Consider the following 55,608-nt stretch of genomic DNA (forward strand, 5'->3'; position numbering starts at 1 on the left):
CGGGGGGGCCCCCCCCCGGCGGGGGGGGGGGGCCCCCCCCCGCCCCCCCCCCCCCGCCCCCCGGGGGGGGGGGGGGGGGGGGGGGGGGGGGGCGGGGGCCCCGCCCCCCCCGCCCCTCCTCGTCAGGGATCCCGGGGGATCAGTCCTGCGGCGTGTAGTACGACACCAGCTCGGCCATGCCCGGCTCGACGCCCTTCCAGGAGCCGCCGAAACTGAGCACCGCGATCGCCGCCGTCGGGAAGCCCCCGAGCCGCAGCCGCTCCAGCGCGTCCCGGTCGCCCGCGTCCCCGGCCAGCACCTGGGTCAGGCCCAGCACGCCGGGGTTGTGGCCGACCAGTACGACATCCGAGTACTCCTCCGGGGTCTCCTGGAGGACGGCGATGATCTCACCGGGGCTGGCCTCGTAGATCCGGTCCTCGTACACCGTCTTGCTGGCCCGCTTGGGCAGCTCGTGCGCCGCCAGCTTCCAGGTCTCGCGGGCGCGCAGCGCGGTGGAGCAGAGCACGTAGTCGGGGTTGATGCCGGAGTCGACCAGCCAGCGGCCGGCCTCCGGGGCCTGGTGGCGGCCCCGGTCGGCCAGCGGCCGCTCGTGGTCGTCCACGCCGTTGGGCCAGTCGGCCTTGGCGTGGCGGAGAACGATGATCCTGCGGGGCGTGTCGGCGCTCATACCCAGCAAGCTTGGCAGAAAAGCCGCTCCGGGGCGCGACGCTCCCGGCTGCCGCCACCCGCAGGGGTGGCGAGTGCCATCACGCGCCGTTCGCCCGGGCGTCACCGGGGGTACGGCGCCGGCGGGTCACGGGCGGGAGTCAGCCGATGGCGGCGGCGACGGAGGCGATGATCGCCACCAGCACCACGATGCCGGCGATCGCCAGGGCGATCTGGCCGAGCTGCTTGCGGCCGTCGGTCGGGTTGGGATCGAGAACGGGCATGTCCGGGATTCTTCCACCCCGAACACGCCCGTCGGTCACCGACCCCTCGGCGTTGGCCAGCCCTTGGTCAGGCCTTGACCTGCGCTGCGGGGTGGACCGCCTCGTCCTCGATGTGCCGGGCCAGCGCGGCCCGCAGGCCGAACAGCATCTGCGGCACCAGCAGCAGTGCCAGGAAGCCCAGCGGCCCGTACCACTCGCCGGTCATCTGGTAGATCCGGCCGATCAGGATCGGGCCGGGGATGGAGATCAGGTAGCCGACGCCCTGGGCGAAGGCGGAGAGCTGGGCGACCCCGCCTGCGGTCCGGGCGCGCAGCCCGATCATCGTCAGCACCAGCGGGAAGGCGCAGTTGGACAGGCCCACCAGGACCGACCAGACCCAGGGCGCACCGGCCGGGGCCAGCGCCAGCCCGGCGTACCCGGCGATGCCGCAGGCGGCGAGCACGACGACGAACAGCCGCTGGTCGCCGCGGCGGGCGGCCAGGTTGGGCAGCACGAAGGAGACCGGCACACCGATCACCATGGTCACCGCGAGCAGCACCCCGGAGGTGCCCTTGTCGACGCCGGCGTCCTGGAAGATCTTCGGCAGCCAGCCCATCACCACGTAGGCGCCGGTGGCCTGGAGGCCGAAGAAGCAGGCCATCGCCCAGGCCGTCCGGCTGCGGGTGATCGGCAGCTTGGCGGGGGCCGAGCCGTCGGCGCGGTCGCCCCGCTCGCGCTTGGTCAGCAGCACCGGCAGCCAGAGCAGCAGGGCCAGCGCGCCGAGGCCGGCCCAGACGCCCAGGCCGTAGCGCCAGTCGCCGCCGAGCGCACTGGTCAGCGGCACGGTGACGGCGGCGGCCAGCGCGGTGCCGGCCGACAGCGACATCGAGTAGAGGCCGATCATCGGACCGACCTTGTCCGGGAAGTAGCGCTTGATCACCACCGGGATCAGCACGTTGGAGACCGCCACGCCGCCCAGCGCGAGCGCCGTCAGCAGCAGGAACACCGCGGTGCCGCCGGCGAAGGAGCGGGCCAGCACGCCCGCGGTGATCGCGCCCAGGCCGGCGGTGATCACCGCGATCGGGCCGATCCGCCGGGCCATCGAGGGCGCGGCGAAGCCGAACAGCCCGAAGCAGAGCGACGGGACGGCGGTGAGCAGCCCGGCGAGCGTCGGGTTCATCCCGAGGTCGGTGCGGACCTGGTCGAGCAGCGGCCCGAGGCTGGTGACCACGGGGCGCAGGTTGAAGGCGGCGGCGGCGATCGCGACGGCGAACAGCCAGCCGAGGTACTTGGCGGAGGGGGTGGTGGAGGGCCGCTCGGTCTGCGGCCGGGCCTCGGTTCGTCGGGAGGCGGTGGTGTCTGCTGCGGGAGGCATGGACGCCATCATAGAATGATGGGATGAATTGATGCACCTTCGAATTGGCATGATGTGCCGACCCGCTCCCCACCGGGGCCTTCCACCCACTGGCCCCGTCCACCCACCCGTAGTCGCAAGGAGTCCCCGTGGCGCTGTCCTCGCCGAGGCGCACCCCGCTGTCCGACCAGGTGATCGCGCAGCTGCGCGCCCAGATCACCTCCGGGGAGTGGCCCGTCGGCTCGCGCATCCCCACCGAGGCCGCACTCGTCGAACAACTCGGCGTCGCCCGCAACACCGTCCGCGAGGCCGTCCGCGCCCTCGCCCACAACGGGCTGCTCGACATCCGCCAGGGCTCCGGCACCTACGTGCTGGCCACCAGCGAACTGGCCGGGGTGATGCACCGCCGCTTCGCCGACGCCGACCAGGCGCAGGTCGCCGAGCTGCGGGCCGCCCTGGAGACCTGCGCGGCCGGGCTCGCCGCCGTCCGCCGCACCGACCGCGACCTCGGCCTGCTGGACGCCGCGATCAGCCGCCGCGAGGCCGCCTGGCACTCCGGCGACGCCGAGGACTTCGTCCAGGCCGACGCCTCGTTCCACCAGGCCGTCGTCGCCGCCGCCCACAACGACGTGCTCGCCGCCGTCTACGCCGACCTCGGCGAGGTCACCCGCGCCCACCTGCGGCACGACGTCGGTCCCGAGCTGATCGCCGAGCGCTACATCGGCCACGACACCATCCTCGACGCCATCCGGGCCGGCGACGCCCAGCGCGCGTCCGTCGAGGCCGGCCGCGCCATCGGTGCCTGCGCCCCCGCCGACGCCTGAGACCTCGTGGAACGCCGCTGCCCGGCACCCCCACGAGGGTGCCGGGCAGCGGTGTACGGCGAAGCTGTCAGGCGCCGATGGCGTGCAGGCCGCCGTCGACGTGGATGATCTCGCCGGTGGTCTTCGGGAACCAGTCCGACAGCAGCGCGACGATGCCGCGGCCGGCCGGCTCCGGGTCGTTCAGGTCCCACTTGAGCGGGGAGCGGTGGTTCCAGGTGTCGGCCAGGTCGCCGAAGCCCGGGATGGACTTGGCGGCCATCGAGCCGAGCGGGCCGGCCGAGATCAGGTTGCAGCGGATGTCCCGCTCGCCCAGGTAGCGGGCCATGTACCGGTTGGTGGCCTCCAGGGCGGCCTTGGCCGGGCCCATCCAGTCGTACTGCGGCCAGGCGAGCTGCGCGTCGAAGGTCAGGCCGACCACCGAGCCGCCGTCCTGCATCAGCGGCATCAGCGCCATGGTGAGCGACTTCAGCGAGAACGCCGAGACGTGCATGGCGGTCGCCACGGACTCCCACGGGGTGTCCAGGAAGTTGCCGCCCAGGGCGTCCTGCGGGGCGAAGCCGATCGAGTGGACGATGCCGTCCAGGGTCGGCAGGTGCTCGCGGACCTGGTCGGCGATGCCCGCCAGGTCCTCCTCGCTGGAGACGTCCAGCGACAGCACGGTGACCGGCTTCGGCAGCTTCTTGGCGATCCGCTCGGTCAGGCTCGGGCGCGGGAACGCGGTGAGGATGATCTCCGCGCCCTGCTCCTGGGCGAGCTTGGCGGCGTGGAAGGCGATGGAGGACTCCATCAGCACGCCGGTGATCAGGATCCGCTTGCCCTCAAGGATTCCACTCATGCTCAGTGACCCATGCCCAATCCGCCGTCAACGGGAATGACGGCTCCGGTGATGTACGCGGCCTCGTCCGAACCGAGGAACCGCACGGTGGAGGCGACCTCGGCGGGCGACGCGTAGCGGCCCAGCGGCACGCCCGAGACGATCTCCGCGCGGCGCTCGTCGCTGAGCACGGCGGTCATGTCGGTGTCCACGAAGCCGGGGGCGACCACGTTGACGGTGATGTTGCGCGGGCCCAGCTCGCGCGCCAGCGACCGGGCGAAGCCGACCAGGCCCGCCTTGGACGCGGCGTAGTTCGCCTGGCCCGGCGAACCGGAGAGGCCCACCACGGACGAGATCAGCACCACGCGGCCCTTGCGGGCGCGCATCATCAGCTTGGAGGCGCGCTTGACCACCCGGAAGGCACCGGTCAGGTTGGTGTCCAGGACGGAGGTGAAGTCCTCCTCGGACATGCGCAGCAGGAGGGTGTCCTTGGTGATGCCCGCGTTGGCGACCAGCACCTCGACCGCGCCGTGCTTCTCCTCGATCTCGGAGAAGGCGGCGTCGACCTGCGCGGCGTCCGTGATGTCACAGCGCACCGCGAGGACGTCGTACTTCTCCAGGGCCTCGGGCACCTCACCCGAACGGCTGGTGATGGCGACCTTGTCGCCAGCCTCGGCGAAGGCCTGGGCGATCGCGAGGCCGATGCCCCGGTTTCCTCCGGTGACGAGAACCGAGCGGCTCAACGATCCACCTCTCTCCGTGTGTGAGCACGTACGTCGGAACGCGTACGCAGTGTGACGCTATCGGGCGGTCGGCGGTGGCGGCGCATCGGGCTCCCACAGCGCCGCACCAGCGGAACTGTCGCAATCCGACAATCCGTACCCGCAGCGCCCCGTGCCTGCTCACCTGCCCTGATCGGACCGCGTCCGGAGCGGCGCCCGGGCCAGGCCGGGGTCGATTCCGGGCCGAGCCGAGGCCACGGTACGGGAACAACACGGCCCGGCACACCCGTTGCCCCCGTGGTGTGGGCCGACCCGGGACCGGCCGTACCGATCCCCCAAGGATCCCGGCGAGGAACGAAGGCAGGGCGCATGACCAAGGCACGGCCCCGGAGCACCCACCGACGCGGACGACTGCTGGCCCTGACCGCCCTGGCGGCCGGACTGGGAGCGGCCGCCTGGTCGCTGCGCGACCTGCCGGCGGCGTTCGGGCGACGGCCGGACGGCGAGCACGAGGAGCGGGTGCGCGACTCGCCGCAGTACCGCGACGGCGTCTTCCACAACGCCCCCTCCACCCTGGCCCGGGCCACCACCGCACCGGACATCGACCGCGGCACCATCCGCCGGATGCTGTTCGAGCGCGAGGGCCGCGTCCCCGCCCACCCCGTGCCGACCGTCCGCCCGGCCCCCGGACCGGGCCCGGCCGCCGAGGGCGTCACGATCACCTGGTACGGGCACGCCTCCGCGCTGGTGGAGATCGAGGGCTCCCGGGTGCTGCTCGACCCGATCTGGAGCGAGCGCTGCTCCCCCGCCGCGCACGTCGGCCCCAAGCGGCTGCACCCGGTGCCGGTGGAGCTGGAGGAGCTGCCGCAGGTCGACGCCGTACTGATCTCGCACGACCACTACGACCACCTGGACATGGCCACGGTCAAGCGCCTGGTGCGCAGCCAGTCCGCGCCGTTCGCGGTGCCCCTGGGCATCGGCGGCCACCTGCGCCGCTGGGGCGTCCCGGAGCACCGCATCATCGAGCTGGACTGGGACGAGACCTGCACCCTCGGCGAACTGGTACTCACCCTCACCTCGGCGCACCACTTCTCCGGCCGCGGCCTGACCCGCAACACCACCCTGTGGGGCTCCTGGGTGATCGCCGGCCCGAACCGCAAGGTCTTCTACACCGGCGACTCCGGCTACTTCGAGGGCTACGCCCGGATCGGCGAGCAGCACGGCCCCTTCGACGCCGCGCTGGTGCAGATCGGCGCCTACGACGCGGCCTGGGCGGACATCCACATGACCCCCGAGGACGCCGTGCTCGCCCACCGCGACCTCCGGGCCGGCCTGCTGGTGCCGGTGCACTGGTGCACCTTCAACCTGGGCCTGCACCCGTGGGCCGAGCCCGTCGAGCGGCTGCTGGCCGAGGCCAAGACGCAGGCCGTCCCGCTGGCCGTGCCGCGCCCCGGTGAGCGGGTCGACGTGGACAACCCCCCGGAGCTCGACGGCTGGTGGGAAACCGTCGGCTGAGGACCGACCAGAACGGCGGCGCACCGGCCGGAATGCGCTGGCCGAAACCCCGTGGACGGGCAATGATGCGGTGCGGGCGCCCCTGTGCGGCGCCGCACCGCCACCCTCCGCGACCAGGGAGCCCGCTTGCCTCCGATCCCTCCGGCCGACAGCGCCGGCGCCCCGCACGGGCGCGCCGTCGACCCGCTGTTCCTCGCCTTCCCGCTGCGCACCCTCGCCGACGCCGCCCTCAGCCGGGCCCGTGAACTCGGCGCCTCCCACGCCGACTTCCGTCTGGAGCGGGTCCGCAGCGCCGCCTGGCGGCTGCGCGACGCCCGCCCGGCCGGCACCTCCGACAGCGTGCAGCTCGGCTTCGCCGTCCGGGTGCTGCTGGACGGCGCCTGGGGCTTCGCCGCCGGGGTGGACCTCACCACCGACGCCGCGGCGCGGGTCGCCGAGCAGGCCGTCGCGGTGGCGCGGCTCTCCGGCGGGATCAGCCGGGCCGCCGGCTCCGCCGAGCGGGTCGAGCTGGCCGACGAGCCGGTGTACCGGGACGCCACCTGGGTCTCCTCGTACCAGGTGAACCCCTTCGAGGTGCCGGACGCGGAGAAGACCGCGCTGCTCGCCGAGTGGAGTTCGCGGCTGCTGGCCGCCGAGGGCGTCTCGCACGTCCAGGCGAGCCTGCTGACCGTCCAGGAGAACAAGTTCTACGCGGACACCGCGGGCACCGTCACCACCCAGCAGCGGATCCGGGTGCACCCGGCTCTGGAGGCCACCTCGGTGGACGAGCGCACCGGGGCCTTCGACTCGATGTGCACGCTGGCCCCGCCGGTCGGGCGCGGTTACGAGTACCTGCGGGGAACGGGCTGGGACTGGGACGCCGAACTCGCCGAACTGCCCGCCCTGCTGGCCGAGAAGATGAAGGCGCCGAGCGTCCGGGCCGGCCGCTACGACCTGGTCATCGACCCGTCCAACCTCTGGCTGACCATCCACGAGTCGATCGGCCACGCCACCGAGCTGGACCGCGCGCTCGGCTACGAGGCCGCCTACGCCGGCACCTCCTTCGCCACCTTCGACCAGCTCGGCTCGCTCAGGTACGGCTCCGAGCTGATGCACGTGACCGGCGACCGCACCGCCGAGCACGGCCTGTCCACCATCGGCTACGACGACGAGGGCGTCGCCACCCAGTCCTGGGACCTGGTTCGGGACGGCACCCTGGTCGGATACCAACTCGACCGCAGCATGGCCCGGTTGAAGGGCTTCGAGCGCTCCAACGGCTGCGCCTTCGCGGACTCCCCCGCGCACGTGCCGGTGCAGCGGATGGCCAACGTCTCGCTCCAGCCCGCCGCCGACGGCCCGGACACCGAGGGCCTGTTCGCCGGGGTGGAGAACGGCCTGTACATCGTCGGCGACCGCTCCTGGTCGATCGACATGCAGCGCTACAACTTCCAGTTCACCGGCCAGCGCGCCTACGCCATCAAGAACGGCGAACTCGCGGGCCAGGTCAAGGACTTCGCCTACCAGGCGACCACCACCGACTTCTGGGGCTCGATGGCGGCCGTCGGCGGCCCGCAGACCTACGTCCTCGGCGGCGCCTTCAACTGCGGCAAGGCGCAGCCCGGCCAGACCGCGGCGGTCAGCCACGGCTGCCCGTCGGCGCTGTTCCGCAACGTCAACGTGCTCAACACCCAGCAGGAGGCGGGTCACTGATGGCCGCGATGCAGCCCCACGAAATCGTCGAGCTGGCACTCGGCCTCTCCCGCGCCGACGGCTGCGTGGTGATCGCCGACGAGGAGTCCACCGCCAACCTGCGCTGGGCCGCCCCTGGGAACAAACCGGGGGGCTCGCTGACCACCAACGGCGTCACCCGGGGCCGCCGGCTCACCGTGATCGCCACGGTCGACGGCGCCGAGGGCACCGCCTCCGGCGTGGTCTCCCGCGAGGCCGTCGTCCCGGCAGAGGTGGAGGACCTGGTCCGCGCCGCCGAGGCGGCCGCCCGCGCGGCCGGCCCGGCCGAGGACGCCCAGCCGCTGGTGGCCGAGCGGCCGTCCTCGCCGGACTTCACCGAGGCGCCCGCCGAGACCTCGATCACCGTGTTCGACGCCTTCGGCGAGGCCCTCGGCGAGGCCTTCGCCCGGGCCGCCGCACAGGGTGAGCTGCTGTACGGCTTCGCCCGGCACGAGATCGTCTCCAGCTACCTGGGCACCTCCGCCGGCCTGCGGCTGCGCCACGACCAGCCGACCGGCATGGTCGAGATCAACGCCAAGACCGCCGACCTGTCCGGCTCGGCCTGGGTCGGCGCGCCCACCCGGGACTTCTCCGACGTGGACGTCACCGCCCTGCACGCCGAGCTGACCAAGCGCCTCGGCTGGGGCGCCCGCACGGTGGACCTGCCGGCCGGCCGCTACGAGACGCTGCTGCCGCCCTCGGCCGTCGCCGACCTGATGGTCTACCTCAACTGGTCCGCCGGCGGCCGCGACGCCCACGAGGGCCGGACGGTCTTCTCCACGCCCGGCGGCGGCACCCGGGTCGGCGACAAGCTCAGCGCCCTGCCGCTGACACTGCGCTCCGACCCGCGCGAACCCGGCCTGGAGGCCGCGCCGTTCGTCCTCGCGCACTCGACCTACGGGAACGTCTCGGTCTTCGACAACGGCCTGCCGATCACCGCCACCGAGTGGATCCGCGAGGGCGTGCTGGCCGACCTGGTCACCAGCCGCCACTCCGCCGACCTGACCGGCCTGCCGCTGCGCCCGGCCGTCGACAACCTGGTGCTGGAGACGGCCGACCAGGACAGCGCGCCGACCCTGGACGAGATGATCGCCCGCACCGGGCGCGGCCTGCTGCTCACCTGCCTCTGGTACATCCGCGAGGTGGACCCGGCGACGCTGCTGCTCACCGGCCTGACCCGGGACGGCGTCTACCTGATCGAGAACGGCGAAGTCGTCGGCGCGGTCAACAACTTCCGGTTCAACGAGTCCCCGGTGGACCTGCTCGGCCGGATCACCGAGGCGGGCCGCACCGAGCGCTGCCTGCCCCGCGAGTGGAGCGACGACTTCACCCGCGCCGCGATGCCACCCGTGCGTATCGCGGACTTCAACATGAGTTCGGTCAGCCAGGCCTCATAGCCACTGACCAACGGGGGGATACGAGAGACATGATGGACGAGAAGCGGCTGGTCAAGACGAGCAAGATGCTGTCGCGCATCCTGCGGCACGAGCCGGAGCGGGTGGGCGTCACGCTGGACGAGGCCGGCTGGGTCCGGGTCGACGTACTCCTCGCCGCCCTCGCGGCGAAGGGGAACGGGCTGACCAGGGCCGATCTGGACCACGTGGTGGCGGCCAACAACAAGCGCCGCTTCGGCTACTCCGCGGACGGTCGCTCGATCCGTGCCAACCAGGGCCACACGGTGGTGGTCGACCTCGGTCTGGCCGCCACCGTGCCGCCGCCGGTGCTCTACCACGGCACCGCCGACCGCCACCTGGCCTCGATCTTCCGGGAGGGCCTGCGCCCGATGACCCGGCAGGACGTCCACCTGTCCGCGGACACCGAGACCGCGGTCCGGGTCGGCGCCCGGCACGGCCGCCCGGTGGTGCTCACCGTGAACGCGGCCGCGATGGCGGCGGCCGGGCACGAGTTCCGGATCAGCGACAACGGCGTCTGGCTCACCGACGCCGTCCCCCCGCAGTACCTCTCCCGGCGGTCCTGACGCCGCCACCGGCCTGCCCGGGATACGCCGGACAGGCCAGTGGCGCCCCCGACCGGGTGGCCCCGGCCCACCCGGTCTCGTCGCCGCCGCCGACCGGGCGTACCGTGAGGAGGCCGCGCGGCGAGGCGCGCGGGCGCGCGGACGAGGGCGGTAGGACATGGGCAAGAGCGCCGAGGGCGGGCAGGTCTTCCGGATCACGGGGGCGCGGAGCAGCCTCACCGACGACGTCCGCGGACGCCAGCGCCGCTACGTGGTCTCGATGCTGCTCCGGACGGTCTGCGTGCTGCTCGCGGTGGTGCTGTGGGACGTCCAGCGGTGGCTGGCGTTCGCGGCGCTGGCGGGCGGCGTGCTGCTGCCGTACTTCGCCGTCCTGATCGCCAACGCGGGCCGGGAGCGGGCGCCGGGCCTGCCGAGCACCTTCGACATCCCGCTCGACACCCCGCTGATGCTGGGCCCCGGCGGGACGGGTGGGGCGGGTGCGGCCACTGGTGCAGGTGGGGCAAAGGCAGCTGCCACCGATCCTTCACGGGGCCCGAGCTGACCGTCCGTTTCACGGTGGTTCGAGTGAATTCGACTCGAAGAAAGCTCAGAAGAAGCTCAGATTAATCATGCAAGACCTCCCCATCCGAGGCCCTTGGCGTGACATACTGCGTACGCGCTCCGCATCCCCCGTCGGAGCGACGGACCGACGCCGGGCGGCTCCCCCCGTGGCTGCCCGGCGTCGCCATGCCCGGATCCGGACGGGCCTGCTCCGGGCCGTGCGGGACGCGTGAAACACTGGCGGTGCAGACCACCCGCCTATCGCTGAGGACGGCCCGATGGACACCCCGCAGACGCCGACCTGCTCCGCCAAGGGCTGCCGGGCGGACGCCCGTTGGGTGCTGGTGTGGAACAACCCCAAGCTGCACACCCCGGACCGCCGCAAGACCTGGCTCGCCTGCGACGAGCACCGCGAGCACCTGTCCCAGTTCCTCGGCGTGCGCGGCTTCCTCAAGGAGGTCGTCGCCTTCGCCGACTGGACCCCCGAATCGGCCGAGACCGCCTGACCGGCGCCCGACCGCCCCGACCGCCCGACCGGCGCCCGACCGCTCCGACCGCCTTACCCGCCGATCGCCGACATCGGCCGCTCGGGCTGGTGGAACTCCGGGTCGTCGATCCCGGCCCCGGCCTTCTTGCCCCACATCGCCGCCCGCCACAGCGCGCCGAGCTCGACGTCGTCCGCACCCGAGCGCAGGGCGGTGCGCAGGTCCGTCTCCCCGGTCGCGAACAGGCAGTTCCGCACCTGCCCGTCGGCGGTCAGCCGGGTCCGGTCGCAGGCCCGGCAGAACGGGCGGGTGACGGAGGCGATCACGCCCACCCCGGCCGGGCCGCCGTCCACCAGCCAGCGCTCGGCGGGCGCCGCGCCCCGGCGCACGGACGGCTCCGGGGTGAGCGTGAAACGCGTGCCGAGCAGGCCCAGGATCTCCTCGGCGGTGACCATCGCGGAGCGGTCCCAACCGTGCTGGGCGTCCAGCGGCATCTGCTCGATGAAGCGCAGCTCGTAGCCGTGCGCCAGGCACCAGGCGAGCAGGTCGGGCGCCTCGCGGTCGTTGACCCCGCGCATCAGCACCGCGTTCAGCTTGACCGGCGCCAGCCCGGCCGCCTCGGCGGCGGCCAGCCCGTCCAGCACGTCCTGGTGGCGGTGGCGGCGGGTGAGGGAGTGGAACACCTCGGGGTCGAGGGTGTCCAGCGAGACGTTGACGCGGTCGAGCCCGGCCTCGCGCAGCGCCGTCGCGGTCCGGGCCAGCCCGATGCCGTTGGTGGTGAGGGACAGCTCGGGGCGCGGGTCCAGGTCCGAGCAGGCCGCGACGATGGCGACCAGTCCGGGGCGCAGCAGCGGCTCGCCGCCGGTGAAGCGGACCTCCCGCACGCCCAGGTCACGCACCGCGACGGTGATCAGCCGGACGATCTCCTCGTCGGTCAGCAGGTCGGGCTTGGCCAGCCACTGCAGGCCCTCCTCGGGCATGCAGTAGGTGCAGCGCAGATTGCACCGGTCGGTGAGGGAGACCCGTAGGTCGACGGCCTGTCGTCCGAAGGTGTCGAGCAGCACGTGCGTCCCTTCCCGAAATGCGGCCGGCCCGGCCACCGTCACGGCGGGCCGGGCCAGCTTAGTCATCGCAGCGTGATCAGTGGGCGCCCAGCCCGGTCAGTGCGCGGACCTCCAGTTCAGCGTACTTCGCCGGATCGGGTCGGTCCTTGGACAGCAGGGTGGCGATCCACCCGGCCAGGAAGCCGATCGGGATCGAGACCAGGCCGGGGTTCTCCAGCGGGAACCAGTGGAAGTCGGTGTCCGGGAAGAGCGAGGTCTTCGCGCCGGAGACCACCGGGGAGAAGACCACCAGCACCACCGAGCTGATCAGACCGGCGTAGACCGAGCTGACCGCGCCGGAGGTGGTGAAGCGCTTCCAGAACAGCGAGTAGAGCAGGGTGGGCAGGTTCGCCGAGGCGGCCACCGCGAAGGCCAGCGCGACCAGGGCTGCGGTGTTGAGCTTGCCCGCGAAGAGGCTGAGCACGATGGCCACCGCGCCGATCGCCACGGCGGCCCACTTCGCCGAGCGCACCTCCTCCTTCTCGGTGGCCTTGCCCCGCCGGATCACGTTGGCGTACAGGTCGTGTGCGAAGGAGGCGGAGGAGGCCAGGGTGAGGCCGGCGACCACGGCCAGGATGGTCGCGAAGGCGACCGCGGAGATCACCGCGAGCAGGATCGCGCCGCCGGTGGTGCCAGCGCCGCCGCCGAGCACCTCGGCGAGCTGCGGGGCCGCCGTGTTGCCGGCGGCGTTGGCCGCCTTGATCGCCTTGGGGCCGACCAGGGCCGCCGCGCCGAAGCCGAGCGCCAGGGTCATCAGGTAGAAGACGCCGATGATGCCGATCGCCCAGAGCACCGACTTCCGGGCCGCCTTGGCGGTGGGCACGGTGTAGAAGCGGACCAGGATGTGCGGCAGACCGGCGGTGCCGAGCACCAGCGCGATCCCGAGGCTGATGAAGTCGAGTTTGCTGGTGTCGCTGGCCCCGTACTTCAGTCCCGGTTCGAGGAAGGCCGCGCCCTTGCCGCTCGCGCTGGCCGCGGCGCCGAGCAGCTCCGAGGGGTTGAAGTGGTACTTGGCCAGCACCAGGACGGTCATCAGCGCGGTGCCGGCGATCAGCAGCACGGCCTTGACGATCTGCACCCAGGTGGTGCCCTTCATCCCCCCTATCACCACGTAGACGACCATCAGGGCGCCGACCGCGACGATGGTCCAGCGCTTGGCGGCGTCCCCGTTGACCCCCAGCAACAGCGCCACCAGCGTCCCGGCGCCGACCATCTGGGCCAGCAGGTAGAAGATCGACACCACGATGGTGGAGACGCCCGCCGCGGTCCGCACCGGGCGCTGGCGCATCCGGAACGCGAGCACGTCCGCCATCGTGAAGCGGCCGGAGTTGCGCAACGGTTCGGCGATCAGCAGCAGCGCGACCAGCCAGGCGACCAGGAAGCCGATCGAGTAGAGGAAGCCGTCGTAGCCGGAGAGCGCGATGGCGCCGGCGATGCCGAGGAAGGACGCGGCGGACATGTAGTCGCCGGAGATGGCCAGGCCGTTCTGGAAGCCAGTGAAGCCGCGGCCGCCGGCGTAGAAGTCGGCGGCATCCTTGGTCTGCCGCCCGGCCCAGACGGTGATCCCGAGGGTGGCCAGCACGAAGAGCCCGAACAGGGTCATCGTGATGCCGCGGTGCTCCGTGGCGGAGCTGGCGAGCAGGGTCATTCGGCGGACTCCCGGGGAGCGTGGACGACGGCGCCGTGGGCCTCGCGGATCGCGGCGGCGGGCGGGTCGATCCGCCGGTCGGCGTAGCGGGCGTACCAGGCGGCGATGGCGAAGGTGGTCACGAACTGCAGGAGCCCCAGCACCAGGGCCACGTTGATGTGGCCGACGACCTTGGCACCCATCAGGCCGGGGGCGTAGCAGGAGAGCAGCACGTAGAGCAGGTACCAGAGCACGAAGCCGATGGTGACCGGGAAGGCGAAGCTCCGGAACGAGCGCCGCAGGGTACGGAACTCCTCGCTGTCGTCGATGAGTTGGACTTCCGTAGGGGCAGTGGTGATCGGCGGCGAATCCACTCTGTCTCTCCTCACTCCTTCGGCGTAGCGGTCGCACAAGGGGAACGATCGGACGTGAGGGGCGTCACAATCCGTGTGCGCGCCGCGCAATGCTAGGAGCGTCGTGCCCACCCCGAAAGGGGTTGACCGCGATCAGCCAGTCGTTCACCCCCTCGTACTACCCAATTGGCCGAAAACCACCACTCGTGTCACTTCGGAACACCGCCGCCACATACGGAAGGGGCGGCACCGTCCAACGGTGCCGCCCCTTCTGACGATCCGTCAGAAAGTGATCCGGACCTTCAGCGCCGAGCGGTCGTCCATCGCCCGGTAGCCGTCCGGCACGCCGTCCAGGCCCACCGTGCGGTCAAACACCAGACCCGGCTCGATGGCCCCGGAGAGGACGTCGGGCAGCAGCTCGGGGATGTACGCGCGGGCCGGGGCGACGCCGCCGTTGAGCGAAACGTTTCGGCCGAACATCTGACCGATGTCGACGCCCGCGCTGCCGCCGTGCGGGACACCGACGTAGCCCACCGCGCCACCGTCCCGGGCGATCGAGACGGCCGTGCGCATCGACTCCTCGGTCCCGACCGCCTCCAGGACCGCGTGCGCGCCCTGGCCGCCGGTCAGCTCCTTCACCGCCTCGATCGCGGCCTCGCCACGCTCGGCCACCACGTCCGTCGCGCCGAAGCGGCGAGCCAGGTCGGTGCGGGCGGTGTGGCGGCCCAGCGCGATGATGCGGCCGGCGCCCAGCCGGCGCGCGGCCAGCACGCCGCACAGGCCCACCGCGCCGTCGCCGACCACCGCGACCGTCACGCCCGGGCGCACCCTGGCCGACACGGCCGCGTGGTGCCCGGTGGCCATCACGTCGGACAGCGCCAGCAGGCCCGGCAGCAGCTTCTCGTCGCCCGCAGCCTCCTTCGGCAGCTTCACCAGCGTCCCGTCCGCGAACGGCACCCGGACCGCCTCGCCCTGGCCGCCGTCGGAGCCGACCTCGCCCCAGAACCCGCCGTGCGGGCAGGAGGTCTGCAAGCCCTCCCGGCAGAAGTCGCAGCTGCCGTCCGACCAGACGAACGGCGCCACCACCAGGTCGCCCGGCGCGAAGTCGCGCACCTCGGCGCCCGCCTCCTCGACCACGCCCAGGAACTCGTGGCCGATCCGCTGCCCGGCCACCCGCTCCGCCACCCCGCGGTACGCCCAGAGGTCGCTGCCGCAGATGCAGGCGTTCAGCACCCGGACCACCACGTCCGTCGGGTGCTGGATCACCGGGTCCGGGACCTCTTCGATCCGGATGTCATTGGGGCCGTGGATCACGGTGGCACGCATGGGATTTCGTCCTTACGAAGACGGCTGTCAGGGGGTGTCGACGGCCGGGCAAAGTATCGATCGCTTGTACGACGTCGATACGGACCACTCTATTCCGGCTGGTCCGCCGGAACATTTCGACCGGGTACGACCCCCGCGGCGCTTATCCTGTTGGACCATGCAACCGATCCAGCCCGAGACGTACGGCGCGCCGCGGACCGCCCCGGTCCCCGCCCAGCGCTCCGCCGCCCCCGCCGAGGGCTTCGCGGTGGTCGACGTCGAGACCACCGGCCTCGGCCGCACGGACCGCGTCATCTCGGCGGGCGTCTACCAGCTGGACCCGGACGGCGAGGTCACCGACCACTGGTACACCCTGGTCAACCCCGAGCGGGACCCGGGCCCGGTCTGGATCCACGGCCTCACCGCGGAGCTGCTCTCCGGCGCCCCGACCTTCCCGCAGATCGCCGCCGAGTTCGCCGACCGGCTGAGCGGCCGGGTCCTGGTCGCCCACAACGCGCTCTTCGACTGGAACATGATCTCGCGCGAGTTCTCCCGGGCCGGCCTGCACGCCCCGGTCGAACAGCGGATCTGCACCATGGTCCTCTCCCGCGACCTGCGGCTGCCGCTGCCCAACGGCAAGCTGTCCTCGCTCGCCGCCCACTTCGGCGTCCGGCAGCAGCACGCGCACAACGCCCTGGACGACGCCCGGGTGCTGGCCGAGGCCTTCCGCCCCAGCCTGCACCTGGCCCGCCTGGGCGGGGTTCCGCTGCCGCTGCAGAACTGCGTGGCCGTCACCGACCTCGGCGAGGACGAGCCCGCTGCCCCCGGCCGGTCCTCCTGGACCGGTGCCGCCTACCGCCAGGCCAAGAAGCGCCCGCCCTGCCCGTACCCCAACCCAGGGCGCTGGGAGGACGGCAAGCCACTGGTGCAGGGCATGCGGGTGGCCTTCACCGGCGACACCGCCACCGACCGCGAGCTGCTGGAGGACCGCGCCGCCGAGGCCGGCCTGCACATCGCCACCTCGGTGAGCCGGCTCACCAGCCTGCTGGTCACCAACGAGCCGAACAGCTGGAGCGGCAAGGCCCGCCGGGCCCGCGAGGTCGGCACCCCGGTGGTCGGCGAGGACGCCTTCCTCCAACTGCTGCGCGAGGTCGCCCCGCACCCCGGTGCGTGAGCCGGTTGTGAGGTCGGCGTACCGTGCCCATGTGTACCGTTTTCTGCTGACCCGCCAGTGGCTGATCACCATGCTGATCGCGCTGCTGCTGATCCCCGCGACGATCAAGCTGGGCTTCTGGCAGCTGCACCGCCACGAGGCGCGGGTGGCCCGGAACGAGCTGATCGGCAAGGCCCTCACCGCCGGCCCGGTGCCGTTCGACACGCTGTCGGCGGCCCCCGGCTTCGCGGTGCCCAAGGACCTCACCTGGCGCACGGTGACGGCCGCCGGGCAGTACGACCCGGCACACGAGTTCGTCGTCCGCAAGCGGACCGACTCCAGCGGGGACACGATCGGCTATTTCGTCATCACCCCGCTGAAGCTCGCCGACGGCAAGGGCAGCATCCTGGTCAACCGCGGCTGGGTGGCCTCCGGCAACGGCGCCACCGAGTACCCGGCTGTCCCGGCCGCCCCGACCGGCGAGGTCTCCCTCACCGGCCGGATGCGCGCCGACGAGACCAGCGGCAGCGGCATCAAGGACCGCGCCGGCCTGCCCGACCGGCAGTTCAACCTGATCAACACCGAGCAGCAGACCAAGGAGACCGGCGCCACCCTGCTCGGCGGCTACCTGGAGCTCACCGCCACCACCCCGGCCCCCGCCGACCAGCCCGAGCTGATCCCCGAGCCCAACCACTCCGACATCGGCCCGCACATGGCGTACGCGATCCAGTGGTGGCTGTTCACGGCGATGATCCCGGTCGGGGTCTGGGTGCTGGCCCGCCGCGAGGCCAAGGACCGGGCCAAGCAGGCCGCCGAGGCCGAGGTGACGGTGGAGGCCGTGCCGGCGGCCTGAACCGCCCAGGGCCCTGCCGTGGCTAGATCACGTCCTCCAGCTCGCGCAGCAGCCGCGCCTTGGCCCGGGCGCCGACCACCGAGCGCACCGGCTCACCCCCGCGGAACACCATCAGCGTCGGCATCGACAGCACCCCGTACGCCGCCTGGGTGCGCGGATTGCGGTCCACATCCAGGCTGACCACCCGCAGCCGGTGCGCCTCCTCGCGGGCGACGTCCGCCAGCACCGGCGCCATCATCCGGCACGGCGGGCACCAGTCCGCCGTGAAGTCCACCAGCACCGGCCCGTCGGCCGCCAGCACCTCCGTGGCGAACGTGTCGTCCGTCACCGCCGGCACCCCTGGGATCTGCACCATCGTCTACTCCTTCGCCCGTTCGTTCGCCAGTTCACAGCGCGGCGCCTGTCCGGAGGGCTCGGCCGCCAGCCCGTCCCGGGCCCGTACCGCCCGGTCGAACTGCCCGGCCACCTGGGCCCGGACGTCCTGCAGCCGGGTGATGCACTCGTCCAGCTCGGCCAGCTTGCGCCGGTACACCTCCAGCGAGGCCGGGCACGAGTCCCCCTCGGGGTGGCCCGCCTGCAGGCACTCGACGAACGGACGGGTCTCCTCCAGGCCGAACCCGAAGTCCTGCAGCGTACGGATCTGCCGTAGCAGCCGCAGGTCCTCCTCGTCGTACGCCCGGTAGCCGTTGCCCGCCCGCCGGGCCGGCAGCAGGCCGAGCTGCTCGTAGTACCGCAGCGTCCGGGTGGTCGTCCCCGCCCGATCCGCCAGCTCCCCGATCCGCATCCGTGCACCCGCTCTCCCGGCCCGCCTCCGCACGCCGCCGAGACCGACGGTAGACCTTGACGCCGACGTCAACGCCAACCCCGCCGCCCCCTGCTACCCCGGGCGACCGCCACCCGGCAGGATGGGCCCATGGATCTTGGACTGAAGGACAAGGTGTACGTGGTCACCGGCGCCACCCGGGGCCTCGGCTTCGCCGCCGCCCGGGAACTGGCCGCCGACGGCGCCCGGGTGCTGATCAGCGGGCGCGGCCAGGAGGCCGTGGACGCCGCCGTCGCCGAACTGGACGCCGCCGGCGGCGCCGGGACCGCCCACGGCGTGGTCGCCGACAACGCCGACCCGGCGACCGCCGAGCGGCTGATCGCGGAGGCGACCGGGCACTTCGGCCGGCTCGACGGCGTGCTGATCAGCGTCGGCGGCCCGCCGGCCGGCCCGGTGGCCACCGCCTCCGACGAGGCCTGGCGGGGCGCGTTCGAGTCGGTCTTCCTCGGCGCGCTGCGGATCGCCCGCGCCGCCGCCGAGGCCCTCGGCGAGGGCGGCGTGATCGGCTTCGTGCTCTCCGCCTCGGTGCGCCAGCCGATCCCCGGCCTGGGCATCTCCAACGGTCTGCGCCCGGGCCTGGCAATGGCCGCCAAGTCGCTCGCCGACGAGCTCGGCCCGCGCGGCATCCGGGTGCTGGGCCTGCTGCCGGCCCGGATCGACACCGACCGGGTGCGTGAGCTGGACGCCCTGGGCGGCGACCCGGACGGCGCCCGTGCCCAGGCCGTGGCGACCATCCCGCTCGGCCGGTACGGCACCGCGGAGGAGTTCGGCAAGGTCGCGGCCTTCCTGCTCTCCCCCGCCGCCTCCTACCTGACCGGTGTGATGATCCCCGTCGACGGCGGCGCGCTGCGTACCCTCTGAGCGCCGACGAGCTCCGAACGGGGGCGGGCACCCGATTCCGGCCCGCCCCCGGTTCACTCCACCCGCGGGTGCCTGCGCCGGCGCCCCCGGTGCCGCCGGGACTCGGCCGGGGCCGCCTGCAGGACCCGGATCCGCAGGTCGGCGGGGAGTTCCGGCCAGCCCAGGCTCGTCCGGGCATCCGCTCGCGGCCCGGTGTCGAAGTGCTCCACCAGGGCCGCCGGATCGCCGCCGGGGGTGAGCCGGACGGCGCCCCGCAGTCGCGGGTGCCCGGGTGCGCGCACCAGGCGCACGCCGGCGCGCTCGACCTCGGGGAGCGTGGCCGTCCCGGTCTCCAGTGCCTCTTCCAGTGCCCGGGTGCGGACGCGCAACCTGAGACCGCCGGCACCGGGCGTCGGCACCGCGATGCTGGCCGAGCCGCTGCGCCGCAGTTGCGCCACCAGCCACCAGGCCGTGCCCACGACCAGCACGGCCAGCCCGCCGATGACGGTGGGCCACCACCAGGTCGCGTCCACCCAGCGGGTGCGTGAGCGGGCGCTGACCACCGGCTGGTCCGGGGAGGTGAGCGGCCACCAGCTCGGCGGATCGGCGCCGAGCCGCCGGTACAGGTCGAGCCCGCCGGCCAGCACCAGCACACCGGCGGCCAGCAGTACCAGCCCGACCACCCCGAGCAGCACCCGGTTGACGGTCGTCCGCGTCATCCCGCCACCCCAGCCTCACGGTTCGCCGCGGGCGTCGCCCCGGGCACCGTCCGGACGTCGAGCCGCAACGGCCGGGCCAGCGTCACCCGCGCCAGTTCGTCGCGCAGTTGGCGCTGGAGCGACACCGGATCCGCCGTCCCGGTCAGGGCGACCCGGACGCGCCGGCGGCTGATCCGGATCCGCAGGTCGTCGATGCCCGGGAGCCCGGCGGCGCGGTCGGCCAGCAGGTGCCCGATGCCGGCCCGGTCGATGGCGGCGCCGGTGTCGCCGTGCGGGCGCAGCGGGAGCCAGCGGCCGAGACCGGGGGCGACGGCCAGCCAGAGCAGCCACCCGCCGAGCAGGACGGCGGCGCCGGCGCCCACCAGTACCCACAGGTCGTCGAGGTGGCGGGTGGCCAGTTCGTCGGCGATCCGGGCGCGCCACCGGCGGGTCGGGTACCCGACCCGGACGGCGATCACGTCGTACAGCAGCGCGCCCGCACCCACCAGCAGCACGGTGGCGACGAGCACCGCGACGGTGGTCCGCGGCGCCCGCAGCCGCCGCACCTGCTCCGACGAGGGCTCGGCCTCCGGCGCCGTCACCTCGCCACCGGCCTCCACCTCGCCCCCGCCCCCACCTCGCTCCCGGGTGCCGCTTCGCCCCCGGTGCTCACGACACTCCCCCGGTCACCAGCCGCTCGACGACGACCACCACCTCGGACACCCTGGTCCCGGTGAAGCCGGCGACCTGCGCGGCGACGCGTTCGCGGACGGCCCGGGCGAGCGCCGCGAGGTCGGCGGGGAAGGGCAGTTCGACGGCGACCCGGACGGTCACGGTGCTGCCGGGCACCGCCACCGAGACGGCCGGCGGCGCGCCCCTGGCGGTGCGACCGGCCCAGGCGTCGGCGAGGGCCTCGCGGGCGGCCCGGGCGGCGATTCGGGCGTAGGCGCGGTCGGCGACCCGGAGTCGGCCCCGGGCGGCGGGTTCGCGGCGGGGGGTAGTGGTGAGGGCCTCCATCAGCGGCGCCGGTCGCGACCGCGGAGCAGGTCACCGAGGTCGCCCAGCTCGATGTCACCCTCCAGCAGGCGTCCGACCACGAAACCGACCAGCCCGAGCGCGGCCACCAGCAGGAACGCCGCGAAGCCGCCGAAGTACCCGGCGAAGCCGAGGGCCATGCCCACCACAAGGCCGACGATGGCCAGGTTCATCCGCTACTCCTCGTCTTCCGCTGCCGCCCGCCGCCGGGCGCTCGGTGGGCGCGCTACTTGAGCTTGGGCCGCTGCCCCTGGACGATCGTCTCCTCTTCCTCCTCCTCGACGTCCGGCTCGTCGGGGAGGTGGACGTCGTTGACCGCGATGTTGACCTCGACGACTTCCAGGCCGGTCATCCGCTCGACCGCGTCGATGATGTTCTCCCGTACCTGGCGGGCGAGTTCGGGGATGACCACGCCGTACTCGACGACCAGGGCGATGTCGATGGCGGTCTGCTTCTCGCCGACCTCGGCCTTGATGCCGCGCCCGATGCTGGACTTCCCGCCGGGCACCCGGTCGCGCATCGCACCGAAGGTCCGGGTCAGGCCGGAGCCGAGCGCGTGGATGCCGTTGATCTCACGGGCGGCCATACCGGCGATCTTCTCGACCACGCCGACGGCCAGCGCCGTGCGGCCGCGCTCGCTGACCGGTTTGCCGCTGTCGGTCGCGGCGGACGGGCCGTGGGTGGCGGACGGGCCGTGGGCGGCGGGGCCGGCGGCCGGGGCGTTGCCGAGGTGCTTGTGCAGGGTGGCGGGCGTCGGAGTGTCAGGCATGAGGGGCACATCTCCCGTCGTACGGCTCCAGCTATATCGCAAATCCCCCCAACTCTGGCATTTCGCCACGATTCGCGCCCGCCGGAAGCACCCCCGGGCACCGCCGGCCGGACCCCCGGAACGCCGAGGGCCCGGCCGGGGCGCTCCCCCCGGGCCGGGCCCTGCCACGCGAGGCGTGCGGTCAGTCGCCGATCCCGGCGAGGTCCCGCAGGCGGCGGGCCTGTGCCGCCCGTTCGGCGGAGCGCTGCTCGTCGAAGGTGCGCCCGGAGGCGCCCTGGAGCAGGGCCTTGGTCTCGATCACGGCGTTGCGCGGCGCGGCCAGCAGGGCGGCGGCGAGGTCGCGGGCGGCAGCGTCCAGCTCCACGCCGGGGACGGCCAGGTTGGCCAGCCCGATGGCGGCGGCCTCCTCGGCGCCGACCCAGCGGCCGGTGGCGCAGATCTCCAGCGCCCGGGCGTAGCCGACGAGTTCGGTGAGCGGCTTGGTGCCGGCCAGGTCGGGGACGAGGCCGAGCGAGGTCTCCTTCATGGCGAACTGGACGTCGTCGGCGACGACCCGCAGGTCGCAGCCGAGGGCGAGCTGGAAGCCGGCGCCGACGGCGTGGCCCTGGACGGCGGCGATGGAGACCAGGTCGGGGCGGCGCCACCAGGTGAAGGCCTGCTGGTAGAAGGCGATGGTGTCGTCGAGCTCCTGGTCGGCCGCGCCGGCGAGCTGGAGGAAGGTGGGCTCACCGGGGATGCCCTCGGCGGTGAACATGGCCCGGTCCAGGCCCGCCGAGAAGGAGACGCCCTCCGCGCGCAGCAGGACGACCCGGACGGCGCCGGGCAGGTCACGGCCGGCGGCGGCGAGGGCGCGCCACAGCGCGGGCGACTGGGCGTTGCGCCGCTTGGGCTGACACAGGGTGACGACGGCGAGCTCGCCGTCGATCTCCAGACGGACGCCGTCCTGCTCCCAGCTCGGGGCCTGCGGGTCGGTGACGGGCGCGGTCATGCGGGGACCTCCGGTGGCGAGGGGCTTGACTACCGGAGAGTAACAAACCTGGACGCGCGGCGGCAGACCACCGGCCCGGAAAGATCCACGGGCCCCGAACGCCGGGGGCGGACGACACCCCGGACATGACGATCGGCGGCCGGTCCACTCGACCCGAGGGCGGACGATCGATGGTCGTCTCCTCGGTCGACACCCTGCCGCCGCGTCATCCAGCCATGAGCTGATGGACCGTCAGGAACCGGCCCCGGCGGTTGCCTTGTTCTTGCCCCGCGTGGCACCACCGCGGCCCCGGAGAATGACTCCGGACTCGCTCAGCATCCGGTGCACGAAGCCGTACGAACGACCGGTCTCCTCCGCGAGAGCGCGAATGCTCGCCCCGGAGTCGTACTTCTTCTTGAGATCGGCCGCGAGCTTCTCACGCGCGGCACCGGTCACCCGGCTGCCCTTTTTCAGAGTCTCGGCCACCCGTGCCTCCTCGTAGCGTTGCTCGGTCAGATTCCCATGATCACCCATCCACCGCGTCCTGGCCACCCATTCGACGAGGTCGATGTCGGGAATGCGCGGTCCTGCGGTGGTGATCCGAGCGCATCAGGGCGCTTACGTAGAGTGCACGCCCCCGGGCGGATTACGCCGTCCGCCGCGAAAGAGCTGATCAGCAGCGTCGGCCCGACCACGATCGAGTGGCGGGCCGACGGGAAGTCCTCAAACGGAATCCGGGCTTTCTTCATTCCCGGACACGCCGTAAGTACTAGTTTTTCTGGTCCGAAAAACGGAGGTCGCGTCTACGTCCGGTTAGGCCAGCGAGACCAGATCGGCGTACGCCGGGCTCCAGAGGTCCTCGACCCCGTCCGGCAGCAGGATGATCCGCTCCGGCTGGAGCGCGTCCACGGCGCCCTCGTCGTGGGTGACCAGCACGACCGCGCCGGCGAACTCGCGCAGCGCGCCCAGGATCTCCTCACGGCTGGCCGGGTCGAGGTTGTTGGTGGGCTCGTCGAGCAGCAGCACGTTGGCGGAGGAGACCACCAGGGTGGCCAGCGCCAGGCGGGTCTTCTCACCGCCGGAGAGCACCCCGGCCGGCTTCTCGACGTCGTCGCCGGAGAACAGGAAGGAGCCGAGGATCTTGCGGATCTGCACCAGGTCGGTGTCCGGCGCGGCCGAGCGCATGTTCTCCAGCACCGAGCGCTCCGGGTCCAGCGTCTCGTGCTCCTGGGCGTAGTAGCCGATCTTCAGCCCGTGGCCCGGGACGACCTCGCCGGTGTCCGGCTTCTCCACCCCGGCCAGCATCCGCAGCAGGGTGGTCTTGCCGGCGCCGTTGAAGCCCAGCACGACGACCCGGGAACCCCGGTCGATCGCCAGGTCGACGTCGGTGAAGATCTCCAGCGAGCCGTAGGACTTGGACAGGCCGCTGGCGGTCAGCGGGGTCTTGCCACAGGGGGCCGGGTCGGGGAAGCGCAGCTTGGCGACCTTGTCGTTCATCCGGACCTGCTCCAGACCGGAGAGCAGCTTGTCGGCGCGGCGGGCCATGTTCTGCGCGGCGACCGTCTTGGTGGCCTTGGCGCGCATCTTGTCGGCCTGCGCGTTCAGCGTCGCGGCCTTCTTCTCGGCGTTGGCCCGCTCGCGCTTGCGGCGCTTCTCGTCGTCCTCGCGCTGCTGCTGGTACTGCTTCCAGCCCATGTTGTAGACGTCGATGCAGGAGCGGTTGGCGTCCAGGTAGAAGACCTTGTTGACGACCGTCTCGACCAGCTCGACATCGTGCGAGATGACGATGAAGCCGCCCTTGTAGGTCTTCAGGAAGTCCCGCAGCCAGACGATCGAGTCGGCGTCCAGGTGGTTGGTGGGCTCGTCGAGCAGCAGCACGTCGGAGTCCGAGAAGAGGATCCGGGCGAGCTCGACGCGGCGGCGCTGACCACCGGAGAGGGTGTGCAGCGGCTGGCCGAGGATGCGGTCCGGCAGGCCCAGCGCGGCGGCGATGGTGGCGGCCTCGGCCTCGGCGGCGTACCCGCCCTTGGTGAGGAACTCGGTCTCCAGCCGGGCGTACTTCTTCATCGCGTTGTCCCGGGTGGCGCCCTTGCCGTTGGCCATCCGGTCCTCGTTCTCGCGCATCTTCTTGAGCACGGTGTCGAGGCCGCGGGCGGAGAGGATGCGGTCCTTGGCGAGGACGTCGAGGTCGCCGGTGCGCGGGTCCTGCGGGAGGTAGCCGACCTCGCCCGAGCGCGTCACCGTGCCGGCGGCGGGCAGGCCCTCGCCGGCCAGCACCTTGGTCAGCGTGGTTTTGCCGGCGCCGTTGCGCCCGACCAGGCCGATCCGGTCGCCGGCGGCGACCTTGAAGTTCGCGGACTCGATCAGGACCCGGGCACCGGCGCGCAGCTCAAGGGCGTTGGCGGAAATCATGGCGGGAACTACTCCTGGGACGTGGGCGGGCGGCCGGGCGGGGCCCGGGGCCGGACAGCGGGAAGGGGCGTCGTCGGTGGTCGGCACAGCGCACGGGGCGGTGCCGCGCGCCCGCTATTGCCCGGAGAAGTCAGCCATGACGGCAAGTCTACCGGGCCGCACGGGAACCCCCGGGGCTACCTCCCCGGGGTACCGGCGGCCGGCGCTACTGCTGGGGCTGCGTGGACGGCTGGTCGCCCGCGGGGGCGTCCTGACCGGCCAGGGCGTCCGGCACCGGGTTGTCCGCGGCCGGGCTCGCCGCCGGGTCGGTGCAGCCGCCCTGCGGACGGACCGCGGCGAACGGCACCGTCGGGCTGCCGCAGGCCGCCTCGGGCGCGGCCGCCTTGGTGTCGAACACCCGGGCCGGGACGATCGGACCGTCCGTGATCAGCACCCGGCTGCCGTCCAGCGCCTTGATCGACGCGGCCGGGCCGGTGTTCAACTGCCAGCCGCTGCTGTCCAGCCGGTAGCCGCTGATGCCGCCGGAGACGGCCAGCCCGGCACTGTTGGTGCAGCTGCGCGGAACGAGCACGGCGTACTCGGTGCCGACCGTGCGCAGCGGGTCGTAGACGCAGTTGCCGGGCGGCTTGGAGTTGTAGCGCAGGTCGCCGTCGGCGTCGCGCAGGCCCATGGTCAGGTTCGGGGTGACCACGGCCACCCAGGCGGAGGCGCCCCGCGGGACGGTGTGCAGGGCCGCCGCGGCCCGCTCCCGGGCCAGCTCCTTGCGCTGCTCCTCGGTGCGCTTGTCGGCGCCGGGCTCGCCGTCGCCGCGCAGCCAGTCCGCCAGGCCGGGCACCGCCCGGTGCCAGCGCACCTCGTGGTCGCCCGGGCGCACCGAGGTGATCAGGCCGTCGTCCCAGACCACGATGGCGTTCTCCCCCGCCATCGACAGGTACAGCGCGGTGGCGCCCTCGCGGCGGTAGGACCAAGCCTGCTCGCCGCTCTGCCGGTGGAAGGCCTCCAGCCCCGGGCCGACCTTCAGGTCCAGGTCGGCCGCGCTCAGCGACTGCGAGTTGACCGGCGTGGCCTCCGCGTCGCCCGGCCCCGCCACCCGGTCGCCGAACGGCACCGGCTTGTTCGCGTGCGCCGCCGCACCGGCCGCAAGGACCAGCATCACCGCCAGGGCAGGCAGGATCGAGCGGGGGGTCAGTACACGCAGCGGCTTCGGGGACACGGCCGGAGCGTACCTTTCGGCGGGCACGGGAGTCAGCCCGGAATCGCCGCCGGTCCGGACCGCGGACCGCACGCCCGGACACGTGCGCCCTCCCCGCGCACCCACCCGCCCACCTGCGCCGTCGGGGCCGCGGCCGGACCGCCGCCCGTTCCGGGGCCGACCGCCCGGGCCCGACCGGACCGTTACAGAGCTGATACACGGAGCGCTCCGCCGGCGGCCGTTGCGGCAGACGGCGTTCGAATATCGCCCACTTTAGGGTGACATTCGGCTTTTCCGACGCGCGCCGGGCCTACTGTCGGCGAGCGGAGCGCCACGGTCCGTCCAGTGCGCCCCCGCCCCGAGACGCCCGGAGGAGAGACCATGCGATACGGCCGCCTGACGCTGGCCGCCGCCGCCCTGCTGCTGACGGCCACGGCCAGCGTCCCGGCCGGGACGCCGCTCAGCCAGACCGAACGGCACGCCCTCGCCTCGGACGCCTTCGAGCCGCGCGGCGCCGCCCCCCGCCCGCCCGTCCAGCGGCCCACGCACGAGCCGCCGTTCGGCGCCTTCGTCGGCTCCTGGGACAACTACATCCCGCAGGTCGGCCGGTACGCGAGGTGGCTGGGCGACGCCAACCTCCAGGTCGGCCACACCTATCTGGCGGGCAACGGCTGGGCCGACGTCGAGGGCGAACCGGTGGTGCTCGGCATGTGGTCGCAGTGGCGGCTGGCCGACCCGTCCCGGCTGCTCGTCCTCGGCGTGCCGATGCTGGTGCCCAACGAGGCGAACGTGCCGGACGGCGAGGTCGCCAAGCTGCTCGCCCAGGGCGCGCGCGGGGACTTCGACCGGCACTTCCTGCGGCTCGCCCACCGACTGGTCGCCCTCGGCGGCGCCGACACCGTGCTCACCCTCGGCTGGGAGATGAACGGCGTCACCTACACGCACCGCTGCAAGCCCGACCCGTCCGCGTGGAAGGTCTACTGGCGGCGGATCGTCGGCGTGATGCGCTCGGTGCCCGGGCAGCGGTTCCGCTTCGACTTCGCCCCGACCCGGGGCCTCGACGCCATCCCGTGGACCAAGTGCTACCCCGGCGACGACGTGGTCGACATCATCGGCATGGACAGCTACGACCAGCCCGCCGGGGCCACCTTCGACGACTACGTGCGCGAGCCGTACGGGCTGCAGGACCAGGTGGAGTTCGCCGCCAAGCACGGCAAGCCGGTCTCGTACCCGGAGTGGGGGCTGTTCCGCAACGGCGACAATCCCGAGTTCGTGCAGCGGATGGTCGAGTGGATGCGCACCCACGACACCGCCTACCAGACCGTCACCGACTACTGCCCGCACGGCTTCTTCCAGTGCGACCGCAACCCGCGCTCGGCCGCCCGGTTCAAGCAGCTGATGTCCAGCTCGAAGGGGGCGCCGGCGGTCGTGCCGACGGCGCCCCAGGTGCCCACCGCGCCGATCGCCCCGCCGGTGGCGCCGAGCCCGCCCAAGCCGCCGAGCCCGCCCGGGGCGGCGAGCCCGGCGCCGAGCGCCTCGCCGAGCCCGGCTGCGAGCCCGGCCGGGGCCGGGACGCCCGCCCGGCGCTGAGCCCGGGCGGGCTCCGGTCAGCTGCGGCGCCGGGCCAGCAGGGCCTCCTTGAGGCGCGGGAAGCGCGTGCGCAGCACGTGCACCGCCTGCTGCCGGGCGCGCACCGCACCGGCCCGGACGGCGACCGCCGGCGCCGCCCCGGCCGGACCGAACAGCAGGCGCTGGTTGGGCAGTTGGTCCGGCCGCCAGCGCTGCTTGTACGGCTCCTGGCCGCGCAGCAGGCCGAGCACCGGAACACCCGCGCCGACCGTCTCGTCCAGGGCCGCGCCGAACAGCAGCCCGGCGATGTCCAACCGCTCGCGCAGCACCGGGTGCGCGCCGTACATGTACAGGCCCCCGAAGGACGGGCAGAGCAGCAGCAGGTTCACCGCGACCAGTTCGCCGTCCAGCCGGAACCGGTGGACGGCGGCCTTGCCGGTGGCGACCAGGCCGGTGGTGGACTCGGTCAGGTGGCGGGCGAAGCGCTCGGTACGGTGCTCCGCGGTGACACCGCGCTCCTGCCACTGCAGGAAGTGCAGCCGCAGCAGGTTCTCCACCGCCTCCGGCACCTCGGCCACCGGTGTCGGGCTGACCTGCACCCCGACCTCGGCGATCTTGCGCAGCTTCACCCGGCTGCGCTGGGCGGTCTTGCCGGGCACCCGCTTGAGCAGCCGGTCCATCGGGACGGCCGGCAGGTACTGGCAGAGCGAGTCCTGGTAGCGGCGGCGCCGGCCGTGCCAGTGCTCGTACACCCGCTGCACCGCCGCCTCGGGGTGCACCTCGCGCAGTTCCAGCGAGTGCCACGGGCGGGTGAGCGGGAGGGCGGCCGCGAACTCGGCGGCGGCCCGGTCGGCGCAGTCGTCGTCGAGCAGGACGTCGGAGTAGTCGACCAGCCCGGCGCCCAGGGCGGTCAGCCCGCCGAGCAGGCCGCCACGGCGCATGAAGGCGCCCGCGCCGACCAGGAGGCCGTCCCGGCGGACGAGCACCACCAGCAGGCCGCCCGGGCTGCCGTAGTGGCGCCACCAGGAGCGCTGCCAGGCGGCGGCCTGGAAGAAGGTGGTGGTCCGGCAGCGGCCGGCCAGGGCGTCCCACTCCTCGGCGAGGGTGTCCAGGGCGTCGTCCTCGCGGCGCAGCTCGGTTGTCCAGCCCGGCGCCGCCGACCGGGCCGGGAGGCCGGTGCGCCGGGTCTCGGTGCTCATCGTCCGCTCCCGGTGGCGGCCTTCTCCTTGGCCGGGGGCTCCTCCGCGGCCCCGGGCTTCCCCGCTTTCTCCGCCTTGGTCCCCTTCTCCGCCTTGGCCGTCTGCGCCGTCTGCTCGGCCCGCTCGGCGGCGGGCGGCTCCTCGGTCCGCGGCCGCGGGGCGGTCGGCGTCGCCGCGACCGCCGGGGTCTCCGCGGACTCCAGCGCCTCCGGGGCCGCGGTCGGGGCGGCGGCCTCGACCCGGCGGCGGGTCATCATCACCAGGGCCCCCACCAGCAGCCCGGCCGCGCCGCCCACCGCGACGTCCAGCTTGGCGGACGGCGTGGTCGGCCGGTCCGGCTCGGCGGCCGGCGCCAGCGTCACCAGCCGGACGTCGGTGTCCTTGCTGCTGGCGTTGGCGAAGGAGACCAGCGAGCGGGCCACCGCGTCGGCGGTCTGCGCGGCCTCCTGGGGGCGCGTCCCGGTGCCGGTGATCTCGATCATCGGGGCGTCCGGGGAGGTGGTCCCGTGGACCAGGGACTCCAGCCGGGCCCGGGTGTGGCCGGTCTCGGCGGCCGCCACCGTGAGCACCTGCGGCTGGCCGGCCAACCGCCCGTACGCCTGGGCGAAGTTGGTCGCGATGGCGGCCTCCCCCGGGTTCTGCGGCACCACGAGGACGTAGGCGCTGGCCGCGTACGAGGGGTGCGAGACGACGGCGTACCCGGCGCCGGCCGCGGCGCCCAGCGGCACCGCGAGCGCCACCGGCCACCAGCGGCGGACCAGACGGCGGGCGCTTCGGCGCGGTGTGGTCATGGGTGTGACTCCTTGGGTATGGAAGGGCGGATCCGGCGGCGGCGGCGGCCGGTCAAGCGCGGGCCAGCCGGTCGTAGAGGGCGCCCAGGTCGGCGGCGACCCGGGCGATGTCGTAGTGGCCGACCGCCGGGGGGTGCGGCAGCGGGTCGGCGCTGTGGTCGTTCAGGTGCCGCAGGTCGCGCAGCGCGGCGACGTACGCGGCGGCCTCGGACGGGATCCGGCGGGCCTGCGGGGCGGCGCTGGGCGGCAGTTCGTCGAGCGCCGGGCAGGCGCTGTGCCGCACCGGCAGACCGGCTGCGAGGCCCTCCAGGACGCCGAGGCCGAAGGTCTCCTCGGTGGAGGGGGAGGCCAGCACGTCCAGGGCCGTCAGCAGGTCGGGCACGTCGTCGCGCTCGCCGGTGAGCACCAGCCTTTCCCGGACGCCGAGTTCGGCGGCCCGGTGCTCCAGCGCGGCGCGCTCCGGGCCCGTGCCGACCAGCACCAGCCGGGTGGCCGGGTCGAGTTCGGCGAGGGCCTCCAGCAACACCTCGAAGCGCTTGCCGGGAACCAGCCGACCGACCCCGCCGACCACCCAACTCCCTTCCGGCAGGCCGAGTTCGGCCCGCAGCCGACGGCGGGCGGCCGCCCGGTCGGCGGCCGGGCGGCGGTAGCGCGCGGTGTCGATGCCGTTGGGGATCAGCTCGACCCGGCTCGGCGGGACGCCCCAGGAGTACAGGGTCTGGGCGACCTGGCGGGAGACCGCGACGGTCGTGCTGCCGAGCCGCTCGGCCGCCAGGTAGAGGCCCTTGACGCCGCGGGTGACCGGGCGGCCCTCGATCGCCCCGGCGTGCAGCGAGTGCTCGGTGGAGACCACCGCGCGCACCCCGGCGAGCCGGGCCGCCAGCCGGCCGTACAGCTGCGCCCGGTACAGGTGGGTGTGCACCAGGTCGTAGCGGCCGGAGCGGACCAGCCGGACCAGCCGTGGCAGCGCGCCCAGGTCCCGGTTGCCGCGCATGCCGAGGTGGTGGACGGTCACCCCGTCGGCGCGCAACGCGGCGGTGACCGTGCCGGGGTTGGTCAGCGCGACCACCTCGCACTGCTGGTGCGCGGGCAAGTGCCGCAGCAGCAGGTGGAGTTGACGCTCGGCACCACCCGAGGCGAGACCGGTGACGATGTGCAGGACCCTCATGGCCGGTTCCCCCGCCGGAACACCGGGCGGCTTCGGCGCAGCTCGGTGACGGTGTCGCGGAGCCGGTGCCGGCCGCGCTTGGCGCGCAGCCGCCAGGCGCCGTCGCGGTCGCCGACGTAGCAGCGGGGCAGCGCGAAGAGGCCGGTGAGCGGGGAGTGCCCGATCGCACAGGCGTAGTCGTAGCCGGCGTCGCGGACGGCCTGGGTGGCGGGCAGGTCGACGGCGCCGTACGGGTAGCAGAAGCCGGTGACCGGGCCGCCGACCACGTCCTCCAGGAGGCGCCGGCTCTCCCGGGTCTGCACCGTCAGGACGTCGATCGGCAGGCCCGGCAGCGCCTGGTGGCCGAGGCCGTGCGAGCCGATCTCCCAACCGGCGGCGGCGAGTTCGGCGACCTCCTGGACGGTGAGCAGCTGCTTGCGCGGCCCCTTGGCGTCCCAGTCGTTGTCCCGGCCGAGCAGGTCGGCGACCACGTATGCGGTGGCGGTGAAGCCGTACGCCTGCAGGATCGGTACGGCGTACCGGGCGAAGTCCGCGTAGCCGTCGTCGAAGGTCAGGCCGACCAGTTTGTCGTCCCGGCCGGCGGTGCGGGCCCGCATCAGCTCGCGGACGGAGACGCCGCGCCGACCGCGCCGGTGCAGCCAGGCGATCTGCTCGGCGAACCGCTCGGGGCTGACGGTCAGCCGGTACGGGTCCTCCTTCTCGACCGCCACCGAGTGGTACATCAGGATCCACGGCGAGGAGGCGCCGGGGCCGGGCGGTTCGCCGACCGGGTGACGGCTCCTGGGCAATCGCGCCTTCGGCCCAACGGGGTCGGCGAGCGGGATGTCGCCGCGTGGTGCGGCGGCGACCGGCACGGCCTGGCGGCGGACCCCCGCCTGGGTCGAACGGACGGTTCCCCGTTCATTGTCCATGGGGAAGCTTCCCTTCATCGGCGACGGTTGGCGGGTTCAGGGCCCGGGCCGCGGCGAGGACCGGACCGCGCACCTCACGCGCACCGAGACCGGTGCCGAGGGCGGCGAAGGCCAGCGCAACGGTGAGGCCCCCGAGCAGGGTCGAGAGCAGGGGGTCGGCGGCCAGCCCGGCGGCGGCGGCGCCGAGGACGGTGGCCCCGGCGGCGGCGGCCGCCAGCCGACCGTGTCCGCCGAGCACCCGGCGCAGCCGCAGCGGGATGCCGCGCAGCAGCAGGCCGTGCAGCAGCAGCGCGGCGGCGGCGGTGATGCCGGCCGCGTTCCCGGCGGCGAGCCCGAGGGCGCCGAAGCGGGGGGTGGTGAGCAGGCCGACCGTGACGGTGACGCCGAGTCCGAGCAGCATCGCGGCGACCGGGTACCAGTCCAGCAGTCGGCGGCCGCCGTCCTCGGGGCCCGGGTCGTCGGCCCGGCGGACCACCGGGCGCAGCGAGAAGTACGGACGGACTATCACGCCGACCAGGGCCTGGGCGGGCAGGCCGAAGCTGTAGACCCGGATGACGGCGGCGGTGGCGGCGGTGTCCTGCGGGCCGAAGGCGCCGCGCTGGAACAGCAGCGAGACCACCGAGGGGGCGCAGGCCATCAGGAAGGCGGTGCCGAACAGGACGACCGCCGCGGCCTGGCCGAGGTCCTTCTCGACCCGGTCCCGGGCGGCGGTGAGGTCCCCGGCCGCCAGCGCCCGGGCGACCAGCGGGAAGGTGACGGTGCAGATCAGGATGCCCGCCGTCATGGCCAGTTGGGAGACCTTGGCGGCGTAGTTGAGGTGCGAGATGGTGCCGGGCGGCAGCGCCGAGCCGAGGTAGCGCTCGACGAAGACCTGCGACTGGCGGGTCAGGGTGAACGCGGCTACCGGCAGCAGCGCGAGCGGCATCAGCACCAGGGCCTTGCGGGAGCGCCGGGCCCGGCCCGCGGTCGCGCCCCGGCGCAGCCGGCGCAGGAACGGGCCGACCAGCAGACCGGCCATCAGCAGGCTGCCGAGCGCGACGCCGAGGGCGGCGGAGCGCACGCCCAGGAAGGACTGGCAGCCGAGCAGCACGGCGAGGATGCCGAGGTTGTAGGCGACGTAGATGCCGGCCGGCGCGGTGAAGCAGTGGTGGGCGCGCAGCGCGGCGGCGAGGTAGCCGGCCACGCCGAACGGCAGCACGGTGATCGCGGTGATCCGGGTGCAGGCGACGGCGAGGCCGGGGTCGGCCAGGCCGGGGGCGAGCAGGTCGACCAGCTCCGGGGCACCCAGGGCGACGGCCAGCGCGAGCCCGCTGAGCGCGAGCAACAGCCAGGGCAGGGTGGCGCGGACCAGCTGGCGGACCGGGTCGGGGGCGTCCGGGTGCTCCTCCCGCAGCACCAGGGCGAGGGCGAAGGCGGGCACCATGAGGAAGGACATGGCGTCCTCGATCAGCAGCGGCGCGGCCGTCTCCGGTACGGTCCAGGCGACCAGGAAGGCGTCGGTGCCCTGGTTGGCGCCGAAGTAGCGGGCCAGCAGCAGGTCGCGCAGCAGGCCCAGGCCCGAGCCGGCGGCGCTGAGGACGGCGGTGATGCCGAAGGCCTTGGCGAGGAAGCCGCGCCGGGGGGCCGGGCCGGGCCCGGGTCCGGCGTCGCCGGCGGGGGCGCTGCGCGGGGCGGGCACCGCGGAGGCGAGGGCCGGCTGGTCGGTGGTCATCGCGGGTCGGCCTCCGCAACGCAGGCCCGGGCGGCGAGGCCGAGGACGACGGAGGTCAGCACGGTGGTGGTGCCGCCGATGTCCGCGTACAGGAAGTCGATCAGCACCCAGGTGAGCAGGGCCAGCGCGGCCAGGGCCGAACCCCGGGAGTGGCGCAGGCAGCCGAGCAGCAGGCCGAGGAAGAGCGCGGCGTAGGCGACGATGCCGATCAGTCCCTGCTCGCTGAGCACCAGGAAGTACATGTTGTGCGGGGAGAGCAGCGGTTCGCGCTGGAAGCCGATGGTGGAGTCGGCGGCGTCGCTGCCGGAGGAGAGCCGCAACGGGGCGTGGCTGTCGCGCAGTTGCTGGAAGGCCTTGGGGCCCGCGCCGTGGACGGGGTGGTCCTGCCAGATCCGCCCGGCGGTGGCCCACAGGTCGTAGCGGTCGGAGACGGACTGGTCGGGGGCGGCGGAGACGGAGCCGATCGAGCTGAACCGCTCGGTGACACCGGAGGCGCCGAGGCCGAGGCCGCCGACCAGGACGACCGCGGCGGCCAGGCCGAGGACGGCGCCGCGGACGGCGAGCCGGGCGTCGGCGCGCAGCAGCAGCACGGTGGCGGCGGCGCCGGTGGCGATCCAGCTGCCGCGGCTGAACGAGACGGCCAGCGGGAAGGCCAGGAAGGCGGCGGAGGCGAACATCGCGCGACGCAGCCGGGCGTCGCCGCCGGGGCGGCGCTCGGCCAGGGCCAGGGCCAGGGCGGCGAGCAGCCCGTAGCTGACGACCGTGGACATCGCCATGATGTCGAGGGCGCCGAAGGTGCCGACGGCCCGGATCGGCTGGCCGGCGTAGGAGGCGCCGGTCCGGGTGAGGTACTGGTTCGCACCGACCAGGCCCTGGATCAGTGCGGCGAGCACGAAGGAGCCGAGGACCAGCCGCTGGTCGACGCGGTCGCGCAGCGAGCAGAGCACCCCGGCCGGCACCAGGACGAAGACCTGGGTGAGCCGGACGAAGCCGGTCAGACTGGTGGCCGGGTCGATCGAGCCGACGGTGGCGACGGCGGCCGCGACCACGATCCCGCCGAACAGCACGCAGGTGGCGCGGCTGACGGCGGGCAGCCGCCCGCGCAGCAGGTTGAGCGCGGTGACGGCGACCAGGGCCAGCGAGGCCACGTCGGCGGCGGTGACGTGGACGGCGGCGGTGACGTCCTTCTCGCCGGTGGGCACGCAGACCAGCAGGACGGTCGCGGCGGCGAGCAGGCTGGTCCGGTCGGCCAGGACCGCACCCGCCTTCCGTAAGGCCGGCCGCGGGAAGGCGGGGAGGGTGAGGGCCACGCGGGTCAGCTCCCGTCCGGGTGGAGCATCAGGGCCGCGGTGCGGCACAGGATCTTGACGTCCTGCCAGAAGCTCCAGCTCTCGATGTAGCGGTTGTCGAACCGGGCCCGGTCCTCGATCGAGGTGTCCCCGCGCAGGCCGTTGACCTGGGCGAGGCCGGTGAGGCCCACCGGGACGCGGTGGCGGTCGGCGTACTCGGGGTGGGCCTGGCCGAACCGCATGACGAAGTAGGGGCGTTCGGGGCGCGGGCCGACCAGGCTCATGTCGCCGCGCAGGATGTTCCACAGCTGCGGCAGCTCGTCCAGCGAGCTGCGGCGCAGCAGCCGGCCGACGGCGCCCATCCGGTGGTCCTGGGAGATGTTCCAGCGGGTCGCCGACTCGTGCTCGTTGCTCGGGCGCAGGGTGCGGAACTTGAGGACGGTGAAGATCCGGCCGTCCAGCCCGGTGCGCTGCTGGCGAAAGAGCACGCCGGGGCCGGTGTCGAAGCGGACGGCCAGCGCGCAGAGCACCAGGACGGGGGCGAGCAGCAGCAGGCCGAGCCCGGCGGCGGTGACGTCCAGGGCGCGCTTGGCGACCCAGCCGGGGCGGCGCATCGCCGGGCGGCCGACCCGCAGGCAGGGGAAGCCCCACAGGTGGTCGCCGCCGGTCACCCGGCTGGTGGGCAGCGAGCCGTACTCGCGCAGCGCGGGCACCAGCCAGACCTGGCAGCCGAGCCGGACGGCGTCGCGCAGGGCCGCGGCGGTCTCGGCCTCGTCGGCGGCGCCGGCGGTGGCGACCACGTGGTGGATCCGGCGCCGGCGGACCTCGCGCTCCAGCACCTCGCGGCCGCCGAGGACGGGCAGGTCGGTGTCGCCGGCGAGCAGCGGCGGGTCGGCGTCGAGGAAGCCCACCGGGCGCATCCCGTACTCGCCGCGCTCGCTGAGGGCGGCGGCGACCCGGCGGCCGAGCCGGCCGGCGCCGAGCACCAGGACGGGGCTGGGGCGGCTGCGGCGGATCCGCCGGACCAGGTGGTACAGCACGGCGCGGCCCAGGGCGGCGATCAGCAGCTGGACGCCGAGCAGGATGGTGAGCCGGGCCGGGGTGGCCGGGCCGCAGTCGGGCCAGCGGCCCTCCAGGCAGCCGGCCAGGGTGACGGCGAAGGTGGTGGCGACCACGGCCCGGACGGCCAGCGCGGGCAGTTCGTCCAGGACGGACAGGGTGAGCCGGGTGCGGTAGAGGCCGCCGGTCAGGTTGAGGGCGAGCAGCACGGGCAGGACGGCGGCGACGCCGAGCAGCGGCGTGAGCGGGACGGTCGGGTCGACGGCCCGGTTGGCGAGGCCGGTGGCGGTGCAGAGCGCGATCGCGTCGACCTGGACCAGTGCGAGCGGCAGCGCGGTTCGGGAGCGGACCGCCCGGGGGGGCCGGCGGGGCGCTGGCACCGCCCGGGTCTGGGCGGATCCGGCCGGTCGGTCGAGCAGCCCGGTGCCGGGCCGCCGCGGGCCGGACAGGGGGCGACCGGATCGCGGCACGCTGTCGTGGTCAATGGTCATCAGCGCACGAACTCCCCTGCTGTGTGCCCGGGGTGACGGTGCCCCGGCACCGGTTGGCGCGGAGCGGCCGTCCCGGCCCGGTGGGCGCGGTCCTGACAGCACCTGCTGCCGCTGGCGGCTCTCGGTTCTCTCGCGCAGGGCCCGGCCGCGAAGGACTCGGTCACGACGGATCCGGTCGCGAAGGATCCGGTCGCGAAGGGCTCGGCCGCGAATTTCCGGTGTGAATTGAAAACGAAGCAGGCAAAATCCGACAATACAGAACCGGGACACACGGGCTGGAAGGTGACTTGCCATTTCATTCCAGCCGCCCATTAATAGGTATTTCGGATTTTACGCCTCTTCCTCATCCGGTTGAGGGTGCGAATACGACAGCGCCGGATCGGCGGGCATTCACGGCATGTGAAACGATCAGATCCGCTCTGGGACACGGGCCCGGCGCCGTCCGGCCGCCGGTCCGGCGCCGAGCAGATGGCGGTACAGCGCGTCCACCTGTTCGACCACCGTGCGGACGTCATGCCGGGCGACCACGTGATCACGCAGTCGTGCACCGCGCCGCTCGCACTCGATCGGATCGGACAGCGCTTCCGCCATTCGGGTGGCGAGCGCGGCCGCGTCCTCGGGCGGCACGACCGCCTGCCCCCGCTCGGCCTGGGGCAGGCACTCCCGGGCGCCCGGCACGTCGGTCAGCAGCACCGGGCGGGCCGCCGCCATCGCCTCCAGCGGGGCCAGCGCCATGCCCTCCCAGCGGGAGGGCAGCACCACCAGATCGGCCGCCGCCAGCCACGGGCGCGGGTCCGGCACGTCCCCGACCAGCCGGACCCGGGACGGCTCGGCCGACTCCCGGACCAGGTCCGCCACCCGCCGCTCCTCCGGCCCGCCGCCGATCAGCGCCAGCCGGGCCTGCGGCACCGTCCGCAGCACCTCCGGCCAGGCCGCGAGCAGCACGTCCTGGCCCTTCTGCCGGCACAGTCGGCCCACACAGACCGCGAGCGGGGCGTGCAGGTCCAGACCCAGCGCGATCCGGGCGGCCCGGCGGTCGGCGGGCGCGTAGTGGCGGACGTCCACGCCGTTGGGCACCACCGCCCAGTCCGCGCTCACCCCGGCGGCCACGCCGTCGGCCCGCTCCTGGACGCTGACGCAGAGCAGGCGGTGCGCCCAGCGGCTGGCGAAGCGCTCCCAGTGCAAGGTGGCGGCGGCCAGCGGGCCCTCGACGGCGGCGAAGGACCAGGCGTGCGGCTGGAAGACGGTCGGCACCGCGCCGCGCACAGCCAGCCGGCCGGCCAGCCCGGCCTTGGCGCTGTGCAGGTGGACCACGTCGGGCGCGGCCGCCCGGACGATCCGGCGCAGCCGCCAGGCCTCGGTGACGGTGCCCGCGCCGGGCGAGCGCTCGGCGGGCCAGTCCTGGACCAGCGCGCCCACGGCGGCGGCCTCCTCGGCCAGCCGGCCACCGCGCGGACAGGCCACCAGCACCCGGTGGCCCGCCTCGCGCTGCCCCCGGACCAGATCGACGACGACGCGGGCGACTCCGCCGTCCACCGACTGTGAAATGTGAAGGATCGTCATATGCACGGCGGCGAGCCTAGGGTGACTCCCCCACGCCGGGCGGCCCCCGTCACCCGGAGGTGGCGGGCCGTCCACCCGTACGGCTTTCCGCTCGCATGGGTGGACGGGCCGCTCGAATTCCCGGGCGAATTACCGGGGGGAAATGCGGGGCCCGCCGGATCTCCACGGATCCCGGCGGGCCTCGACGGATCCCGGAGGAGGTCAGCGGACCTCGGCGGCCAGGTTCGCCAGCACCTGGTCGTGGATCCGGTTCAGGCCCTTCGGGGCGAAGGTGCGCTCGAAGAAGCCGCCGATGCCGCTCGCGCCCTGCCAGGTGGCCGAGACGGTGACCTTCGACCGGCCCTCACCGGCCGCCGAGACGGTCCAGGTGATCACCATGCTGGAGTTGGCGTCCTTCTCCACCAGCTGGTCGGGCTTGGGCGCCGAGACGGTGAACAGGCACTCCCGCACGCGCTTCTCGGTGGCCTGCAGCTTCCAGTGCACCTGGGTGCCGGCGCCGGTGCCGCCGACCCGGACCTCGTACTCGCTGTACTGCGCGGGCAGCAGCTTCGGGCGGGTCACCTGGTAGTCGGCGAGCGCCTCGTAGACCCGCTCGGGGGCGGCGTCGTAGTCCCGCTCGGTGGTGGCCTGCACCTGTCCCATGACCTTGCTCTCCTCGTCTGGTGGTCTTCCGGTCTCACCGGCAAGCCAATCACAGCGCCGGAGCCACAACCCTCCGGGGCTCGCAGCCGGCCGGACGGCCCGCCGGGGCGGAGGGAACGGAGGGATAGGGTGGCCGATGTGCTCGATCTGGTGACAGCAGTGCGCTACGTCGACCCGCTGCGCTCCGGTGGCTCCGTCCCCGGCGTGGTGGAGACCGACGACCTGGGAACGTACGTGGTCAAGTTCACCGGCGCCGCGCAGGGCCGCAAGGCACTGGTCGCCGAGGTGATCGTCGGCGAGCTGGCCCGGCGGCTCGGCCTGCGCGTCCCGGAACTGCGGCTGGTGGACTTCGATCCGGCGGTCGCCGCGGACGAACCGGACGCCGAGATCCAGGACATGCTGAAGGCCAGCGACGGGCTCAACCTCGGGATGGACCTGCTGCCCGGCGCGCGGGACTTCCGGCCCGGGCTGATCCCGGTGGACTCCGCCGAGGCCGGCCGGGTGGTCTGGCTGGACGCGCTCACCGGCAACGTCGACCGCACCGTCCACAACCCCAACCTGGTGGTCTGGCACGGGCGGCTCTGGCTGATCGACAACGGCGCCGCGCTGATCTTCCACCACCGCTGGGCCACCGCCGAGGCGGCGGTCGGCAAGCGGTACGACCTCAGCGCGCACGCCCTCGGCGGCTCGGCCCCGGACGTCCGGCTGGCCGACGAGGAGCTCGGACCGCTGGTCACCGTCGGCCTGCTGGAGGAGGTGCTGGCGCTCGTCCCGGACGCGTGGCTGGCGGACGAGCCCGGCTTCGACTCGGTGGACGCCGTCCGGCACGCCTACGTCACCCACCTGGCCGCCCGCGTGGTGCTCTCCGGGCAGTGGCTCCCGGACGGCTTCGCCACCCCCGAGCAGCTGCGCGAGGCCGAACGGCGCCGGGAGGCCCGGATGCGGGCAGGCCGGCCCGCCTGGCTCCAGGAGGTCCCGGACCTGCACGGCAAGCCCTCGGTGGAGACGGTCTGGGACCGCCACGTCGAGTGAGCGCCGGGCCCGACCCCGGGAAACGACCGGGGAGCGGACCCCAAGGCCCGCTCCCCGGCTCAGTGTTCAGGTGTCGCCGTGGTCAGCGCGTCAGCGCCACCACTGGACCGCCTTCTCGGCGTTGATGATGCCGGCGCCGTAGAAGCCGTTGTCGTCCGCGCCGCCCTCGCAGGTGGCCTTGTACTGCCCGGTGCCGCCCGGGTTGTACTCGCCGGTCGGGCACGGGTGCGACTCGGCCTGGTTGGTGAGCAGCTCGGTCAGCTCGTCCGGGCTGGCCCACGGGAAGGTGCTGGCGAGCAGGGCGACCACGCCGGTGACGTGCGGGGTGGCCATCGAGGTGCCCTGCATGTAGCCGTACTTGTTGCCCGGGATGGTGGACAGGATCCGGCCGTTCTTGTCCGGGGTGTCCGGGATCTGGTAGCGGGCGTCGCCACCCGGCGCGGCGACGGTCACGACGCCCTTGCCGTAGCTGGAGTAGTACGACTTCTCGCCCTTGACGCCGACCGCGGAGACGGCGACGACGCCGGGCAGCTCGGTCGGCAGCGACAGGCAGTCGTTGGTGACCGGGCGGGTGCCGGGGGTGGTGTCGTCCGGGCTGGAGACGTCAGTGGTCTTGTGCGCCAGGTCGATGTTCTCGTTGCCCGCCGCGGCGACGTTGAGGACGCCCTTGCGCTGCGAGAACGACACCGCCTTGCGGACGGCGGCGGTGATCGCGGCCTGGTCCTTGTCGTTCGGGCAGTTGAACATCCACGGGTCGACGTAGTAGCTGTTGTTGGTCACCTTGAAGCCGTGCTCACCGGCCCACACGAAGCCGCAGATCGCGTACTCGGGGTAGATGAACCCGCCGTCGTCGACGACCTTGACCGCGGCCAGCTTCACGTTCGGGGCGATGCCGACGACGCCCTTGCCGTTCTTGGCGGCGCCGATCGTGCCGGCCACGTGGGTGCCGTGGTCGCTGGTGGTGGGCTGCCAGGACTTCCAGTCGGTGTTCGGCTTGCCGCCGTCGATGCAGGAGACCGACTGCGAGGCGTCCACGTTGGCCGCCAGGTCCTCGTGCGTCGCGTCGATGCCGGAGTCCAGCACACCGACGGTGACGTTGCGGCTGCCGAGCGAGAGCTTGTGCGCCTTGTCGACACCGATCTGGCGCATGTCCCACTGGTTGGCCTCGTACGGCTCCTGACCGTCCGCGGGGGCGGCGGCGGGCGCGGGCGCGACGTCGGCCTTCGTCTGGTCGGCGGCGGTGATGCCCTTGGTGCGGCTGGCACCGACGGAGTCGACGCCCTTGGTCTGGCGCAGCTTCGCGGCGAACGCGGTGTCGTTCGAGCGGGCGATGACGACGCCGATCTGCTCGTACGAGTACACCACCGAGCCGCCCAGGGCGGTGATCGCCTTCTCGACCTTCTGCACCTGACCGTGGTTGGCCTTGGTGTTGACGACGTAGCTGAGCAGCGGACCGGTCGTCGAGCCCGCCGAGGGGGCGGCCGCGACGGCGGTGCCGGCCGGCAGCGCGAGGGCGCCGGCGGTGGCGAGCACGAGGCCCACCGCCGCGAACCGGGTCCGGCTGATCCGAGGAACTCTCATAGGGGTTGGCCCTCCCGAGTCGTCATGCGGCAGCTGCGGTGTGGCAGGTGCGCTGGAATGATCGGGACGCTAATGAATATTCGCTGATATGCGCAAGAGGTAGTCATCTAATCGTCACATCTTGGCCAACAGCGGAGGGCAGGAGTCCACAGTTCAACCGTGGAAACAGAGTGAAGAGTGTTAAAAAGTGATGGTTCGCCGACGGAGCTGGTCGGCGAACCATCGGATACAGTGCGGGCAGCCCGGACCCGTCGGCGGCGCACACGAGCGTGCCGAGCGGTGTCGGTTCGAGCGCCTCGCCCGCGGGCCGGGGTGTCGGTCAGTAGCGCCAGCGGGTGGCGGCGACCAGTTGCTCGGGGGTGGCGGCGGCGTACTGCTCGTCCTCGGCCCGGCGCACCGCCAGCACCGCCTCGTACAGCGGCCCGCCGAGCGCCTCGCGCAGCACCGTCGAGCGCTCGTACGCGGCCAGCGCCTGCGCCGGGCCGGCCGGCAGCCGGGGCACCGTGCCGGGCTCGGCGGCGGCCGGGTCGCCGGTGAACTCCGGCGGCAGCGAACGGTGTTGGTCGAGACCGGCGAGGCCGGCGGCGAGCACCGCACCGACCGCCAGGTACGGGTTGGCGCTGGCGTCGAAGCACTTGACCTCGGCGTTCGCGGCGGCCGCCCGCTCCCCCGTGGAGCCCGTCACCAGGCGCAGCGCGGCCTCGCGGTTCTCCAGGCCCCAGCACTGGTAGGCGCCGGCCCAGTGCGAGGGCACCAGCCGCAGGTACCCGGCCGGGCTGGAGCAGCCCAGCACCAGCAGTTCGGGCAGCGCGTCCAGCACGCCGGCGAGGAAGCCCTCGGCCTCGGCGGTCAGGCCGTGCGGGCCGGAGCCGCCGTGGCCGAGGTTGCGGCCGTCCCGCCAGAGGCTGAGGTGCAGGTGCCCGCCGTTGCCGACCGTGTCGGGCTCGACCACGGGGGCGAAGGAGACCCGCAGGCCGTGCCGGGCGGAGACGGCCCGGACGGTGTGCCGGACCAGGACGGAGGTGTCGGCGGCGCAGACCGGGCCCTCGGGGGCCACCGAGACCTCGAACTGGCCCGGGGAGTACTCGGGGTGGATCTGCAGGACGGTCAGCCCCTGCTCGCCGAGGGCGCGCAGGACCTCCCGCAGGTAGTCGGAGAGGTCGGTGAGCCGGTGCATCCCGTAGGCGGGGCCGTGCGTCGGGTACTGCGGCTCGTCCTGCGGCCCGCCGGCCAGGGCGACCACCCACTCGACCTCGATGCCGGCCTTCAGGGTCAGCCCGCGCTCGGCGGCCGCCGCCTCCATCCGGCGGGCGAACAGCCGCTGGCAGCCGGGGTGCGGGGAGCCGTCCTGGGTGTACCGGTCGCCCGGGGTCCAGGCCCAGCCGGGCTGGGCGGCCAGCGGGACGACCCGGGTGAGGTCGGGGTAGAGCCTGAGATCCCCGATCGGGCCGCCGACGCCCGGGCCGGTGGCGAAGCCGTCGTCGGCGAGGATCGCGTCGAAGCAGGGCGCGGCGCCGACGCCCCACTGCGCCGCGTGCACCAGGCCGCCCAGCGGGACGGCCTTGACCCGGGTGATGCCCGCGTTGTCCACCCAGGTGACGGCCACCGCCTCGACGGCGGCCGTGCGCAGCCGGCCGGCGGCCGCCTCGGCCTGTTCGACCCGCACGGCGCGCGGGGGCAGCGCGACGGCGGCCGACTGCCCGTCGAGGCCGGCGTCCTGCCCGGTGGGGCCGGAGGGGGACGCGGTGGGGCCGGCGGCGGTTCCGAGGGTCATGCGGTCCATGCTGCCCGGCCCGCCGGGGCCGGGTAATACCCCGATCGGGTGGTCCGGCCGGACGCCCGTCCACCCGTTCACCCGTTCGGGTCGGCGCAGGCGGGCCCGCCCTCGTCGACGTTTCCACTCGCGCCCCCTTCCTACTCGCGAGTAGCTTCGCTACAGTGGCCGCACGCATCACCGCCGGGCTTCGGGAGCCGCACCGGCGGGGGCCTGCGGTCGCCGTGTCTGCGGCGGGCGCGCGGTGCGTCTTTCACCGGCCGGTGCCGCGAACCGCGGCGGGCCGGGTTCCCTTCCTCGTATCAGAGCCGCTTCCTCGTCACCCCTGAGCGCCTGAGCACCACGGCACACCCGCAGTTCGGCCGGAGCGGACCGGCCGCCGCGCCGGTGTGCCGGAACCCGTCATCTCCCCACCCCCGCGCGCGGACCCTCCTCCGGCGACGGCCGCCCCCGCACGGACCCGCGGGCGCGGCGGCCCGCCCGCCGGAGCACGCGCGGGCCCCTCATGACTAGGAGTCAGGACAGATGAAGCGTCCCTTTTCCACGGTCGCCGTCGTCGGCCTCGGCACGATGGGTGCCGGTGTCGCGGTGGCCGTCGCCAGGAGCGGCCGCCGGGTGATCGGCATCGAGGCCACCGAGGACTCGGCCGCCCGGGCGCTGGCCCGGATCGAGGAGGCGACCGCGCACGCGGTCGACCGGGAGCGGATCACCGCCGGGGAGCGCACCGCGCTGCTGGCGCTGATCTCGGTCGGCCACGAGCTGTCGGCCGCCGCCGAGGCGGACCTGGTGATCGAGGAGGTGCCCGAGCAGCTGGAGCTGAAGCGGGAGCTCTTCGCCGAGCTGGACCGGATCTGCCCGGAGGCGACGGTGCTGGCCACCGGCACCACCGCGCTCTCGGTGACCCGGATCGCCGCCGCGACGGCCCGCCCGGAGCGGGTGCTGGGCCTGCACTTCTTCAACCCGGTGCACACCATGAAGCTGGTCGAGGTGGTCCGCACGGTGCTGACCTCGCCGCAGACCGCCGAGGACGCCGCCGCGTTCGCCCGGGACCTCGGCAAGGAGCCGGTGGCGGCCGGCGACCGGGCCGGCTTCGTGGTGAACGGCCTGCTGTTCGCCTACCTGAACCAGGCCGCCGCGATGTACGAGTCCAAGTACGCCTCCCGGGAGGACATCGACGCCGCGATGCGGCTCGGCTGCGGCCTGCCGATGGGCCCGCTGGCGCTGCTCGACCTGATCGGCGTGGACACCGCGCGGACCGTCCTGGAGGCGATGTACGAGCAGTCCCGGGACCGCCTGCACGCGCCCGCCCCGATCCTCGGCCAGCTGGTCGCGGCCGGGCTGCTGGGCCGCAAGTCCGGCCGCGGCTTCTACACCTACGAGGCGCCCGGCTCGTCCCGGGCCGTGGACGCGGCGACCGGACCGGCGAGGCCCGGGGTGGCGGGTCGGGAGGTCCGTACGGTCGGCGTCTGCGGCTCGGGCACCATGGCGACCGGCATCGCCGAGGTGTTCGCCAAGGCCGGCCACCCGGTGCTGCTGGCCGCCCGCAGCCAGGACAAGGCCGACCGGGCCAAGGCGCAGCTGGCGAAGTCGCTGGCCCGCTCGGTCGACCGGGGCCGGCTGAGCGCGGAGCAGCGGGACGCCGCGCTCGCGCTGGTCACGCCGGTCGGCCAGTACACCGAACTGGCCGAGGCGGACCTGGTGATCGAGGCGGTGGCCGAGGACCTGACGGTCAAGCGCGAGCTGTTCGCCACCCTGGACAAGATCGTCAGGCCGGGCGCGGTGCTCGCCACCACCACCTCCTCGCTGCCGGTGATCAGCTGCGCGACCGCGACCTCGCGGCCGCAGGACGTGATCGGCATGCACTTCTTCAACCCGGCGCCGGCCATGAAGCTGGTCGAGGTGGTCTCCACCGTGCTCACCGCGCCGGACGTCACCGCGACCGTGCTGGAGCTGACCGCCAAGGTCCGCAAGCACCCGGTGGAGTGCGGCGACCGGGCCGGCTTCATCGTCAACGCGCTGCTCTTCCCCTACCTGAACGACGCGGTGCGGATGCTCCAGGAGCACTACGCGACGGTGGACGACATCGACACCGCGATGAAGCTGGGCTGCGGCTACCCGATGGGCCCGTTCGAGCTGCTGGACGTGGTCGGGTTGGACGTCTCGCTGGCCATCGAGCAGGTGCTGCACCAGGAGTTCCGCGAGCCGGGCCTGGCCGCCGCGCCGCTGCTGGAACACCTGGTCGCGGCGGGCTGCCTGGGCCGCAAGACCGGCCGCGGCTTCCGCGACCACGCGCGCCGGTGACCACACCACCGGCCGGGGGCGCCGCGCGCGGGGCGGCGCCGCCCGGGACATCTCCCGACCAGGCCCGGCCGGGCTGGAGCCCTGGGGCGGTGTCCGCGCGCTGGCCCAGACCGGCCGTGACCGGCCCGGTCGCACCGGTCCTGCGGGGAAGGGCCGCAGCCGTGCCGTCGGGGCCGTGTAGCGTTCCGGACATGGATCGGGTTCAGTCAGCCACCCCGCAGCACTCCGCCGGACCTCGCGGCGCCGACCGGCCGGCCCCCTCGACCGGGGGCACCGGGCCGGAAGGCGGGCCGGGCAGCCGCCGGGCGGCGGCGCAGCGCCAGCAGATGCGTCAGGACCTGGCCACCGCCGCGATGGAGCTGTTCTCCTCGCAGGGCTACGAGGAGACCACGGTCGATCAGATCGCGGCCGCCGCCGGGGTGGCCCGGCGGACCTTCTTCCGGTACTTCCGGTCGAAGGAGGAGGCGATCTTCCCCGACCACGACGACACCCTCGTCCGGGTGGCCGACCTGCTGGCCAGCGCCGAGCCGGAGGAGCACCCGCTGGACGTGGTCTGCCGCGGCATCAAGGAGGTGCTGCGGATGTACGCCTCGACGCCGGGGGTGTCGGTCGCGCGGTACCAGCTGATCCGTCAGGTGCCGGCGCTGCGCGAGCGGGAGATCGCCGTGGTGGCCCGGTACGAGCGGCTGTTCACCCGGTACCTGCTGGGCCGTTTCGACACCGGCGAGTCCATCCCCTCGGGGTGGCAGCGCGGCGGCGAGGACGACTCGATGCTGGCCGAGGTGTCGGCGGCGGCGGTCGTCGCGGCGCACAACCACGTGCTGCGGCGCTGGCTGCGGGCCGGCGGGCGCGGGGACGTGGAGGCGCAGCTGGACCACTCCTTCGAGGTGATCCGGCGGACCTTCTGGGCCTCCAGCGCGCCGGGTGCCAGGCGCCGGGGCTCATTGGTGGCACCGGGTGCCAGTGGGGCGCCCGGGGATGTCCTGGCCGAGAGCGCACTGAGTGCCAGCCCTGGAGGTGAGGTCCTCATCACAGTCGCCCGGACGGACGCTCCGCTGGACGTGGTGGTGGACAGCATCCGGGCCGCACTGAGTGGCACCCGGGAGTCCTAAGAGCAGCGTTTACACAGGTCAGAGCAGTATCGAGGGCCCGCGCCGAACAGTCGGCGCGGGCCCTTCACATGTCCGCCCGAATGCCGCCACAGGCCGTTCCAGCGCGCCGGAATTCGTGACACCCGGTGTCTTTACGAGTGGCACAGGGTGCCACTACCTTGTTACCCACCAGTCGCGGCGCCGCGGCTCCCCACCTCGGCGCGCCGTCGTCCGGCGTTCCCACACCCCGGGAGCAGCGTCCCGCCCGGTCCACCCGGGCGCCCAGCCTGACCGACCACCACCCACCTCAGCGAAGCCGGTGTCCGCTCCCGGCTACCCCAGACGCCCTGTGCCCTCACACAGGTACGCCTTCGGAGGCAGCCATGCAGGAAATCCTCGACGCGATCCTCAGCAACGACGCCACGTCGGAGGACTTCGCCGCCGTCAAGCTGCCCGAGTCCTACCGAGCGGTGACGCTCCACAAGGACGAGGAGCAGATGTTCGCGGGCCTCGACAGCCGCGACAAGGACCCCCGCAAGTCCCTTCACCTCGACGAGGTCGCCCTGCCGGAGCTCGGCCCCGGCGAGGCCCTGGTCGCCGTCATGGCCAGCGCGGTGAACTACAACACCGTCTGGAGCTCGATCTTCGAGCCGGTCTCCACCTTCTCCTTCCTGGAGCGCTACGGCCGGCTGTCGCCGCTCACCAAGCGCCACGACCTGCCGTACCACGTCGTCGGCTCCGACCTCGCGGGCGTGGTGCTGCGCACCGGCGCCGGCGTCAACGCCTGGAAGCCGGGCGACGAGGTGGTCGCGCACTGCCTCTCGGTGGAGCTGGAGTCCCCGGACGGCCACGACGACACGATGATGGACCCGGAGCAGCGCATCTGGGGCTTCGAGACCAACTTCGGCGGTCTGGCCCAGCTCGCCCTGGTGAAGACCAACCAGCTGCTGCCCAAGCCGAAGCACCTCACCTGGGAGGAGGCCGCCTCCCCCGGCCTGGTCAACTCCACCGCCTACCGCCAGCTGGTCTCGCGCAACGGCGCCGGCATGAAGCAAGGCGACAACGTGCTGATCTGGGGCGCCAGCGGCGGCCTCGGCTCGTACGCCACCCAGTACGCGCTCGCCGGCGGCGCCACCCCGATCTGTGTGGTCTCCAACGACCAGAAGGCCGAGATCTGCCGCGCCATGGGCGCCGAGGCGATCATCGACCGCTCCGCCGAGGGCTACCGGTTCTGGAAGGACGAGCACACCCAGGACCCACGCGAGTGGAAGCGCCTGGGCGCGAAGATCCGCGAGTTCACCGGCGGCGAGGACGTCGACATCGTCTTCGAGCACCCGGGCCGGGAGACCTTCGGTGCCTCGGTGTACGTCACCCGCAAGGGCGGCACCATCGTCACCTGCGCCTCCACCTCCGGCTTCATGCACCAGTACGACAACCGCTACCTGTGGATGTCGCTCAAGCGCATCGTCGGCTCGCACTTCGCCAACTACCGCGAGGCCTTCGAGGCCAACCGCCTGATCGCCAAGGGCAGGATCCACCCGACCCTGTCCAAGGTCTACTCCCTGGAGGAGACCGGCCAGGCCGCCCTCGACGTGCACCACAACAAGCACCAGGGCAAGGTCGGCGTGCTCTGCCTGGCCCCCGAGGAGGGCCTGGGCGTGCGCGACGCGGAGTTCCGGGCCCGGCACCTCGACGCCATCAACCGCTTCCGTAACGTCTGAGGCCGATCCGATGACCGACCAACGTGTCCAGCGCGACCGCCCCTGGCTGATGCGCACCTACGCCGGGCACTCCACCGCGAGCGACTCCAACGCGCTCTACCGGCGGAACCTGGCGAAGGGCCAGACCGGCCTCTCCGTCGCCTTCGACCTGCCCACCCAGACCGGCTACGACTCCGACCACATCCTCGCCCGCGGCGAGGTGGGCCGGGTCGGCGTCCCGGTCGGCCACGTCGGCGACATGCGCACCCTGTTCGACGGCATCCCGCTCGAACAGACCAACACCTCCATGACGATCAACGCCACCGCGATGTGGCTGCTGGCGCTCTACCAGGTGGTCGCCGAGGAGCAGGGCGCCGACATCGCCAAGCTCACCGGCACCACCCAGAACGACATCGTCAAGGAGTACCTGTCGCGCGGGACGCACGTCTTCCCGCCCGGCCCCTCGGTGCGCCTGATCACCGACATGATCGCCTACACCGTCGGCCACATCCCCAAGTGGAACCCGATCAACATCTGCAGCTACCACCTGCAGGAGGCCGGGGCCACGCCCGTCCAGGAGATTGCCTACGCGATGTGCACCGCCATCTCGGTGCTCGACGCCGTCCGCGACTCCGGCCAGGTGCCGGCCGAGCGGATGGGCGAGGTGGTCGCCCGGATCTCCTTCTTCGTGAACGCCGGCGTGCGCTTCGTCGAGGAGATGTGCAAGATGCGCGCCTTCGCCCAGCTGTGGGAGAAGGTCACGCTGGAGCGCTACGGCGTCCAGGACCCGAAGCAGCGCCGCTTCCGCTACGGCGTCCAGGTCAACTCCCTCGGCCTGACCGAGGCCCAGCCGGAGAACAACGTCCAGCGGATCGTCCTGGAGATGCTGGCCGTCACCCTCTCCAAGGACGCCCGCGCCCGCGCCGTCCAACTGCCCGCCTGGAACGAGGCGCTGGGCCTGCCCCGGCCCTGGGACCAGCAGTGGTCGCTGCGGATCCAGCAGGTGCTGGCCTACGAGTCGGACCTGCTGGAGTACGGCGACCTCTTCAACGGCTCCGAGGTGGTCGAGGCCAAGACCGCCGACCTGCTCGCCGGCGCCGAGGCGGAGATCGCCAAGGTGCTGGAGATGGGTGCCAAAGCAGGCAATCGAGGCATCATCCCCGCCGTCGAGTCCGGCTACCTGAAGTCCAACCTGGTCGCCTCGCACGCCGCCCGCCGGGCCCGGATCGAGTCCGGCGAGGACCGGATCGTCGGCGTCAACTGCTTCGACACCACCGAGGAGAGCCCGCTCACGGCCGACCTCGACACCGCGATCATGGTCGTCGACCCGGCCTCCGAACAGTCCGTGCTCGCCGCCCTGGAGGCCTGGCGCGGACAGCGCGACGAGGCCGCCGCCCAGACCTCGCTGGCCGAACTCAAGGCCGCCGCGGCCACCGAGGCCAACCTGATGCCGGCCACGCTCGCCTGCGCCCGGGCCGGCGTCACCACCGGCGAGTGGTCCTTCGCCCTGCGCGAGGTCTTCGGCGAGTACCGCGCGCCCACCGGCGTCGGCGGCGCACCCGTCGCGGTGGCCGCCGAGCCCGGCGGGGAGCTGGCCGCGGTGCGCGCCGCCGTCGCCGCCACCGCCGAGGAGCTGGGCGCCGGCAAGCTGCGCCTGCTGGTCGGCAAGCCCGGCCTGGACGGGCACTCCAACGGCGCCGAGCAGATCGCCGTCCGGGCCCGCGACGCCGGGTTCGAAGTGGTCTACCAGGGCATCCGGCTGACGCCGGAGCAGATCGTCTCCGCCGCCGTCGCGGAGGACGTGCACTGCGTGGGTCTGTCGATCCTCTCCGGCGCCCACTCCGAACTGGTACCCGACGTTCTGCTGCGGCTGCGCCGGGCCGGGGTGCAGGATGTCCCGGTGATCGTGGGTGGCATCATCCCGGCAGCGGACGGCGAGGCCCTCAAGGCCGCCGGCGTCGCCGCCGTGTTCACCCCGAAGGACTTCGGCATCACGACCATCATCGGCCGGATCGTGGACGAGATCCGGCTCGCCAACAAGCTCCAGCCCTGGACGCCCGCACCCGCGCCCACCAGCTGACCACTGGGAAGGAACCGAAAAACCCTCATGAGCACCATGAACCGCCTGCGCCCGCGCCGCTCCTGCCTCGCCGTACCCGGCAGCAACCCGCGCTTCCTGGAGAAGGCCCAGGGCCTCCCCGCCGACCAGGTCTTCCTCGACCTGGAGGACGCCTGCGCCCCGCTGGTCAAGGAGAGCGCCCGCCACCTCGTCGTCGACGCGCTCAACAACGGCGACTGGGGCGGCAAGACCCGCGCCGTCCGGGTCAACGACTGGACCACGCACTGGACCTACCGCGACGTGATCACCGTCGTCGAGGGCGCCGGCCCCAACCTCGACTGCATCATGCTGCCCAAGGTCCAGGACGCCGAGCAGGTCAAGGCGCTCGACCTGCTGCTCACCCAGATCGAGAAGACCATGGGCTTCGAGGTCGGCAAGATCGGCATCGAGGCGCAGATCGAGAACGCCAAGGGCCTGGTCAACGTCGACGCCATCGCCGAGGCCTCGCCCCGGCTGGAGACCATCATCTTCGGCCCCGCCGACTTCATGGCCTCGATCAACATGAAGTCCCTGGTGGTCGGCGAGCAGCCGCCCGGCTACCCGGCCGACGCCTACCACTACATCCTGATGCGGATCCTGATGGCCGCCCGCGCCAACGACCTGCAGGCGATCGACGGCCCGTACCTGCAGATCCGCAACCAGGAGGGCTACCGCGAGGTGGCCGGCCGCTCGGCTGCCCTCGGCTTCGACGGCAAGTGGGTGCTCCACCCCGACCAGGTCGCCGCCGCGAACGAGATCTTCTCGCCCTCGCAGGAGGACTACGACCACGCCGAGCTGATCCTCGACGCCTACGACTGGTGCACCTCCGAGGCGGGCGGCGCCAAGGGCTCCGCGATGCTCGGCGACGAGATGATCGACGAGGCCAGCCGCAAGATGGCCCTGGTCGTCGCCGGCAAGGGCCGGGCCGCGGGCATGGAGCGCACCACCAAGTTCGAGATCCCGGAAAGCTGAGGGCCGAAGCCATGCAGTTCGGACGCACCTACGAGGAGTTCGAGGTCGGCGCGGTCTACAAGCACTGGCCCGGCAAGACCGTCACCGAGTACGACGACCACCTCTTCTGCCTGCTCACCATGAACCACCACCCGCTCCACCTGGACTCCAACTATGCGGAGCGGACGACGGACTTCGGCAGGAACGTCGTGGTGGGCAACTACATCTACTCGCTGCTGCTGGGCATGTCCGTCCCGGACGTCTCCGGCAAGGCCATCGCCAACCTGGAGATCGAGTCGCTGCGGCACATCGCGCCGACCTTCCACGGCGACACGCTCTACGGCGAGACCACCGTCCTCGACAAGTGGCCGTCCAAGTCCAAGGACGACCGCGGCATCGTCCACGTCGAGACCAAGGGGTACAAGCAGGACGGCACGGTCGTCTGCATCTTCCGCCGCAAGGTGATGGTGCCGACCGAGACGTACATCAAGGAGCGCGGCGGCGAGCAGCCCGGCCGCCCCACCCCGCTCTCCTGATCCGCTCCACCCCTCTGTTACCCCGGAGGGGCAGGCCGCCGTCATCGGCCGACCCCCACCCGGAACGGGGGCCCTGCTGCCGCAGCCACGCCGGCAGGGCCCCCGGCAATCCCCCCCCCGACCCTCAGACTTTTTCGGAGCCGCACGATGGGACGCCTGGCACAGACCGACGGCCTCACCGAGATCCAGCGGGACATCCTCGCCACCGTGCGGGATTTCGTCGACAAGGAGATCATTCCGGTCGCGACCGAGCTGGAGCACAAGGACGAGTACCCGACCGCCATCGTCGAGGGCATGAAGCAGCTCGGCCTCTTCGGGCTCACCATCCCCGAGGAGTACGGCGGCCTCGGCGAATCGCTGCTCACCTACGCCCTGGTGGTCGAGGAGATCGCCCGCGGCTGGATGAGCGTGTCCGGCATCGTGAACACCCACTTCATCGTGGCGCACATGATCAACGCCCACGGCACCCAGGAACAGAAGGACCACTTCCTGCCGAGGATGGCCGCCGGCGAGATCCGCGGCGCCTTCTCGATGTCCGAGCCCGGCCTCGGCTCCGACGTCGCGGCCATCTCCACCAAGGGCGTCAAGGACGGCGATTCCTACGTCCTCAACGGCCAGAAGATGTGGCTCACCAACGGCGGCACCTCCACCCTCGTCGCGGTCCTGTGCAAGACCGACGAGGGCGGCGACAGCCCGTACCGGAACATGACCACCTTTCTGATCGAGAAGACGGCCGGCTTCGGCCCGAACCCGACCGTGCCCGGCCTCACCGTGCCCGGGAAGATCGAGAAGATGGGCTACAAGGGCGTCGACACCACCGAGCTGGTGCTGCAGGACGTCCGGATCCCGGCCGACCGCGTCCTCGGCGGCGTCCCGGGCCGCGGCTTCTACCAGATGATGGACGGCGTCGAGGTCGGCCGCGTCAACGTCGCCGCCCGCGGCTGCGGCGTCGCCCGCCGCGCCTTCGAGCTCGGCATCTCCTACGCCCAGCAGCGCTCCACCTTCGGCAAGAAGATCGCCGAGCACCAGGCCATCCAGTTCAAGCTCGCCGAGATGGCCACCAAGGTCGAGGCCGCCCACCAGATGATGGTCATGGCCGCCCGCAAGAAGGACGGCGGGGAGCGCAACGACCTGGAGGCGGGCATGGCCAAGTACCTCGCCTCCGAGTACTGCAAGGAGGTCGTCGAGGACGCCTTCCGCATCCACGGCGGCTACGGCTTCTCCAAGGAGTACGAGATCGAGCGGCTCTACCGCGAGGCCCCGATGCTGCTCATCGGTGAAGGAACTGCGGAGATCCAGAAGATGATCGTCGGACGCCGGCTCCTGGAGGAGTACCGGATCGCGGACTGAGCACCAGGTCACCCCGGCTCGACGAGCGGCCGCAGGACCGCTCCGGGCCGGCCGGACGACCTCTCCGAACCGCCGGTCGACGGGCGTGCGGGCCCGTCCCGGCAGCCTGCCGTGCCGACCCGACCCCGGCCTGGTCCGCCTGGGGTCCGGCACGGCCCTCCGGAAGCGGCCGCAGGGCGTACAGCTGCGACGACACGCCCTGCGGCCGCTTCCGCACACCCTCGGCAGGCCGTGTCCGCCGCCCTCCGCAGCGCGCGAACGGCCCCGCCCCCGCACCGGGTTCCGTCGGCACACCTGTTGAGACAAGTGTCACCAGCCCCGTCGGGTCCCTTGGGAACCGGACCGGGTCGAGCTACGGTCGTAGCGGTGGACGCGCATACGCGCTGCCACCGGACACCTGAACGAGCAGGCGGGTTGCCCACCCACCGTGTGCTCCCGATAGCATCCACCGGGACAGCAAGCCGTCCCTCTATTACCCGATCCCGCGGTGGCCCCCGTCCAGCGGCCATGATCCCCCGCGACAAAGGTCTTCGATGCCCATCAGCCCGTCCCCTCACACCTCCGTCACGGACCGCGATGCCCTCGCAGCCACGACGGCCGGTCGGCGACCCCGCGTGACCATCGCGCGCGGAGCCACCCCCTGGTTCGTCCCCACCCTCGCCACGGCCGCCGTGACCACCGCCCTCACCCGGCGCAGCGGCAAGTGGGCCCTGGCAGCGGTACCCGCCTGTGCGCTCGGCGCGGGCATGCTGTGGTTCTTCCGCGACCCCGAGCGTGAGATCGGCACGGGCAGAGTGATCTCCCCCGCCGACGGCGTGGTGCAGAGCATCGACGCCTGGCCGGACGGCCGCACCCGGGTCGCGATCTTCATGAGCCCGCTCAACGTCCACGTCAACCGCGCGCCACTGCCCGGCACGGTGACCTCGGTCGAGCACGTCGCGGGCGGCTTCGTCCCCGCGTTCAACAAGGACAGCGACCAGAACGAGCGGGTCGTCTGGCACTTCGACACCGAGCTCGGCGACATCGAGATGGTGCAGATCGCGGGGGCCGTCGCCCGCCGCATCGTGCCGTACGTCGACGCCGGTACCAAGGTCGAGCAGGGCGACCGGATCGGCCTGATCCGGTTCGGCTCCCGGGTCGACACCTACCTGCCGGCCGGCGTCGAGGTCGGCGTCGAGGTCGGCCAGAAGACCACAGCCGGGGTGACGCGCCTTGACCGTGACTGATCCTGAGACAATCGTCGGCCTGGACGACGAGGAGACGGCCCTGCGCCGCCGCCGCTGGGCACGTGACCGCGAGCTGCGCGCCCCGCGCTCTCCCCAGCACCTGTCCACCGCCGACTTCCTGACCCTGGGGAACGCCGTCTGCGGCTTCCTGGCGATCTACTCGATCACCACCGGGGTGCTCGTCCCGCACATCACCAACCCGGACGTCGCTCCGGACCGGCACAGCGCCGCGACCGCGGTCACGCTGCTGCTCATCGGCTCGATGTGCGACCTCTTCGACGGACTGGTGGCGCGCAAGCTCCGCTCCTCCGCCCTCGGAGCGGAACTCGACAACCTGGCCGACCTGATCAGCTTCGGCATCGCGCCGGCCTACTTCGTCGCGGTCTGGGGCATGGTCTCCCAGGGCTCCAACACCAAGCTCTCGGCGGTCATCGCGCTGACCGTGCTGCTCGCGGTCGTCCTGCGGCTGGCCCGCTTCTCGGCCGTCAAGATGCGGCCCGGGGTGTTCCAGGGCATGCCCTGCCCGATGGGCGCGATGACGGTCATCGCCATCGTGCTGCTCGACCCGCCGTTCCTGCCCGGTCTGGTCGCCATCTTCGGCGCCGCGTACCTCATGGTCAGCCGGATCGAGTACCCCAAGCCGCAGGGGCTGCTGGCCACCGCGACGCTCTGCTGGATCGTCGTCTCGATCGGCTGCCTGGCCGCCTGGGCCACCGGTCTGCCCGGCGGCGACGCCCTGATGCACGTCGGCGCCGTCGCCCAGATCACGCTCGCCGCGATGGCCCCGCTGCTGGTCATCCGGCGCAAGGTCGGGCAGAAGGTCGGCGACGTCCGCGCCCGGCGGGCGGAGTCCCGCCTCGGCTGAGCCGTTGCCAGCCGTACGGAATCGCACAGCGCATGAGGAAGGGCCCGGATCCGGTAGCGGATCCGGGCCCTTCCCGCGTTCCTGGGCGGCTAGGGCCTACGCGCCGCCGGTGTGGACGCTGAACGCCGAACGGCGGGCCGCCCGCGCCACGCCCGGATCCGGGTGCACGCCCGAGACCGCCGTCAGCACCGAGGCCGCCCGCGGGTGCCCCGACTGCCGGGCCCGGGCGAACAGCCGCACCGGATCGCCGGCCGAGGCGCCCTCGACGTGGCCCACCAGCAGTTCGGTCTCCCCGTGGTCCAGCACCGCGGCCGCGGTGTCCACCCACAGCCAGGCCGCGTCCTCCGCGCCCAGCACATCCGCCGGGGAGACGCCCTCGTCCGAGCGCTCCGCCAGCCACAGCAGCGCGTACGGGCGCAGCACCGGCTCGTCCACCGCCGCCCGCACCGCCTGCTCCGCCGGGCCGCCGGCCACCCGCAGCGCCTCGAAGGCCAGTCCGCGCACCAGCGCGTCGTCCCCCTGGGCCGCGTCCAGCAGCTCCGCGACCGCCCGGTCCGCCGGGCGGGCCGCCACCCAGGCGCGGAACTCGGCCCGGGCCGGGCCCGGCGAGTAGTCCGCGCAGGCGTTCAGCAGCTCGAAGGCGCTCTGCTCGATGTGGCCGGCCGCGGTCTGCGCGACCGTGCAGATCTCCTCAAGCTTCGCGCGGACCGCCCAGTGGCCCAGCGGCGACAGC

General features: G+C 73.3%; 53 protein-coding genes (1 of these 53 only partly in view). 21 read left to right on the forward strand and 32 right to left on the reverse strand.

Annotated features, from left to right (window positions below):
- Positions 1–139: 139 nt before the first annotated feature.
- From ACIOJE_RS23350 to ACIOJE_RS23360, 3 genes are all read right to left on the reverse strand, one after another.
- On the reverse strand, positions 140–667 hold the full coding sequence (locus tag ACIOJE_RS23350) for a histidine phosphatase family protein (RefSeq protein ID WP_280678285.1): 528 nt from the start codon (positions 665–667) through the stop codon (positions 140–142).
- Between the two features lie 139 nt (positions 668–806).
- On the reverse strand, positions 807–929 hold the full coding sequence (locus ACIOJE_RS23355) for an SGM_5486 family transporter-associated protein (RefSeq protein ID WP_279634939.1): 123 nt from the start codon (positions 927–929) through the stop codon (positions 807–809).
- 67 nt (positions 930–996) lie between these two features.
- The gene (locus ACIOJE_RS23360) at positions 997–2,283 is read right to left on the reverse strand and encodes a CynX/NimT family MFS transporter (RefSeq protein WP_400778484.1); all 1,287 of its coding nucleotides are present in this window, start codon (positions 2,281–2,283) and stop codon (positions 997–999) included.
- Between the two features lie 128 nt (positions 2,284–2,411).
- Between ACIOJE_RS23360 and ACIOJE_RS23365 the strand changes: the two genes are divergently transcribed.
- Positions 2,412–3,086 carry a FadR/GntR family transcriptional regulator gene (locus ACIOJE_RS23365; RefSeq protein WP_280678280.1) on the forward strand — a complete coding sequence of 225 codons (675 nt, stop codon included), beginning with the start codon at positions 2,412–2,414 and terminating at the stop codon, positions 3,084–3,086.
- A gap of 67 nt (positions 3,087–3,153) precedes the next feature.
- On the opposite strand, the gene fabI is transcribed toward ACIOJE_RS23365, so the two are convergent.
- Both fabI and fabG read right to left on the reverse strand, forming a co-directional pair.
- The gene (gene fabI, locus ACIOJE_RS23370; RefSeq protein ID WP_280678278.1) at positions 3,154–3,921 is read right to left on the reverse strand and encodes an enoyl-ACP reductase FabI; all 768 of its coding nucleotides are present in this window, start codon (positions 3,919–3,921) and stop codon (positions 3,154–3,156) included.
- Positions 3,922–3,923: 2 nt separating this feature from the next.
- On the reverse strand, positions 3,924–4,643 hold the full coding sequence (fabG, locus tag ACIOJE_RS23375) for a 3-oxoacyl-[acyl-carrier-protein] reductase (RefSeq protein WP_280678276.1): 720 nt from the start codon (positions 4,641–4,643) through the stop codon (positions 3,924–3,926).
- A 348-nt stretch (positions 4,644–4,991) separates the two neighbouring features.
- On the opposite strand from fabG, the gene ACIOJE_RS23380 reads away from it, so the two are divergent.
- The 6 genes from ACIOJE_RS23380 to ACIOJE_RS23405 all read left to right on the forward strand — a co-directional run bounded on the left by ACIOJE_RS23380 (position 4,992) and on the right by ACIOJE_RS23405 (position 10,868).
- Complete coding sequence (locus tag ACIOJE_RS23380) at positions 4,992–6,137, forward strand: MBL fold metallo-hydrolase (protein WP_280678275.1); 1,146 nt, start codon at positions 4,992–4,994, stop codon at positions 6,135–6,137.
- Between the two features lie 135 nt (positions 6,138–6,272).
- A complete protein-coding gene (locus tag ACIOJE_RS23385) occupies positions 6,273–7,826 on the forward strand; it encodes a TldD/PmbA family protein (RefSeq protein ID WP_400778778.1) in 1,554 nt (517 codons plus the stop codon).
- Positions 7,826–9,241, forward strand: coding sequence for a metallopeptidase TldD-related protein (locus tag ACIOJE_RS23390; RefSeq protein WP_400778489.1), 1,416 nt, complete (start codon positions 7,826–7,828; stop codon positions 9,239–9,241). The genes ACIOJE_RS23385 and ACIOJE_RS23390 overlap by 1 nt, the downstream gene beginning before the upstream one ends.
- Before the next feature lie 32 nt (positions 9,242–9,273).
- Entirely contained in the window at positions 9,274–9,822 is a 549-nt protein-coding gene (locus tag ACIOJE_RS23395; RefSeq protein ID WP_400778780.1) for an RNA 2'-phosphotransferase, read from the forward strand.
- A 157-nt stretch (positions 9,823–9,979) separates the two neighbouring features.
- On the forward strand, positions 9,980–10,363 hold the full coding sequence (locus ACIOJE_RS23400; RefSeq protein ID WP_400778492.1) for a DUF3099 domain-containing protein: 384 nt from the start codon (positions 9,980–9,982) through the stop codon (positions 10,361–10,363).
- A gap of 277 nt (positions 10,364–10,640) precedes the next feature.
- On the forward strand, positions 10,641–10,868 hold the full coding sequence (locus ACIOJE_RS23405; protein ID WP_280678269.1) for a hypothetical protein: 228 nt from the start codon (positions 10,641–10,643) through the stop codon (positions 10,866–10,868).
- 53 nt (positions 10,869–10,921) lie between these two features.
- Here ACIOJE_RS23405 and moaA read toward each other — a convergent pair whose 3' ends face one another.
- The 4 genes from moaA to ACIOJE_RS23425 form a co-directional block, all read right to left on the reverse strand.
- A complete protein-coding gene (gene moaA, locus ACIOJE_RS23410) occupies positions 10,922–11,911 on the reverse strand; it encodes a GTP 3',8-cyclase MoaA (RefSeq protein WP_400778782.1) in 990 nt (329 codons plus the stop codon).
- Positions 11,912–11,987: 76 nt separating this feature from the next.
- Entirely contained in the window at positions 11,988–13,598 is a 1,611-nt protein-coding gene (locus tag ACIOJE_RS23415) for a cation acetate symporter (RefSeq protein WP_400669622.1), read from the reverse strand.
- The gene (locus ACIOJE_RS23420) at positions 13,595–13,951 is read right to left on the reverse strand and encodes a DUF485 domain-containing protein (RefSeq protein WP_280678265.1); all 357 of its coding nucleotides are present in this window, start codon (positions 13,949–13,951) and stop codon (positions 13,595–13,597) included. Before ACIOJE_RS23420 ends, ACIOJE_RS23415 begins: the two co-directional genes overlap by 4 nt.
- A gap of 261 nt (positions 13,952–14,212) precedes the next feature.
- Positions 14,213–15,256, reverse strand: a complete 1,044-nt coding sequence (locus tag ACIOJE_RS23425; protein WP_400778496.1) for a zinc-dependent alcohol dehydrogenase family protein — start codon at positions 15,254–15,256, stop codon at positions 14,213–14,215.
- A gap of 157 nt (positions 15,257–15,413) precedes the next feature.
- Here ACIOJE_RS23425 and ACIOJE_RS23430 point away from each other — a divergent pair, with 157 nt between their 5' ends.
- Complete coding sequence (locus ACIOJE_RS23430; protein WP_280678262.1) at positions 15,414–16,409, forward strand: DEDDh family exonuclease; 996 nt, start codon at positions 15,414–15,416, stop codon at positions 16,407–16,409.
- Positions 16,410–16,440: 31 nt separating this feature from the next.
- Entirely contained in the window at positions 16,441–17,241 is an 801-nt protein-coding gene (locus ACIOJE_RS23435) for an SURF1 family protein (RefSeq protein ID WP_400778499.1), read from the forward strand.
- Positions 17,242–17,263: 22 nt separating this feature from the next.
- On the opposite strand, the gene trxA is transcribed toward ACIOJE_RS23435, so the two are convergent.
- Together trxA and ACIOJE_RS23445 are read right to left on the reverse strand one after the other, a co-directional pair.
- The gene (gene trxA / locus ACIOJE_RS23440) at positions 17,264–17,596 is read right to left on the reverse strand and encodes a thioredoxin (protein WP_280678258.1); all 333 of its coding nucleotides are present in this window, start codon (positions 17,594–17,596) and stop codon (positions 17,264–17,266) included.
- A 3-nt stretch (positions 17,597–17,599) separates the two neighbouring features.
- Complete coding sequence (locus ACIOJE_RS23445) at positions 17,600–18,025, reverse strand: MerR family transcriptional regulator (RefSeq protein WP_400669635.1); 426 nt, start codon at positions 18,023–18,025, stop codon at positions 17,600–17,602.
- A 129-nt stretch (positions 18,026–18,154) separates the two neighbouring features.
- Between ACIOJE_RS23445 and ACIOJE_RS23450 the strand changes: the two genes are divergently transcribed.
- Positions 18,155–18,925, forward strand: coding sequence for an SDR family oxidoreductase (locus ACIOJE_RS23450; protein WP_280678255.1), 771 nt, complete (start codon positions 18,155–18,157; stop codon positions 18,923–18,925).
- A 53-nt stretch (positions 18,926–18,978) separates the two neighbouring features.
- On the opposite strand, the gene ACIOJE_RS23455 is transcribed toward ACIOJE_RS23450, so the two are convergent.
- From ACIOJE_RS23455 to ACIOJE_RS23495, 9 genes are all read right to left on the reverse strand, one after another.
- The gene (locus ACIOJE_RS23455; RefSeq protein WP_400778503.1) at positions 18,979–19,623 is read right to left on the reverse strand and encodes an alkaline shock response membrane anchor protein AmaP; all 645 of its coding nucleotides are present in this window, start codon (positions 19,621–19,623) and stop codon (positions 18,979–18,981) included.
- Positions 19,620–20,204 (reverse strand): DUF6286 domain-containing protein, encoded by a 585-nt coding sequence (locus ACIOJE_RS23460; RefSeq protein WP_400778506.1) that lies wholly within the window; start codon positions 20,202–20,204, stop codon positions 19,620–19,622. The genes ACIOJE_RS23455 and ACIOJE_RS23460 overlap by 4 nt, the downstream gene beginning before the upstream one ends.
- 67 nt (positions 20,205–20,271) lie before the next feature.
- Positions 20,272–20,619: a hypothetical protein gene (locus ACIOJE_RS23465; RefSeq protein ID WP_400778508.1), complete on the reverse strand. Its 348-nt coding sequence runs from the start codon at positions 20,617–20,619 to the stop codon at positions 20,272–20,274.
- Positions 20,619–20,810 (reverse strand): hypothetical protein, encoded by a 192-nt coding sequence (locus ACIOJE_RS23470; RefSeq protein ID WP_196951007.1) that lies wholly within the window; start codon positions 20,808–20,810, stop codon positions 20,619–20,621. The genes ACIOJE_RS23465 and ACIOJE_RS23470 overlap by 1 nt, the downstream gene beginning before the upstream one ends.
- Positions 20,811–20,863: 53 nt before the next feature.
- Positions 20,864–21,406 carry an Asp23/Gls24 family envelope stress response protein gene (locus tag ACIOJE_RS23475; protein WP_280678245.1) on the reverse strand — a complete coding sequence of 181 codons (543 nt, stop codon included), beginning with the start codon at positions 21,404–21,406 and terminating at the stop codon, positions 20,864–20,866.
- Between the two features lie 181 nt (positions 21,407–21,587).
- A complete protein-coding gene (locus tag ACIOJE_RS23480; RefSeq protein WP_280678243.1) occupies positions 21,588–22,394 on the reverse strand; it encodes an enoyl-CoA hydratase/isomerase family protein in 807 nt (268 codons plus the stop codon).
- Between the two features lie 231 nt (positions 22,395–22,625).
- Positions 22,626–22,859 carry a helix-turn-helix domain-containing protein gene (locus ACIOJE_RS23485; protein WP_030059940.1) on the reverse strand — a complete coding sequence of 78 codons (234 nt, stop codon included), beginning with the start codon at positions 22,857–22,859 and terminating at the stop codon, positions 22,626–22,628.
- 327 nt (positions 22,860–23,186) lie between these two features.
- Positions 23,187–24,785 carry an ABC-F family ATP-binding cassette domain-containing protein gene (locus ACIOJE_RS23490; protein ID WP_280678239.1) on the reverse strand — a complete coding sequence of 533 codons (1,599 nt, stop codon included), beginning with the start codon at positions 24,783–24,785 and terminating at the stop codon, positions 23,187–23,189.
- Between the two features lie 205 nt (positions 24,786–24,990).
- A complete protein-coding gene (locus ACIOJE_RS23495) occupies positions 24,991–25,998 on the reverse strand; it encodes a hypothetical protein (RefSeq protein ID WP_280678237.1) in 1,008 nt (335 codons plus the stop codon).
- 360 nt (positions 25,999–26,358) lie between these two features.
- On the opposite strand from ACIOJE_RS23495, the gene ACIOJE_RS23500 reads away from it, so the two are divergent.
- Positions 26,359–27,567: a glycoside hydrolase family 26 protein gene (locus tag ACIOJE_RS23500; protein ID WP_400778513.1), complete on the forward strand. Its 1,209-nt coding sequence runs from the start codon at positions 26,359–26,361 to the stop codon at positions 27,565–27,567.
- Positions 27,568–27,584: 17 nt separating this feature from the next.
- Here ACIOJE_RS23500 and ACIOJE_RS23505 read toward each other — a convergent pair whose 3' ends face one another.
- The 9 genes from ACIOJE_RS23505 to ACIOJE_RS23545 form a co-directional block, all read right to left on the reverse strand.
- On the reverse strand, positions 27,585–28,745 hold the full coding sequence (locus ACIOJE_RS23505) for a GNAT family N-acetyltransferase (protein ID WP_400778516.1): 1,161 nt from the start codon (positions 28,743–28,745) through the stop codon (positions 27,585–27,587).
- Entirely contained in the window at positions 28,742–29,536 is a 795-nt protein-coding gene (locus ACIOJE_RS23510) for a Wzz/FepE/Etk N-terminal domain-containing protein (RefSeq protein WP_400778519.1), read from the reverse strand. Before ACIOJE_RS23510 ends, ACIOJE_RS23505 begins: the two co-directional genes overlap by 4 nt.
- Positions 29,537–29,588: 52 nt before the next feature.
- A complete protein-coding gene (locus ACIOJE_RS23515) occupies positions 29,589–30,704 on the reverse strand; it encodes a glycosyltransferase (protein WP_400778522.1) in 1,116 nt (371 codons plus the stop codon).
- Positions 30,701–31,615: a polysaccharide deacetylase family protein gene (locus ACIOJE_RS23520; protein ID WP_400778525.1), complete on the reverse strand. Its 915-nt coding sequence runs from the start codon at positions 31,613–31,615 to the stop codon at positions 30,701–30,703. Before ACIOJE_RS23520 ends, ACIOJE_RS23515 begins: the two co-directional genes overlap by 4 nt.
- The gene (locus ACIOJE_RS23525) at positions 31,605–33,326 is read right to left on the reverse strand and encodes a lipid II flippase MurJ (protein WP_400778528.1); all 1,722 of its coding nucleotides are present in this window, start codon (positions 33,324–33,326) and stop codon (positions 31,605–31,607) included. Before ACIOJE_RS23525 ends, ACIOJE_RS23520 begins: the two co-directional genes overlap by 11 nt.
- Complete coding sequence (locus ACIOJE_RS23530; protein WP_400778531.1) at positions 33,323–34,636, reverse strand: O-antigen ligase family protein; 1,314 nt, start codon at positions 34,634–34,636, stop codon at positions 33,323–33,325. Before ACIOJE_RS23530 ends, ACIOJE_RS23525 begins: the two co-directional genes overlap by 4 nt.
- Positions 34,637–34,641: 5 nt before the next feature.
- The gene (locus tag ACIOJE_RS23535) at positions 34,642–36,165 is read right to left on the reverse strand and encodes a sugar transferase (protein ID WP_400778534.1); all 1,524 of its coding nucleotides are present in this window, start codon (positions 36,163–36,165) and stop codon (positions 34,642–34,644) included.
- 408 nt (positions 36,166–36,573) lie between these two features.
- Entirely contained in the window at positions 36,574–37,728 is a 1,155-nt protein-coding gene (locus ACIOJE_RS23540; RefSeq protein ID WP_400778537.1) for a glycosyltransferase, read from the reverse strand.
- Between the two features lie 201 nt (positions 37,729–37,929).
- Positions 37,930–38,370 (reverse strand): SRPBCC family protein, encoded by a 441-nt coding sequence (locus tag ACIOJE_RS23545; protein ID WP_400778540.1) that lies wholly within the window; start codon positions 38,368–38,370, stop codon positions 37,930–37,932.
- A gap of 138 nt (positions 38,371–38,508) precedes the next feature.
- On the opposite strand from ACIOJE_RS23545, the gene ACIOJE_RS23550 reads away from it, so the two are divergent.
- Complete coding sequence (locus ACIOJE_RS23550) at positions 38,509–39,402, forward strand: HipA family kinase (protein ID WP_280678342.1); 894 nt, start codon at positions 38,509–38,511, stop codon at positions 39,400–39,402.
- Between the two features lie 90 nt (positions 39,403–39,492).
- Here ACIOJE_RS23550 and ACIOJE_RS23555 read toward each other — a convergent pair whose 3' ends face one another.
- Complete coding sequence (locus ACIOJE_RS23555) at positions 39,493–40,983, reverse strand: S8 family serine peptidase (RefSeq protein ID WP_280678215.1); 1,491 nt, start codon at positions 40,981–40,983, stop codon at positions 39,493–39,495.
- A 319-nt stretch (positions 40,984–41,302) separates the two neighbouring features.
- Positions 41,303–42,757, reverse strand: coding sequence for a glutamine synthetase (locus ACIOJE_RS23560; protein WP_400778542.1), 1,455 nt, complete (start codon positions 42,755–42,757; stop codon positions 41,303–41,305).
- Between the two features lie 525 nt (positions 42,758–43,282).
- On the opposite strand from ACIOJE_RS23560, the gene ACIOJE_RS23565 reads away from it, so the two are divergent.
- The 9 genes from ACIOJE_RS23565 to ACIOJE_RS23605 all read left to right on the forward strand — a co-directional run bounded on the left by ACIOJE_RS23565 (position 43,283) and on the right by ACIOJE_RS23605 (position 54,875).
- Positions 43,283–45,058, forward strand: coding sequence for a 3-hydroxyacyl-CoA dehydrogenase family protein (locus ACIOJE_RS23565; protein WP_400778544.1), 1,776 nt, complete (start codon positions 43,283–43,285; stop codon positions 45,056–45,058).
- Between the two features lie 191 nt (positions 45,059–45,249).
- Complete coding sequence (locus ACIOJE_RS23570) at positions 45,250–46,170, forward strand: TetR family transcriptional regulator (RefSeq protein ID WP_280678209.1); 921 nt, start codon at positions 45,250–45,252, stop codon at positions 46,168–46,170.
- Positions 46,171–46,532: 362 nt separating this feature from the next.
- Positions 46,533–47,870: a crotonyl-CoA carboxylase/reductase gene (gene ccrA, locus ACIOJE_RS23575; protein WP_280678207.1), complete on the forward strand. Its 1,338-nt coding sequence runs from the start codon at positions 46,533–46,535 to the stop codon at positions 47,868–47,870.
- A 10-nt stretch (positions 47,871–47,880) separates the two neighbouring features.
- Positions 47,881–49,929, forward strand: coding sequence for a protein meaA (locus ACIOJE_RS23580; RefSeq protein WP_280678205.1), 2,049 nt, complete (start codon positions 47,881–47,883; stop codon positions 49,927–49,929).
- A 36-nt stretch (positions 49,930–49,965) separates the two neighbouring features.
- A complete protein-coding gene (locus ACIOJE_RS23585) occupies positions 49,966–50,919 on the forward strand; it encodes a CoA ester lyase (RefSeq protein ID WP_280678340.1) in 954 nt (317 codons plus the stop codon).
- A gap of 11 nt (positions 50,920–50,930) precedes the next feature.
- A complete protein-coding gene (locus ACIOJE_RS23590; RefSeq protein ID WP_280678203.1) occupies positions 50,931–51,434 on the forward strand; it encodes a MaoC family dehydratase in 504 nt (167 codons plus the stop codon).
- A gap of 147 nt (positions 51,435–51,581) precedes the next feature.
- On the forward strand, positions 51,582–52,784 hold the full coding sequence (locus ACIOJE_RS23595; protein WP_280678201.1) for an acyl-CoA dehydrogenase family protein: 1,203 nt from the start codon (positions 51,582–51,584) through the stop codon (positions 52,782–52,784).
- 533 nt (positions 52,785–53,317) lie between these two features.
- Complete coding sequence (locus ACIOJE_RS23600) at positions 53,318–54,010, forward strand: phosphatidylserine decarboxylase (RefSeq protein WP_280678199.1); 693 nt, start codon at positions 53,318–53,320, stop codon at positions 54,008–54,010.
- Complete coding sequence (locus ACIOJE_RS23605; RefSeq protein WP_400778550.1) at positions 53,997–54,875, forward strand: CDP-alcohol phosphatidyltransferase family protein; 879 nt, start codon at positions 53,997–53,999, stop codon at positions 54,873–54,875. The genes ACIOJE_RS23600 and ACIOJE_RS23605 overlap by 14 nt, the downstream gene beginning before the upstream one ends.
- 96 nt (positions 54,876–54,971) lie before the next feature.
- Here ACIOJE_RS23605 and ACIOJE_RS23610 read toward each other — a convergent pair whose 3' ends face one another.
- Positions 54,972–55,608, reverse strand: partial view of a hypothetical protein gene (locus ACIOJE_RS23610; RefSeq protein WP_400778553.1) — the final stretch only. The gene runs 686 nt beyond the window's last position; only the last 637 of its 1,323 coding nucleotides appear in the window; its start codon lies off the right edge, out of view — the gene reads right to left on this strand; its stop codon occupies positions 54,972–54,974.

Origin of the sequence: Kitasatospora sp. NPDC087861 (genome assembly GCF_044742585.1) — a bacterium.
In the GTDB taxonomy this organism is placed as follows: Bacteria; Actinomycetota; Actinomycetes; order Streptomycetales; family Streptomycetaceae; genus Kitasatospora.

Excerpts from the sequence above, each read along its gene's own strand:
- ACIOJE_RS23490 (WP_280678239.1), bottom strand. The coding sequence starts at position 24,785 with ATGATTTCCGCCAACGCCCTTGAGCTGCGCGCCGGTGCCCGGGTCCTG.
- ACIOJE_RS23455 (WP_400778503.1), bottom strand. The coding sequence starts at position 19,623 with ATGACGCGGACGACCGTCAACCGGGTGCTGCTCGGGGTGGTCGGGCTG.
- ACIOJE_RS23565 (WP_400778544.1), top strand. The coding sequence starts at position 43,283 with ATGAAGCGTCCCTTTTCCACGGTCGCCGTCGTCGGCCTCGGCACGATG.
- trxA (WP_280678258.1), bottom strand. The coding sequence starts at position 17,596 with ATGGTGCAGATCCCAGGGGTGCCGGCGGTGACGGACGACACGTTCGCC.
- ACIOJE_RS23505 (WP_400778516.1), bottom strand. The coding sequence starts at position 28,745 with ATGAGCACCGAGACCCGGCGCACCGGCCTCCCGGCCCGGTCGGCGGCG.
- ACIOJE_RS23600 (WP_280678199.1), top strand. The coding sequence starts at position 53,318 with ATGCCCATCAGCCCGTCCCCTCACACCTCCGTCACGGACCGCGATGCC.
- ACIOJE_RS23405 (WP_280678269.1), top strand. The coding sequence starts at position 10,641 with ATGGACACCCCGCAGACGCCGACCTGCTCCGCCAAGGGCTGCCGGGCG.
- ACIOJE_RS23350 (WP_280678285.1), bottom strand. The coding sequence starts at position 667 with ATGAGCGCCGACACGCCCCGCAGGATCATCGTTCTCCGCCACGCCAAG.
- ACIOJE_RS23395 (WP_400778780.1), top strand. The coding sequence starts at position 9,274 with ATGGACGAGAAGCGGCTGGTCAAGACGAGCAAGATGCTGTCGCGCATC.
- fabI (WP_280678278.1), bottom strand. The coding sequence starts at position 3,921 with ATGAGTGGAATCCTTGAGGGCAAGCGGATCCTGATCACCGGCGTGCTG.
- ACIOJE_RS23360 (WP_400778484.1), bottom strand. The coding sequence starts at position 2,283 with ATGCCTCCCGCAGCAGACACCACCGCCTCCCGACGAACCGAGGCCCGG.
- ACIOJE_RS23470 (WP_196951007.1), bottom strand. The coding sequence starts at position 20,810 with ATGAACCTGGCCATCGTCGGCCTTGTGGTGGGCATGGCCCTCGGCTTC.
- ACIOJE_RS23590 (WP_280678203.1), top strand. The coding sequence starts at position 50,931 with ATGCAGTTCGGACGCACCTACGAGGAGTTCGAGGTCGGCGCGGTCTAC.
- ACIOJE_RS23450 (WP_280678255.1), top strand. The coding sequence starts at position 18,155 with ATGGATCTTGGACTGAAGGACAAGGTGTACGTGGTCACCGGCGCCACC.
- ACIOJE_RS23475 (WP_280678245.1), bottom strand. The coding sequence starts at position 21,406 with ATGCCTGACACTCCGACGCCCGCCACCCTGCACAAGCACCTCGGCAAC.
- ACIOJE_RS23525 (WP_400778528.1), bottom strand. The coding sequence starts at position 33,326 with ATGACCACCGACCAGCCGGCCCTCGCCTCCGCGGTGCCCGCCCCGCGC.
- ACIOJE_RS23545 (WP_400778540.1), bottom strand. The coding sequence starts at position 38,370 with ATGGGACAGGTGCAGGCCACCACCGAGCGGGACTACGACGCCGCCCCC.
- ACIOJE_RS23480 (WP_280678243.1), bottom strand. The coding sequence starts at position 22,394 with ATGACCGCGCCCGTCACCGACCCGCAGGCCCCGAGCTGGGAGCAGGAC.
- ACIOJE_RS23380 (WP_280678275.1), top strand. The coding sequence starts at position 4,992 with ATGACCAAGGCACGGCCCCGGAGCACCCACCGACGCGGACGACTGCTG.
- ACIOJE_RS23520 (WP_400778525.1), bottom strand. The coding sequence starts at position 31,615 with ATGGACAATGAACGGGGAACCGTCCGTTCGACCCAGGCGGGGGTCCGC.
- ACIOJE_RS23500 (WP_400778513.1), top strand. The coding sequence starts at position 26,359 with ATGCGATACGGCCGCCTGACGCTGGCCGCCGCCGCCCTGCTGCTGACG.
- ACIOJE_RS23585 (WP_280678340.1), top strand. The coding sequence starts at position 49,966 with ATGAACCGCCTGCGCCCGCGCCGCTCCTGCCTCGCCGTACCCGGCAGC.
- ACIOJE_RS23425 (WP_400778496.1), bottom strand. The coding sequence starts at position 15,256 with ATGCGTGCCACCGTGATCCACGGCCCCAATGACATCCGGATCGAAGAG.
- ACIOJE_RS23560 (WP_400778542.1), bottom strand. The coding sequence starts at position 42,757 with ATGACCCTCGGAACCGCCGCCGGCCCCACCGCGTCCCCCTCCGGCCCC.
- ACIOJE_RS23510 (WP_400778519.1), bottom strand. The coding sequence starts at position 29,536 with ATGACCACACCGCGCCGAAGCGCCCGCCGTCTGGTCCGCCGCTGGTGG.
- ACIOJE_RS23540 (WP_400778537.1), bottom strand. The coding sequence starts at position 37,728 with ATGACGATCCTTCACATTTCACAGTCGGTGGACGGCGGAGTCGCCCGC.
- ACIOJE_RS23555 (WP_280678215.1), bottom strand. The coding sequence starts at position 40,983 with ATGAGAGTTCCTCGGATCAGCCGGACCCGGTTCGCGGCGGTGGGCCTC.
- ACIOJE_RS23465 (WP_400778508.1), bottom strand. The coding sequence starts at position 20,619 with ATGGAGGCCCTCACCACTACCCCCCGCCGCGAACCCGCCGCCCGGGGC.
- ACIOJE_RS23415 (WP_400669622.1), bottom strand. The coding sequence starts at position 13,598 with ATGACCCTGCTCGCCAGCTCCGCCACGGAGCACCGCGGCATCACGATG.
- ACIOJE_RS23430 (WP_280678262.1), top strand. The coding sequence starts at position 15,414 with ATGCAACCGATCCAGCCCGAGACGTACGGCGCGCCGCGGACCGCCCCG.
- ACIOJE_RS23580 (WP_280678205.1), top strand. The coding sequence starts at position 47,881 with ATGACCGACCAACGTGTCCAGCGCGACCGCCCCTGGCTGATGCGCACC.
- ACIOJE_RS23400 (WP_400778492.1), top strand. The coding sequence starts at position 9,980 with ATGGGCAAGAGCGCCGAGGGCGGGCAGGTCTTCCGGATCACGGGGGCG.
- ACIOJE_RS23515 (WP_400778522.1), bottom strand. The coding sequence starts at position 30,704 with ATGAGGGTCCTGCACATCGTCACCGGTCTCGCCTCGGGTGGTGCCGAG.
- ACIOJE_RS23445 (WP_400669635.1), bottom strand. The coding sequence starts at position 18,025 with ATGCGGATCGGGGAGCTGGCGGATCGGGCGGGGACGACCACCCGGACG.
- ACIOJE_RS23390 (WP_400778489.1), top strand. The coding sequence starts at position 7,826 with ATGGCCGCGATGCAGCCCCACGAAATCGTCGAGCTGGCACTCGGCCTC.
- ACIOJE_RS23595 (WP_280678201.1), top strand. The coding sequence starts at position 51,582 with ATGGGACGCCTGGCACAGACCGACGGCCTCACCGAGATCCAGCGGGAC.
- ACIOJE_RS23570 (WP_280678209.1), top strand. The coding sequence starts at position 45,250 with ATGGATCGGGTTCAGTCAGCCACCCCGCAGCACTCCGCCGGACCTCGC.
- ccrA (WP_280678207.1), top strand. The coding sequence starts at position 46,533 with ATGCAGGAAATCCTCGACGCGATCCTCAGCAACGACGCCACGTCGGAG.
- ACIOJE_RS23355 (WP_279634939.1), bottom strand. The coding sequence starts at position 929 with ATGCCCGTTCTCGATCCCAACCCGACCGACGGCCGCAAGCAGCTCGGC.
- ACIOJE_RS23535 (WP_400778534.1), bottom strand. The coding sequence starts at position 36,165 with ATGACCATTGACCACGACAGCGTGCCGCGATCCGGTCGCCCCCTGTCC.